The sequence below is a fragment of the Candidatus Viridilinea mediisalina genome, from assembly GCF_002532535.1.
Taxonomy (GTDB): Bacteria; Chloroflexota; Chloroflexia; order Chloroflexales; family Chloroflexaceae; genus Viridilinea; species Viridilinea mediisalina.
The window spans coordinates 1-57,671 of the sequence record NZ_NQWI01000022.1 but is presented as its reverse complement, the minus strand read 5'-3'; the positions used below and the strand labels follow the sequence as shown (position 1 = coordinate 57,671).

Annotated in this window: 34 protein-coding genes; 10 read left to right on the top strand and 24 right to left on the bottom strand. The window is 58.0% G+C overall.

Features of this window, described 5'->3' with window-relative positions:
* Positions 1-5 precede the first annotated feature (5 nt).
* The 7 genes from CJ255_RS22570 to CJ255_RS07200 all read right to left on the bottom strand — a co-directional run bounded on the left by CJ255_RS22570 (position 6) and on the right by CJ255_RS07200 (position 7,561).
* The gene (locus CJ255_RS22570; protein WP_124681849.1) at positions 6-191 is read right to left on the bottom strand and encodes a hypothetical protein; all 186 of its coding nucleotides are present in this window, start codon (positions 189-191) and stop codon (positions 6-8) included.
* 80 nt (positions 192-271) lie between these two features.
* Complete coding sequence (locus CJ255_RS07225; RefSeq protein ID WP_097643414.1) at positions 272-463, bottom strand: hypothetical protein; 192 nt, start codon at positions 461-463, stop codon at positions 272-274.
* Between the two features lie 281 nt (positions 464-744).
* Positions 745-3,639, bottom strand: coding sequence for a helicase C-terminal domain-containing protein (locus CJ255_RS24005; RefSeq protein ID WP_097643413.1), 2,895 nt, complete (start codon positions 3,637-3,639; stop codon positions 745-747).
* A gap of 171 nt (positions 3,640-3,810) precedes the next feature.
* Entirely contained in the window at positions 3,811-4,275 is a 465-nt protein-coding gene (locus CJ255_RS07215) for a hypothetical protein (protein WP_124681848.1), read from the bottom strand.
* Positions 4,276-4,431: 156 nt separating this feature from the next.
* On the bottom strand, positions 4,432-5,442 hold the full coding sequence (locus CJ255_RS07210) for a DUF6094 domain-containing protein (protein ID WP_124681847.1): 1,011 nt from the start codon (positions 5,440-5,442) through the stop codon (positions 4,432-4,434).
* Between the two features lie 77 nt (positions 5,443-5,519).
* Entirely contained in the window at positions 5,520-6,326 is an 807-nt protein-coding gene (locus CJ255_RS07205; protein ID WP_097643410.1) for a hypothetical protein, read from the bottom strand.
* A gap of 383 nt (positions 6,327-6,709) precedes the next feature.
* A complete protein-coding gene (locus CJ255_RS07200) occupies positions 6,710-7,561 on the bottom strand; it encodes a hypothetical protein (protein WP_097643409.1) in 852 nt (283 codons plus the stop codon).
* Positions 7,562-7,917: 356 nt separating this feature from the next.
* Here CJ255_RS07200 and CJ255_RS24385 point away from each other — a divergent pair, with 356 nt between their 5' ends.
* The 3 genes from CJ255_RS24385 to CJ255_RS07185 all read left to right on the top strand — a co-directional run bounded on the left by CJ255_RS24385 (position 7,918) and on the right by CJ255_RS07185 (position 18,046).
* Positions 7,918-11,331, top strand: a complete 3,414-nt coding sequence (locus CJ255_RS24385) for a sigma-70 family RNA polymerase sigma factor (RefSeq protein ID WP_245863238.1) — start codon at positions 7,918-7,920, stop codon at positions 11,329-11,331.
* Between the two features lie 12 nt (positions 11,332-11,343).
* Positions 11,344-16,323 carry a DEAD/DEAH box helicase gene (locus tag CJ255_RS07190; RefSeq protein ID WP_097643408.1) on the top strand — a complete coding sequence of 1,660 codons (4,980 nt, stop codon included), beginning with the start codon at positions 11,344-11,346 and terminating at the stop codon, positions 16,321-16,323.
* Positions 16,324-16,702: 379 nt separating this feature from the next.
* Positions 16,703-18,046 carry a DNA cytosine methyltransferase gene (locus CJ255_RS07185; protein ID WP_097643407.1) on the top strand — a complete coding sequence of 448 codons (1,344 nt, stop codon included), beginning with the start codon at positions 16,703-16,705 and terminating at the stop codon, positions 18,044-18,046.
* A 43-nt stretch (positions 18,047-18,089) separates the two neighbouring features.
* Here the strand turns inward: CJ255_RS07185 and CJ255_RS07180 are convergent, their stop codons facing one another.
* The 11 genes from CJ255_RS07180 to CJ255_RS07135 all read right to left on the bottom strand — a co-directional run bounded on the left by CJ255_RS07180 (position 18,090) and on the right by CJ255_RS07135 (position 41,310).
* Positions 18,090-23,429, bottom strand: a complete 5,340-nt coding sequence (locus CJ255_RS07180) for a Holliday junction DNA helicase RuvB C-terminal domain-containing protein (RefSeq protein ID WP_097643406.1) — start codon at positions 23,427-23,429, stop codon at positions 18,090-18,092.
* Between the two features lie 9 nt (positions 23,430-23,438).
* The gene (locus CJ255_RS22560) at positions 23,439-24,980 is read right to left on the bottom strand and encodes a hypothetical protein (protein ID WP_124681846.1); all 1,542 of its coding nucleotides are present in this window, start codon (positions 24,978-24,980) and stop codon (positions 23,439-23,441) included.
* 14 nt (positions 24,981-24,994) lie between these two features.
* Positions 24,995-27,067, bottom strand: coding sequence for a hypothetical protein (locus tag CJ255_RS22555; protein WP_124681845.1), 2,073 nt, complete (start codon positions 27,065-27,067; stop codon positions 24,995-24,997).
* A gap of 406 nt (positions 27,068-27,473) precedes the next feature.
* Positions 27,474-28,520, bottom strand: a complete 1,047-nt coding sequence (locus CJ255_RS07175) for a tyrosine-type recombinase/integrase (protein ID WP_097643405.1) — start codon at positions 28,518-28,520, stop codon at positions 27,474-27,476.
* A 513-nt stretch (positions 28,521-29,033) separates the two neighbouring features.
* Entirely contained in the window at positions 29,034-31,778 is a 2,745-nt protein-coding gene (locus CJ255_RS07170; RefSeq protein ID WP_097643404.1) for an SNF2-related protein, read from the bottom strand.
* Complete coding sequence (locus tag CJ255_RS07165; protein ID WP_097643403.1) at positions 31,765-32,799, bottom strand: hypothetical protein; 1,035 nt, start codon at positions 32,797-32,799, stop codon at positions 31,765-31,767. Before CJ255_RS07165 ends, CJ255_RS07170 begins: the two co-directional genes overlap by 14 nt.
* Before the next feature lie 2 nt (positions 32,800-32,801).
* Positions 32,802-33,155: a HepT-like ribonuclease domain-containing protein gene (locus tag CJ255_RS07160; RefSeq protein WP_097643402.1), complete on the bottom strand. Its 354-nt coding sequence runs from the start codon at positions 33,153-33,155 to the stop codon at positions 32,802-32,804.
* Positions 33,148-33,456 carry a nucleotidyltransferase family protein gene (locus CJ255_RS07155; protein WP_245863236.1) on the bottom strand — a complete coding sequence of 103 codons (309 nt, stop codon included), beginning with the start codon at positions 33,454-33,456 and terminating at the stop codon, positions 33,148-33,150. The genes CJ255_RS07160 and CJ255_RS07155 overlap by 8 nt, the downstream gene beginning before the upstream one ends.
* Before the next feature lie 127 nt (positions 33,457-33,583).
* A complete protein-coding gene (locus CJ255_RS07150; RefSeq protein WP_174714060.1) occupies positions 33,584-37,219 on the bottom strand; it encodes an Eco57I restriction-modification methylase domain-containing protein in 3,636 nt (1,211 codons plus the stop codon).
* Positions 37,220-37,281: 62 nt separating this feature from the next.
* Complete coding sequence (locus tag CJ255_RS07145; RefSeq protein WP_217352420.1) at positions 37,282-37,647, bottom strand: four helix bundle protein; 366 nt, start codon at positions 37,645-37,647, stop codon at positions 37,282-37,284.
* Between the two features lie 168 nt (positions 37,648-37,815).
* The gene (locus CJ255_RS07135) at positions 37,816-41,310 is read right to left on the bottom strand and encodes a helicase-related protein (RefSeq protein ID WP_097643400.1); all 3,495 of its coding nucleotides are present in this window, start codon (positions 41,308-41,310) and stop codon (positions 37,816-37,818) included.
* Positions 41,311-41,629: 319 nt separating this feature from the next.
* Here CJ255_RS07135 and CJ255_RS07130 point away from each other — a divergent pair, with 319 nt between their 5' ends.
* Positions 41,630-41,911 carry a type II toxin-antitoxin system prevent-host-death family antitoxin gene (locus tag CJ255_RS07130; protein ID WP_097643399.1) on the top strand — a complete coding sequence of 94 codons (282 nt, stop codon included), beginning with the start codon at positions 41,630-41,632 and terminating at the stop codon, positions 41,909-41,911.
* Between the two features lie 998 nt (positions 41,912-42,909).
* On the opposite strand, the gene CJ255_RS07125 is transcribed toward CJ255_RS07130, so the two are convergent.
* The 3 genes from CJ255_RS07125 to CJ255_RS07120 form a co-directional block, all read right to left on the bottom strand.
* On the bottom strand, positions 42,910-43,941 hold the full coding sequence (locus CJ255_RS07125; RefSeq protein WP_097643398.1) for an IS110 family RNA-guided transposase: 1,032 nt from the start codon (positions 43,939-43,941) through the stop codon (positions 42,910-42,912).
* A gap of 566 nt (positions 43,942-44,507) precedes the next feature.
* A complete protein-coding gene (locus CJ255_RS23420) occupies positions 44,508-44,678 on the bottom strand; it encodes a hypothetical protein (protein ID WP_165774601.1) in 171 nt (56 codons plus the stop codon).
* A 278-nt stretch (positions 44,679-44,956) separates the two neighbouring features.
* The gene (locus CJ255_RS07120) at positions 44,957-45,163 is read right to left on the bottom strand and encodes a hypothetical protein (protein ID WP_097643397.1); all 207 of its coding nucleotides are present in this window, start codon (positions 45,161-45,163) and stop codon (positions 44,957-44,959) included.
* Between the two features lie 821 nt (positions 45,164-45,984).
* Here CJ255_RS07120 and CJ255_RS07115 point away from each other — a divergent pair.
* From CJ255_RS07115 to avd, 5 genes are all read left to right on the top strand, one after another.
* Entirely contained in the window at positions 45,985-49,050 is a 3,066-nt protein-coding gene (locus tag CJ255_RS07115; RefSeq protein ID WP_097643396.1) for an NACHT domain-containing protein, read from the top strand.
* A gap of 228 nt (positions 49,051-49,278) precedes the next feature.
* Positions 49,279-49,659: an endonuclease domain-containing protein gene (locus CJ255_RS07110; protein WP_097643395.1), complete on the top strand. Its 381-nt coding sequence runs from the start codon at positions 49,279-49,281 to the stop codon at positions 49,657-49,659.
* A 306-nt stretch (positions 49,660-49,965) separates the two neighbouring features.
* Complete coding sequence (locus CJ255_RS07105) at positions 49,966-52,887, top strand: NACHT domain-containing protein (RefSeq protein WP_097643394.1); 2,922 nt, start codon at positions 49,966-49,968, stop codon at positions 52,885-52,887.
* A 117-nt stretch (positions 52,888-53,004) separates the two neighbouring features.
* Positions 53,005-54,081 (top strand): reverse transcriptase/maturase family protein, encoded by a 1,077-nt coding sequence (locus CJ255_RS07100; RefSeq protein ID WP_097643393.1) that lies wholly within the window; start codon positions 53,005-53,007, stop codon positions 54,079-54,081.
* Positions 54,078-54,434, top strand: a complete 357-nt coding sequence (gene avd / locus CJ255_RS07095) for a diversity-generating retroelement protein Avd (protein WP_097643392.1) — start codon at positions 54,078-54,080, stop codon at positions 54,432-54,434. Before CJ255_RS07100 ends, avd begins: the two co-directional genes overlap by 4 nt.
* Before the next feature lie 396 nt (positions 54,435-54,830).
* Here the strand turns inward: avd and CJ255_RS07090 are convergent, their stop codons facing one another.
* Positions 54,831-55,268 (bottom strand): type II toxin-antitoxin system VapC family toxin, encoded by a 438-nt coding sequence (locus CJ255_RS07090; protein ID WP_097643391.1) that lies wholly within the window; start codon positions 55,266-55,268, stop codon positions 54,831-54,833.
* Positions 55,255-55,551 (bottom strand): hypothetical protein, encoded by a 297-nt coding sequence (locus CJ255_RS07085; protein ID WP_097643390.1) that lies wholly within the window; start codon positions 55,549-55,551, stop codon positions 55,255-55,257. The genes CJ255_RS07090 and CJ255_RS07085 overlap by 14 nt, the downstream gene beginning before the upstream one ends.
* Positions 55,552-55,730: 179 nt before the next feature.
* Here CJ255_RS07085 and CJ255_RS07080 point away from each other — a divergent pair, with 179 nt between their 5' ends.
* The gene (locus tag CJ255_RS07080) at positions 55,731-57,173 is read left to right on the top strand and encodes a caspase family protein (RefSeq protein ID WP_097643389.1); all 1,443 of its coding nucleotides are present in this window, start codon (positions 55,731-55,733) and stop codon (positions 57,171-57,173) included.
* A gap of 170 nt (positions 57,174-57,343) precedes the next feature.
* On the opposite strand, the gene CJ255_RS22545 is transcribed toward CJ255_RS07080, so the two are convergent.
* Complete coding sequence (locus CJ255_RS22545; protein ID WP_124681843.1) at positions 57,344-57,547, bottom strand: hypothetical protein; 204 nt, start codon at positions 57,545-57,547, stop codon at positions 57,344-57,346.
* Positions 57,548-57,671 lie beyond the last annotated feature (124 nt).

Genomic DNA, 57,671 nt, shown 5'->3' with positions numbered 1-57,671 from the left:
CAAGCTCAGCCAGCGGAGGGGTGCGGCGCGGCGGCGCGGGGCTTCGACAAGCTGGCTTCGGCAAGCTCAGCCACCAAGCCACCGCGCCGCCGCACCGTTTGTTTCTCAGGAGCAGAGCCGAAGGCGCAGCGAAGCATCTCTTTTGGTGAGCAAAAGAGATGCTTCGCTGCGCTCAGCATGACGACGGACACAGCGTTCCTTCTCGGGCATCCCAAGAGCCTATCCGTGGCTTCGGGAGTGAATGGTTTGTCTGCCCATTGAATGGGTGGGACTAAGGGGTGAGGGCCAAGCGGCGTATCACCTTCAAGCGTTCATTCGGCTTGCGCTGCACGCGACAGCGTGTGGGCGGTAGACGACGACGGCGGTGTAACTCAATCCACCCGGCCTTGAGCTTGGCGCGCTCGCGGCACTGTCGCCGCTCAAGGCGGGTGGCGGGGTGGGTGCGGATGTGTGGGTGTTGCATGGGTTGTTTTGTGAACAATGGCGCGGCCTGCGTTCCATGAGAAGCTGTCTAAAAAGCCGGGGGCACACGCTGGAGTGCCGGCTTCAGCCGGCTGATGGCGTTCCAGAAATTAATCCGCTAACAGCCCGCTTTAGCGGGCTTCGCATAGCAGCGCAGGGCTTCAGCCCTGCCTGCCCCGTCGGGAATGGCGGATTATTTACTGGAACACCATAAGCCGGCACTCCAACGCCAAACCATAGGATTCTCAGGCAGCCCATGAGCGGACGCAGGCGCGCCTGAGATTAGAAGAGCGCGAGTTGGGGGGAGACATCCCCTTCAGAGGGGACGGCAAAGAGGCCCAATGGATCGTTGGCATGCACCGCCGCGCCCTTCGCGGCAGGGCTGATGCGCTTCTTGCGCTTCACGATCCCGATGTAGTCCATGTCGCCGAAGGTGATCGGCTTCATGGCCTGGGGCTGTGCATGGGCTAGCGTGGCCTGCGGCGCGGGCGTGGCCTGCGGTGTGGGCGTGGCCTGCGGCGCGGGCGTGGCCTGCGGTGTGGGCGTGGCCTGCGGCGTGGGCGTGGCCTGCGGCGCGGGCGTGGCCTGCGGCGCGGGCGTGGCCTGCGGCGCGGGCGTGGCCTGCGGCGCGGGCGTGGGCGTGGTCACCGGCGCGGCCACCGGCGTGATGACGCGATTGGCGAGGCGGTCGCGGATGGTGGCGAGGCGCTGCGGCAGGGTGTCTTGCACCCCCAGCCAGACGCGCCCCTTCTTGCGGGCGGCGTTGGCGCGCTTCGACCGCTCGGCAAAGGCGGTTCGCAGCGCCGCGTCGCTCAGATCGCCGTGGTCGTCGTCCTCGTCAATGGTTGCGACCGAGGCGCTCATCCGTGCCAAGGTCGTCCGGTCGGCCCCGACGCTCTGGGCCAGCGCCCCTGCGGGCGTGTCGCCCGCGAAGAGGCTGGCGCTGCCCGCTTGCTCGCCCAGTTTGAAGAGCTTGCGGTGGGCCACTGAACCACGATAGACGAGGTAGATCACCTGCTTCAGATTCGTCGCCCCCAGGCGCTGGATGCGCTGGTTGGCCTGACGCAGGTGGTAGTAGTTCATGGCCATCTCGTACCAAATAATGGTATCCAAAAACTGCAAATTCAACCCCTCGCTTACGCGGCGGTACGGGACGATAAAGACATGCACCCCGCGCTGGTGCGCGGCGCGAATGGCATCCTCGCGGTCTTCGGGGTCTACGCGGTATGCGCGTTCAAGGTTCACCTGCTCATCGCGCGCCTTCACCTCCTTCAGCGCGGCTTCGGCGGCATGCAGCACCGCCTCGGCCTCGTGCAACGCAGAGTGCGCCTCGCTCCGCTCCGCCGACGTTGCGCCGGGGTCGTCCACGAGACTCTCGTATTCGTTCAAGGCCGCATCGCGCTCCTCGGTCGCTTCTTGGAGGTGCGCGTCGGCCTCGGCCATGATCTCCTGAAGCATGGGGTCGTGCATGTCCACGACATCCGGAATCTCTTCCAGATCGGGCATGAAGGAACCCAGATCCTTCTCGGCGTCAATAAAGATGGTCTGTTCCAGCAGGGCGGGCAGCAACTTGGCACTCATCCCAGGGGCGGGTTTGGTGCTGATGGAGACATCGCTTTCGCCGCTGCCCTTACGGGCATCGGCCTGCTTCTCGCTGACGATCTGTTCGACGAAGCCATACCGCTCAATCGCGTCTCCGACATCCGCCCAGCCCAAGCCGTTCCGTTTCCAGAAGGTGGGGTTGAAGCGGTAGAGCAGGTGGTAGAGGCCGTCGAGCATGCCGCCGCTGATCGTGCCGCTGAGCATGCTGTGGGTCTGAGAACCCAACCAGCCGTAGTGGACGCTCCGCGCAATGTCGGTATTCGTCCCACGGGCGTTGTGGGCCTCGTCGGCAGCGTGATGGGCCACGCAGCCGGGGTACTTGAGGTAGGCGTACTCGTAGGGCGAGAAGTCGCTGGTGCCTTCGCGCCCCAAGACGACCGTGGCTTCGCCCTCGTCGTTCTGCTCCACGCGCACAATGCGGCGCGTGGCCGGCGTCGCGCCGAGCGTTGCCAACGTGCCCTGCGCGTGCAGGTGATTAACGGCCTTGCTCCACTCCGCGAAGCTTGGCATGGCGAACTTGGTGCGCCCCGCCTTGGTGCGCTGCTTCTGCCACAACGGGCTGCCACAGCAGGCGCACCGGCGCGGTTGCTTGGTGAAGTAGGTGAGCGAGGTAACGGCTTTCTTCTGCTCATCCTCCTCTTCCTCTTCACCCTCCTCTGCGTTCTTCGCCTTCTTCCCCTTCTCGGCGTTCGCCAACTCCGCGCCGCGTGGCAGCGCTTCGATCAGCGTCCCGCAATCGGGGCAGAAGAAGTTCGGCTCATCTTCCCACTTCGTGACGATAGACCCCGTGGCGGTGTTGAGCCACCCCACGATCTTCTCATCGTGCTTCATCGGTGTCACATCGGCAAGCCGATGGAGGTTCAGCGTGCCGTTCTGCTCCTGCGACACTTCGAACTTCACGTCGCCAACAGAGACGACGCGCTCGGCATAATTGATACCCAACGCATGGGCGTCGTAGCCTTCCCGCGCAACCAACGCTTTGAGATTGTCCCAGCGGGGATCGTCGCTATCGAACTCGACGGGACGGTAATTCGGGTGTTCCCAAATGATCGTCCCACTCGCCGTGTGGCGGGGAATGGCGCGGCGCGCCACTTCCTCGCTTTTGACGACGACGAGGCTCTTCTTCGTCTTGGTGATCACGGCGGGCGTCCACTCCACGCCGAAGGCGCGGGTCTTGGACTGCGAAAAGACGCCCACAACGACGGGAGCGTGGGAGGTGGCGCACTGTGCCATCCACGCATCCACGTCGCGGAAGGTGTTGATGAACATCACTTCTGACTCAGGGTAGGCGCCCTGAATCTCGCGCTGCCATGTGGTTGTAACGCGCATCGGGGTGCTGACCGCGATGGGCAACGCCTTGGGCGCGTCGCCGGTGGTGTAGGGATTGTTGCGCCAGTTGCGGATCAGCCGATAGGCCCAGGTGGGCAGCGGCTGGCCACGAAACTCAGTGTGGCGCTGGTGGTAACGATGGGCGAAGAGCGCGAAGAGCGCGATGGCTTGGCGGGTCTTGCCCGACCCAGGGGAACCCTGAAAGGCGATACCCTTCTTGGCGGAGATGCGCTTGGTGTGCGCCATGATGAAACCTCTTTCTACAGGGGGATGCGGAGACGCGAGGGTATGAGGACGCAAAGGCGCAGAGGCGCAAAGAGCCGTGTGGCCTTGCGCCTCTCCGTCAAACTATTCGCCCGAACGCCCTTGCGCCTTTGCGCCTTTGCGTCAAACCATTCGTTGTAGGCAACAACCGCCTCACGCTTGCCCATTCAACATTCGCCACATCGCCAGGACGCGATGGACTTGCTGATCGGCGAGGCCGGGGTCGGTTGCGCCGGGGAGGGTCTTGTCGCGCCCGATGCGGGCCACGACCTCCAGTTCCCAATCGTTGGCCTCGTCTGGCATGTAGCGAGGGCGGCGGCGGCTCAGCACGAGCGGCGTCAGTTGCGGCAGCAGTGGGGTAATGAAGGCAAAAGCGTCATCACCCGCGTGGTAGGTCACGTCTCCGGTGTGGGTATCGAGAACCCCCAGAATGGGGTGATCGCTCGTGCGCCTGATTTCGCAGACGCCCTTCTGCCGCTGTTCGTCGTCGGGGGCGATGTTCACGAGCTTGAACATGATCAGCGTCGAGACGAGGTAGCGGTTGAGAACCACATCCCCGTCGAACATGCCGTTCAGAATCTCGGCGGCGATGTGCGCGGGGCCGACTATCGGCATCACGCACGGCTCAATGGCCGCATCTTCGCTAAGACATGGTTTCAGAAACGGCCTTTCAGCTTTACAGTTGGAGTGCCGACTTTAGTCGGCATCCCATGGCAATCTACGACCCCAGCCGACTAAAGTCGGCACTCCATCGGAGACCAAACTGTAAAGTAACTATGAACCATGTCTAAAGGTGGTATCCTCGTGCCACGAGGGGTCAAGGTGTGCCCCGTGGGATTGGAGCGCCTTCAACAGTTCCGCCACATCCGCCTTCATGAGCGTGTAGCTCACAGGTATCGGGATGCGCGGCGGGGTCACCGTAGAGATCCCTTCGCTCGGCGTATCGGGCAGGATTGGCGGCGGCGTGCCACCAGCCCACCACGAGCCGGTCTCCTTGTCCGGCTTGCGGTAGCGAAAGCCCCGCAAGCGAGCCAGTTCACCCGGATCGGGTTCGGCAAGGGGTTGCTCGCGCTTCACGCCAATGACGACGATCTGCGTGAACTTCTGGAATGCGAATTCATCTTCCGGATCGCCATCGGGAAAGCGAAAGACCTGGACATCACGCAGGGCTTTCGCCCAGAGGATGACCAGATCGGCCTTCCATGCGCTGCGCGCCGGATAGACTCCAAAGGCGATGCCGCCTGGTCGGAGATACTCCAGCGCCTCTTTGGTAATGGTGTACTCCGCCCGCTTGCCGTTTTGCAGGAAGTAGGGCGGGTTGAGCGCCAACACATCGGCAAAGGGCGCATCAAAACGCATCGCCTCAAGCGGCGACGCGATAATCGTGGCATCGGGCATGCGCTGTTGGGCCTCGCTGGCCCGCTCGCGGTGGAGTTCCACCCCCACGATGCGGTGGCCAGCTTGGGCAAAGGGTTCAAGCAGATCGCCCTCGCCACACGTCGGATCGAAGATCGTCGCCGTCCCCGCAACGCGGAGCAGGTTCTTTAGCACCTTCTGTGTCTGGCACGGCGGCGTGCGCACGAAGGCTTCATTCAGCAGATTTTGGTGTAGTCCGTGGGCCATCCCTGGCCTCCTTTCGGCAAGCCGGGCCATGCCCACGCCCTCGCCGGGGCATGGGGATGGCCCGACGGGAGAGTAATAGCCGATAGCCGATAGCCGATAGCCGATAGCCGATAGCCGATAGCCGATAGCCGAACATGGCGTCCCAATGCGCTTTGGCGTCATTGATCATGCGACGTGTTCGGCGCAGGTATCCCCACCCCTAGCGGCTTTGCGGCTTTGCGGCTTTGCGTGACACATTCCTAATCCGCAGCAATGGCAAATGATCGTGTACCCCGCGTGCGGTGGTGCATCTCCTGGGGGAGCGACAACCACCCATCACGCACGCCTTCAGAGACAAGGCTATTCCAGCTCATCGTGTTGACGAGGATCGACCAGCATGCAACGCCCAAAGAGGGGAGGTGGGTAATCAAGCCGCGCTCCAGCCCCCGTTGCCAGAGGGCGTGCGCCCACTGGCTAGCAGCAATCCGCGTGTCGGGGCGGCGCGGGCGCAACAACACCACCCGCATCCCAACGAGCATGCCGACAAAGGCGCCTTCCGAGGGCATTCCGCCCTCGTTGGCCAACACATAGCGATAGACCGGCGGTGGGGCCGGTTGCATCACTACGGGCGATTTCTGCTGCTGCTGCTGCTCGTCCGGCTTCTTGTAGGCCGACTCCGGAAGGTTCGGCGGGTTATGCAGGTTGAACTTCACCCGCATCCCGTTGGCAATGACGATCCAGTTGGCCATATTGCGAATCCCCGGCACCTTCTTGGTGAGTTGCCGGTAGTTGTTGGACAACCGCTTGAGGAGCGGCGGCTCGCGCCAGAAAGGGGTATCCAGCACCGCCTCATCGGGAATGAACTGGATGGGCTTGTTGAGGAAGAAGGCCGACGCCTTGGCGCTGATTGCCGTATCGTGGCCCACCAGATTCATGACCACTACCTCGCCGGTGTGGTGCAAAGCAAGCGACGCAACATAAATGGGGGTCGCGCCCCCATAGTCCAACTGGCCGACAAAGCGAGCCGGATCAAATGGGCGCACGGGGTGTTGCTCGTTGGAGAGCATGGGTTCCTCCTTTGTTGGGTATGTCAGGGTTCAGGGGTCAGGGGTCGGGGTTCAAGGGTCGGCTATCTAGCTACCCGACAGTTTGTGGAGACGATACTATTCAATCCCGTGCGCTGGGGGCGCAGGGCTAAAGCCCTGCGCTGCTATGCAAAGCCCGCTTCGCGGGCTGCACCTGAAGGGATTCGGTCCAAGCCCGCGAAGCGGGCTTTCACCGCATAACAGCCGCAGGCTCGGTGGCTGAGCTTGCCGAAGCCAGCCTGCCGGCGTGCGAGGTCTTGAAGAACGTCGTGTAACGGGAAACTTAAACTGTCGGGTAGCTAGGTCGGCTATCAGCTATCAGCTATCGGCTATCGGCTATCGAACTTTCGGCTATCGCCTATCGCCTATAACACCACCCCCGTCACCGAGACGACATGATCAAAAGGGCCACCCTGAAGCTTCAGGATGCCCGTCGTGTCGTCGCTGATCTCTACCGCCAACGTGAGCGTTGGCGTCTCCATCGCATGGGGGCGAATCGCCTCCCAGAGCTTCTGGAAGCCTTCGACGGGGATGGCGATCAGGGTGTGAGCGCCAGAGAGTTCACATGTCGTGGTGGTGGCAAAGCCGCCACCAGTGAGTGAGAGGTACGACTCTTCCATGAGCAATTCGACCGATTCGGGTGCGTCAGCGCCCTTGCGCTGCGCGATGGTGATCGGCCCCCAGAGGGCGAAGATCGCCCATCCAGGCAGCGCGACCAGCGCCGTCGGCGCGGGATCGGTTGCGAAAACGGGTGTTAGCGGATGATCAAGCTGTTGCGCCAAGCGCAGCAACTCCACGGCGAGTTGATGGTTGCACATGCCCACGCGGGCATTGAGCGAACCCTTGCAGACCGTCATTTTGCGCCCACGACTCACCCACGCAGGGCCTTCACAGAAGGCGGGCGTCGTGCGGTAGCGGTCGCCTTCGCTGCCCAAGAGGGCCACATGGTCATCGTGGAGCGTCCAGCGCTCCCGATCCAGCACGAGGGCCAAGGCTTTGTCGAGTTGCGCCCCGATGGGGCGCACGGCTTTCTCGCGCTCTTCCGGCGCAGCCGCAACGTGATAGTGCGCACAGAGCGCAGCGTAGGCGCGGGCAATACCCGCGTCGGTCACGAGCAGCGTCGGATCGGGCAGCGCAATCACCCCAAAAGGGGCTTGCGGATCTTCCGGGATCGCCAACGGGGGCGCAGCGGGCAACGCAACAGCGGCGGTAGACAAGAGCGGCCTCCTTCTGCACGAAGGGGCCGATCCGATCACACCCCCTCAGCGGAGGCGCGATCAGAGATCGGCCCCTGAGGGGGAACACAAAAAAGCCCCCCCTGCTATGGCCTGAAAACAGAACAGAGCAGGGAGGGCAACAACGGCACCGCAACGGGCCTTATGAGGTCATGTCACGCAAGATCGCCTCTCAAAGAGGCAACAACCAACACCGCATGCTGCGGCGCACATCCACCACATTGTACAAGAACCCATGCGTCCGCACACGACCAACGCGACACCAGGGGGCAGGCTGAGCAGGGCCAACAAGAGCGGCGGTACTCAGCGAACCGGCTGCGTATCAGCGGGGGCCGTTCATGGCTGAACGCCAGCAGTTGCCCGCTGCGGCTGAAGTTGGGTTGCCCCAGCCTCTGCTTGATCAGTATGCACTGTGGCATGCCACCCGTCGCACACGTGGGGCGGGACGTGATCCGGCGTGGCGTCCACGTCGCCCGGAACTTTGGCTCGATCCTTGGGGGGAAGGACTCTATCTGGAGTTGCCCGCGCAACATCTGCCCCACGGTGAGCGTCCCCAAGCTGCTTGGCAGGTTGACTGTCATGGTCATGGGCAAATGGTGCGCTATGGGGTCGCTTCGCGCTTTACGGGTGCGCATTGGGAGACGAGTCCAGAGCGCGTTGCCTTGCCTCCCGATGAGCAGGGCTATACGGTGCGTTTTACGGATGGGCGCGATCTGGATCAGCAGTGGCGTCTGCCTGGCATTCCACACCAACGCCCCCTCTTGGTTTTTGAGCCGGTGAGTGGTTCGCTTTTGCGTACTCCCGCTGGGGTACCTGCCCGCGAACTGTGGCTGCTCTGTCCGGTAGATGCCTCGCTGCGGATTGAGGGCAGCGGGCGAAAGGTCGATGAGTTACCGCCGCTCAGTGGCGCTTGGCAGGGCTTCCGGGTTGAACAGTGGGATCTGCGGCGCGCCCAGGCGATCACGGTGGGAACGCAACGCATCGCCGTGCTGCCCGATGATCGCCTACAGCGCCCCCAACTGATGGGCCATCAGCCGGTCTATCTGGGGTATGGCCATGCGGATCTGCCGATCTATGCGGGTGGTTTGCCGTATCTGCAGATTCCGCGCACGACACGCTACAGCGTCGCACAAGAGCTTGCCCGTTGGCAGTTGACTCTGGTGGCAGCCGGGCAAGCTTGGCTCAGCGCCATGCCATTGGCCCATGAGCAGTTGCAGCCGTTTCTACGCATGACGTCTGAGGATCTGATCTTCGATCTTGAGGCGTTTGTGCGCACGATGGGCATGACCTTCGGATTACTCGATCTGCGTGTGCGTGGCCCGCTTGGACGGGATAATCGTTTCACGTTGGGGCTGGCGCCAGCATTAACCCTTGAGAAACACTTGCATCTGCCGTGTCCCGATGCGTCTGGTCACTACGCCGAGCGTTCGGTATTGCTTGGTACTGATGCAAATTTAGATCTGGTCTGTAGCGATCCTGCGGTACGTATGGTCGCCGCTGTACCGGAGCAGTTTACGCTGATCGTGCCTGCTGGTCGAAGTGCCATTCCGTTGGCGCTGCAGCAGATGAGCAATGGACTCCTGATCAGTTTGCCCTTTACTCTCCCTACGCCCCATCTGGCTTGGACGCTCAATGATGGGGCGCACGTCTGGCAGCAGCAGCGCATCACGTGCCCACTTGCATGGATCGAGCAGGCTGACGATCCGCGCTTGATGCTGCGTGTTGTACCAGATGTTGCCCTTGATGATCTGCCCCGCCCACGGCTCGCTGTCGTGGATCCGGAGCGGCAACTCACCCATGTGCTTGAGGCTCAAGGCAATCTCAACCACGGTTGGAGTTTCCGCCTTCGTGATGCCTTGGATACGCTGCGCGGTAGTCGTGCGCCTTGTCTGCGTATCACCCTTCACCTGATGGCAGATGGGCCAACGAGTTGGTCGCCAACCGGGATGCTCTCCATTCCCGTGTTGCAGATCGTCCAAGGGCTCGATCTCGACCACCTTCAGGCCCAGGTGATTGCTCACGCGGACACATGGAATGTGGCGCTCCAATGGCACTCTGGTCGCGCGTTGCGCGATCGCGTGGTGCGCCTCTGGCCCCTCTGGTCGCCTTGGGATGGGCCGTTCACCCAAGCCATCCCGGATGAGGCGCTCACCGGCTTTTGCTGCCAATTTAGTCGTGAGGATCTGCCCCCAGGCCGCTATCGACTACAGATTGCGGTGCAGAACGGTTGGAGCAGCGTCGAGCCGCTGCGTCCTCCGCTCGCTGCGGAGGCGACGCTCGATCTGCTGCTTGGCAGTGATGTGCCACAGCCCGTCTCGGTACGCGATGCCTTGCGGGTGCTGCTTGCTGGTGTGACAGGTTCACCCCTCGCAGCGGCGCAGGAACTGCTCCAACGCCATGCTTGGCGTGAGGCTGAGGCATGTACCGATCTGGTACAAACCTTGGCAATGCTCGTTGAAGATGAGGCTCTCTATACCATGTTGTTGGCGGGAACGTGGCCACACCTTGTGCTCCTTCGTCGTGCAAGCAGGTGTCGCACTGGCTTGCTGTCTTTAGGCTACCTACAGTGCCGTGCCACCCTGCACGAACTGGTGCGCGAGCGCGTGGCTGCGCTGATGCTTGCGTTGCAGCCAAGCATGGAAGCACTCCTCCAAGCACTCGAAGAGCGCGGTTGGATAACGCTGGCATCCTTTCAGCAACAGACTGATCGCGCTGAAGATGATGCCCAATTGGCCGATCTGCTGCAACAGCATGGGGTGGTGATTATCGAGGAACACCCCGATCATGTAGCGACGGCAGCCCAAGCAACTACGGCATGGCTCGATGCTCTGCCCAATGGCCTGCTGAATGATAGCCTAACGCTCTACCTGCGCGAGATTGGGCAGATCAGCCTGTTGAGTGCTGCCGAAGAGTACCGCTTGGCGATGCACATCCTTGCCGGCTTGGAGGCGGAGGATCGGTTACTGCACGAAGATCTGAATGTCCGCACGCGCCTTGATGTGCATCGCACCATCGCCTTAGGGCAAGAGGCACGCCAACAGTTAGCGCATGCCAACCTGCGGCTCGTGGTAAGCATTGCGCGGCGCTACCAGCATCGTGGCTTAGAGTTGCTCGATCTGATCCAGGAGGGCAACCTTGGTCTGCTGCGCGCCATTGATAAATTTGAGCCGCAACGCGGCCACAAATTCTCGACCTACGCGACGTGGTGGATCAAGCAGGCGATTTCGCGGGCGTTGGCCGACCAGAGTCGTTTGGTGCGTCTGCCCGTCCACCTCAGCGAGACGCTCAACCGCGTTCAGAAGGCACACCGTCAACTCACCCAGAGCCTGGGGCGTGAGCCGAATGATAGCGAATTGGCCCACCATCTGGAGATGAGCGAAGAGAAGTTGCGCGAGCTGCGCCGCATCGCGCAGGACCCCGTTTCGTTGGCAACACCCGTCGGCGCGGAGGCCGATAGCACCCTGGGCGACCTCATTCCCGATCCCAACACCCTCGACACCGATGGCACGGTGACCAACGCCATGCTGCGTGATCACCTCACGCTGGCGCTCGATCAGCTCACTGAGCGCGAACGTCGTGTCATCGATCTGCGTCACGGCATTTCCGACGGTACGCCACGTACCCTTGAAGATATTGGCCAAACCTTCGGTGTCACCCGCGAGCGCGTGCGCCAGATTGAGGTCAAGGCGCTGAAGAAGCTGCGTCACCCAAATTTCGACAGGTTGCTTAAAGACTATTTCGATCAGATATGAAAGGTATTCTTAATGCAATCACTACACCCGCTGCATACGACCGAGCATCTGCGTGCGACCTACCTGCGCTACCTCAAGACCATCTACCCCTTTCGTGACCCGCCGCTCCGTGCGGCTTTTGCCCAAGCGCTGGAGACGCCCGAACGCTTGGTCAAAGGCCCCCTGATCGAGGCGGCTCCGCCCTTCCAGCAGGGACGCTCGTTAGAGGAGTTGGTCGCAGCGGGGGTGCTCCATGCCGATTTTCGGCAACTCTGCTCAGAACCCGCCTTGCCCTGGCTGCGTCCACTCCATCTACACCAAGAGCAGGCACTGATCCATGTCGTGCAGCGTGAACGCAATGTGATTGTGGCGACTGGCACCGGCTCCGGCAAGACGGAGAGCTTCCTGCTGCCGATCCTCGATCATCTGCTGCGTGAACAGGCGGCGGGAACGTTGGCGGAACCGGGGGTTCGTGCGCTGCTCCTCTACCCGATGAATGCCCTGGCCAATGACCAACTCAAACGCCTGCGGCGCATCTTGGCCCACTACCCGGCTATTACGTTTGGGCGCTATACGGGAGAGACCGAAGAGAAATATGAATATGCCGAGCAGCGTTTTTACGATCAATTTCCTGATGAAGAGCTGAACAAGAACGAACTCATTGACCGCCAAACCATGCGCGCAACGCCCCCGCATCTGCTGCTCACCAACTATGCGATGCTCGAATATCTGCTGCTGCGCCCCGAAGACTGTTCGTTCTTTGATGGTGCCAGCGGGCGGCACTGGCGCTTCATTGTCCTCGACGAAGCTCATATCTATGATGGGGCCAACGGGATCGAGATCGCCATGCTGTTGCGGCGGCTCAAAGAGCGGGTGGTGGATAGCACCGAGGGGCGCTTGCGTTGCATTGCCACCAGTGCCACCCTGGGGCGGGGGCGCGCCGATTTTCCGGCAGCGGCGCAGTATGCCGCTAACTTGTTTGGCGAACCCTTTGCTTGGGAACCTGACGATCCGGCGCAGCAGGATGTGGTGGCGGCATCGCGCGTCCCTGTCGCGCAATTGGGCGCTACCTGGGGCAAACCTGATCCCCAGTGCTACGGAGCACTACGCCAAACCATCAGCGCCTTGCCCGATCGTGCCGATCTCGTTACCGCGCTTGACCAGTTGGAACAGGCGACTGCCACCTATCTCGATCACAACCTGCGGCGGGCGGCGCGTCAGGCTGCACAGCAGTGTTGGCAGCATGCCCTGACCAATGAGCAACCAACGGCCCGGTCTGCGCCGCTTGACCATGCGCTTGATGCGTGGTGCTATACCGTCTTGTGTGGCGATGAACACCTACGCCACCTGCGCGACCTGCTGGAGAAGCAACCCATGCTGCTCGCCGCAGCGGCCCCCCAGATCTTTCCCGCTGCCGCCGCGCCCACCGACTACCTTGTCGATCTGATCGATCTTGCGGTACGCGCCCGCCCCGAGCCAGACACCTTGGCGCTCTTACCCGCACGCTACCACGTCTTTGCCCGCTCATTGGAGGGGGCTTTCGCCTGTTTGAACCAGCACGCACACCCCGACGGACAGCCCATGATCTTCCTCAGCCGCCACGAGCGCTGTCCTGAGTGCGCCGCCCATGTCGTAGAATTGGCGAGTTGTTCCCGTTGCGGTGCCACCTACATTGTAGGGCGCAGTCTGCCTGGTGAGAATGGGCAGCGGACGTTGAGCCAACTCGCCGCCAGCGATGCGCTCTTTGAGGGCAACAAGGTCTACTTCCTGCTCAACGCACAGGCCAACGATGACGATGAGGATGAGCGGGCTGCTGCTGGCGATGATCTGGATGAAGCTCCGCAAGATCTCGGAGGGTATAGCTGTTGTCTGCGGTGCGGTACGCTCGCCGCAGGTGCCGATCCTGGCTGTCGCTGCGGAAGCGAAGCCCTGCCGGTGGCCCTGCGCGAGGTGCCGCTTAACGCTGCGGACGAACCCAAAGCCTGCATTGAGTGTGGTGCCCGCAGCAGCAACACCCTGATCTACCGCTTTCTCACCGGCCAAGATGCGCCGGTCAGTGTGCTTGCGACGGCGCTCTATCAGCACCTCCCCCCCTCGCGCGACGAAGCGAGCCAAGCGCTACCGGGAGCTGGGCGCAAGTTGCTCATCTTCTCCGATAGTCGCCAGGATGCCGCCTTCTTTGCGCCCTACATCGAACGCACCTACAACCAAGTGCTCCAACGCCGCCTGCTGCTCAAGACCATCCAAGAACACCCCGATGGGCCAGCGGGCAATGTACGCCTCCAAGATCTGGTCGCCCCGCTGTGCAAACAGGCCGAAGCGGCGCAATGCTTCACCCAGCAGCAGAGCAGCGTAGAACGGCGCTGCATCGTGGCGACATGGCTTCAGCAAGAGTTAATGGCCACCGACCGGCGCATCAGCCTAGAGGGGCTTGGCCTTCTGGCGATGCGCCTCGTGCGTCCGGAGCGCTGGCGTGCGCCCCAGGCGCTCATGCAAGCCCCCTGGCACCTGAGCGACGATGAGGTCTGGACGCTCTTGGCACTCCTGCTCGATACGCTACGGCAGCAGGCGGCGGTCACCATTCACGAAGATGTAGACATCAAGAGTGAGGCATTTGCCCCGCGCAACGACGAAATCTTTGTGCGTGGTCATGGTTCCAGTGGGCGCGAACGGATATTGAGTTGGGAACCGGTGCGTGGGCGCAATAAACGCCTCGATCTACTTGAACGGCTCTTGGCACGCCTACAGCCCGCCATGGATGCCGTCACACGGGCGACGTTCGCCCGCGATGCGCTCAAGGGCATCTGGACGCACCTGACGGAGCCGCGCTCGTGCTGGCAACACCACCTCGTGAGCCGACGCCACAAAACCGCAGGGAGCATCTACCAACTGAGCCACGCCTTCTGGGAGTACCTCCCGCTCGCGAGCGCCAACTTCTTGCGCTGTCCGACCTGTGGCAGCATGAGCGCCTGGAACCTGCATGGCCTCTGTCCCACCAACCGTTGTCCGGGCATACTGGAGCCGCTCGATGCCAACGATCCCCTGCTGGTTAGCAACCACTATCGCAACCTCTACCTAGCGATGCACCCCATCCCGCTCTCTGCCGAGGAGCATACGGCGCAGTGGATCAGTGAGGAGGCGGGCAAAATTCAGGAGCGTTTTGTCAACGGGGCGATCAACATCCTGAGTTGCTCAACCACCTTTGAGTTGGGGGTGGATGTGGGTGACCTGCAGACGGTGCTGATGCGCAATGTACCCCCGACGACGGCCAACTATGTGCAGCGCGCCGGACGAGCCGGACGGCGCACCGATACCGCCGCATTTGTATTGACCTACGCGCAGCGCCGTTCGCACGATCTGACCCACTACAGTGAACCGGAGCGCATCGTTGCGGGACGGGTCAACCCCCCGCGAATTGGGCTAAACAATGCCAAGATCGCCCGTCGCCACATGCAGGCCGTACTGATCGCCGCCTTCTTCCGCGAACGCTACCAGACGGCGGGCCAAAATTTCAAGAAGGTGGGCGACTTTTTTCAAGCCCCTAGTGAGGCGACCTCAGGGAGCGCCTTGCTGATGAGCTTTGCCACCAGCCAACCCCCAGCCGTTCTTACGAGCCTGCGGCGGATTGTCCCGCCCGCGATCCAAGCCGAGCTTGGCCTCGAGACGTGGAATTGGCTACGCACCTCTGATGGTGATGGGCTACTCGATCTGGTTGAGATGGCCACACTTGAGATCAGCGAAGAACTCCAGCGCTACCAGGCGCTCGAAAAGGAGGCCGCCGCCGCCCAACAGTACAACCAGAGCAAGCACTACCTCTATGTACGCAACACCATCCGTGGGCGCAGCCTGCTCGGTTTCCTTGGCTCGCGCAACATCCTGCCCAAGTACGGCTTCCCGACCGATCTCGTCGAATTGAAGACCAACCACCTAAGCATCCCAGACGCGAGCAGAGTGGAACTGCAGCGCGACCTGCGCATTGCGATTGCCGAGTACGCCCCTGGCGCTGAACTCGTTGCCGCGAAACGGGTCTGGGTGGGAGCGGGACTCTACAAACAGCCGCAGAAAGATTGGCGCACCTTCAGCTACGCCATTTGCGCGGGTTGCGGTCGCTTCCACCTCGACACGAGCAACGCAGCCAACCTGACGGTATGCGCGGCGTGTGGTGAGCAGTTGGGCAAACACCCCCGCCTGCATGGCACCTTCATCAAGCCAGAGTTTGGCTTTGTCGCCGCCGATAAGCCCAAAGCCTCCGGCGAAAACCGCCCCCGGCGCAGCTACGCCTCGCGGGTCTACTTCGCAGAGTATGCACCTGGCAGCAACGGGGCGCAGAACCAGACAGAGTTGACCACCGTCGCGGAACTCTCCGGTGAGCATGGCATCGTGCAACAACGCTACTCACGCTTCGGACGGCTCGTACTCGTCAACGCCGGGCCACAGGGACGTGGTTTTCAGATCTGTCAAACCTGTGGTTACGCCCAGCCTGCCCCGGACGCCCCGCCCGCCAGGAGAGGTAAACAGAGCAAACCCAAACCCCAGAAGCATAGCCACCTGCTGAAAGGCCACGAGTGTGCAGGCACCATACAAACCCACCACCTGGGGCACGATTTCCTCACCGACGTCGTAGAATTACGCTTCCTAGGAACCGGCGCCGCCGCCAACCATGACACCCTCTGGCGCTCGCTCGTCTACGCACTGCTCGAAGGAGCGGCCCAAGGGCTAGGCATCCGGCGCGACGACCTCGACGGCACCCTCTACCGCTACACCGCCGGCGCCGCCCCCGCCATCATTCTCTACGACAACGTCCCCGGCGGAGCGGGCCATGTGCGCTACATCGCCGAAGAACTCCAACAAGTCGTAACCAGCGCCGCGCAGCGGGTCGCCCGCGACTGCTGCGGCCCCGAGACAAGCTGCTACGAATGCCTCCGCAACTTCCGCAACCAGCCCTACCATGATCTGCTGCAACGCGGAGTGGTACGCGACTTTCTGGCGGCTCTGTTGGCAGTGGTGAAGTGATGGAAGGGGTAGGGTAGCATGCGTATGTAGCAACCTGCGCGAGCCTTTTGCCCGTCCATGAACGAACCCGCGTTGTAAGAGATGCTTGCCCTGAACTTGCCTGCGGAGTGAGCAGGGAGTGCTGCGTTCCTCTTGGATACCGATGCACCAAAGGAACTAGTCCAGCACATCAGAAAGATTCCCGTTGACGGGGTTCCACTGGTCAAGACTGGTGAACGCCATCAAAAGCGACGACATTTCGATGAGCAACAACACGACCGAGTTGTGGTAGGATGGAGTAGGATGAAGTGGCTTATGTCATCCGCTTGTAGTCGTTGACGATTTCCAAGATCATCCATTACTTGAGAATGTAGTTCTAATATAAGTAAGGTTTTTTGACATGATTATTAAATCAAAATCTATTTCATCAATAAAAAAACCTGTTTTCATAGATGTTTTTGCTGGTGCGGGAGGTTTGTCTCTTGGATTATTTCAATCTGGTTGGAATGGTCTTTTTGCTATTGAAAAATCATCCATGGCTTTCGAAACATTAAAGTATAATTTAATAAATCAAACAATTGAACCTAGTTTTCAATGGCCTGAATGGTTACCGATAGAGCCATTTGATATAGAGGATTTTATGAGAGATTATACGCTGGATATCAACGAAAAACTTCAAGATATTGATCTTCTAGCAGGAGGTCCTCCATGTCAGGGCTTTTCGTCTGCCGGTCGAAGACGACGAGATGATGAGCGAAATTTACTTTTTGAGAAATATCTAGAATTTGTAGCGATGATTAAGCCTAAAATGATACTTATTGAAAATGTACTAGGCTTTGCTGCTTCTTTTACTAAAACAGAAAGAGGTGGTGAGCAAATAGGAATAGACGAAGAAACCTTCAATGCTGATCAACTATTAAAAAGACGACTTACTGAGATGAATTTCGTCTCATTTAGTAAGCAAGTAATGTCGAAGGATTTTGGTGTGCCGCAGCTACGTCCCCGTTACATCCTGATTGCAATACGCAATGACTTATTTGATGATTCTGTAAGATCATCGATTAATCCATTTGAAATAATGAAAAATTTACGTGTAGAATTTTTAACAAAATATGGCCTACCAGTTGACGATCAAGTCACTCTCTTCGAAGCAATATCTGATCTTGAGTTGCGACATGGACATGAAATGCGTAGAGAAAACCAGAAAAAGCCCTTTCGTTTTGGTAAATACGGTGTTGTTTCTAGCAAATATCAAGAAATAATGCGCAGAAAAAAAATCGGAGAACCGATTTCTGACGGTGTTATTGCTAATAGTCATAGATTTGCTAATCATAGCAGTAATGTTATTACGCGTTTTGAACACATTATTCGTAATTTTCGTCCAGGCATTCAGTTGAAAGAGAAAGATCGCAAACAATTAGATATTAACAAACATCGTGTAGCACTCTTGGCTGCTAACCAAGTATGTTACACTCTTACCAGTCTACCCGATGATTTAATCCATTATTGTGAGCCTCGCATTCCTACGGTACGAGAATATGCTCGCATTCAGTCATTTCCTGATTGGTTTGAATTTAAATCAAATTACACTACAGGTGGTGATCGAAGGCAAATGGAAATACCAAGATATACGCAGGTTGCTAATGCTGTTCCTCCTCTACTTGCGGAAATTCTTGGTTTAACTCTGATCGAATTATTACAAAATAGGCTTACAGCGGGATGCCGTGAGCTTACCTTGCAATAATTTCGTTTACTGCGTACTGATGCGATACTTTTGCAGGAAATCCTTATGTTTTTTTCCTCAGATGAGTGAGGTGGCTACGGCCTTCATCCGTGATTACCCTCCCTTGCTTTCCTAACTGGATGAAGCCAAGCCGAATCAGAAAGGGTTCTACCTCGTCAACAATTCGATCCTTGTCGACCGTTCGGAGCATGTTGACTATGGCTTGCTCCCCTACCTGCCGATCTGCCCGATTCAGAATGTCAAGGTAAGCAATGTCTGTAGGAGTAAGGCCTATTTCATCAATCTCGCGAGCTTTGCGTACTTCTTCGAGATGCTCGTTGATGTTGCGTTCGGGATACTCCGAGACAGTCATCTCAGTTTCTAGTTCACGCGCGAGATCCAGTGCGACGCGAGGTACCAACCGCCCTAGCCGAGCTATTAAGTGATAAGTTTCTGTCGGCCACCCATGAGGAAAACGGTAGTTGACAATCTGAGCGACCTCTTCAAGGTTGTACTCTCTGAGTTGCACCTCTGCACAGCGGCTTCGAAACGCTGAATCTACATCAGAAGCACGGGTGGTTGCAAACAAGAAAGTGGTACGGTTGACTTGTGCCACTTGGTTTTGGAGTGTAACCGTCCTATCCGCTGCTTCTAGCATTGTAAGCAGGCTCTCCTGCACAGTGCGTGGTACCAGATGTACTTCGTCAATAAAGATAATCAATGGTGGATACTCAATGACCGGCAAACCTGCTTGTTGCCCAATCTGAGAAGCTCGGAGTCCTCGCTGGTTTAGCTCACCATTTACAAGTTCAAATAGCCGCTCTCTTGATCCAACACCACGACCATCCAGTTTCACAAATGGCAGTCGTAAGGCGGCTGCGAGTCGGCGGGCAAGCTCGGTCTTGCCGGTACTTGGTTGCCCTGTTAGCAAGTAATTCTTCGAAAGATGTGGTGGATTATCAATAAGGGCACGTAGCAAATCATTGGTGATGCGCCGAACCCCAGCCGCATTTCCAATAAAGCCCTCGAACGCGTCTCGCACCTGTTGCCGTATTTCTACCGGGATCGTGCTACCACCTCGGCGTTCATCAACTAAAGGTCTGGTCGCCTCGTCAATAATTTTAACCCCCTCACTCTTGAGCGGTGCGCTTGTTGCTTCTTCTTGCGATCCCCCTTGCTTAATTGGGGGTACTTCCGTTATGGGCTCCACACGTTCCATGTCAGGGGATTGCAAAGACGATGGTGCCCTCACTTCATTAATGCCCAGGTCAAGTGAAAACAGTGAGCTTTGCTCAACTAAAGGTGCGGCCAGAGGTTGCTGAGACGGCGACGTTTGAGGTGTCGTCTTGGCCGATGGCGGATTACCTGCTGGTTGACTGCCACAAGCCGGGAATGAGAAGTCTAGAAGGCGAACCGCGTCATCCCCTAGCTGTGAAAGATTTCCGTTGCCTGTCAGCAAAACCTCTGCATCGGCGCGGCACAGTATCGCTGTATCTTGCCAACCGTCTCCATCAACATCGACGATCATGCTCGATGCATGGCTGGCACGGTCAAATACCAGTAATCGCCCCCCACTATTTATGGTAATTGATGCTGTTCTGCTCAACACATCTTGGATAACACGCGCCTGTAACTGTGCCCATTCAGGAGAAGTACCGCCATGAATAGCCGCATCAGCGTAAATGCGAAACGCGAGATTAAGACATTGTGTTAAGAGAGCAGCACCACAAGTAGCCCATAAGTCACTTTGTGGCGTTTGAACCCAGACGGTGTCAAGAACTTGACCGAGATTAGCGGCTTGCTGTAGAGCTGATTGTTGGTCTGAGTAGCTAAGGGAGGCTTCCCGGAATTTGACCTCAACGGGCGTAATCTTCAACTGGATTGGAGAACCATTAGCAGGTGCTTGAATGGCAAAGATGAGCAGATCGGGACGTTGTGCAGAGGTTGTGTCATTACACAAGCGGTGCCGCACACGCTCAAACGGTTCCTCATACGGATCAACCGGCAGCAGCAAGTGGATACATTCACCATTCCATACAGGGAGTCTAACCGTCCCTGAGCCACTTCGAAATGCATCCTGTAGAAGGCGTACGGCAAGCAGCAGTCCAAGTTCTCCACGAGACTGAGATCCGCCACTCGCCAGACGTTTCAGGATTGGTATACCACGCCGGGAAATCTCGTCAAGAAGATCCTGTACTTGTGCACCCGGAGCCACGAATGCTGCTGAGCGTTCTATCGCTCGCCTCATCGCAGGAAGAGGCTGAGCAATGAGATAGTAACCTGCGCTATCCTCATCGCCACCCAGCACGCCGGGCAGTTCATAGTCCCACAGATATCCTTGCTGCTCAGTAGCTCCCCGGATAATGCAGGCTGGGTCTATCTGACTTGAGGTAACCGCAAGGTAGGTGGATTGGCTGAGGCGGCTACCAATTGCCTGCTGGTTGGGCTGAAATTGTAGTTGTGATGTACCAGTCTCCTGAGGAACTAGTTCCTCAAACCTAGTGACCGTTTCTTGAAGGAGTCCAGCCAATCCAACAGGGCTAGGAGCACTGTTTGCTGCTCGAGACTCCCTAATCCAGACCGCGTTCTGAAAATCCTCGCGAATGCGAACACGGCAGAGAGCACCACTCCCGATAGGCGAACGTATTGTACCATCTCGTCCGATTGGTGCCTCTGCACTCAATTGGTCAAGAATAATTAGATCCTGTTTAGATGTTGTCGGAACGGTATCAAGCTTAAACCACCTTACTCGTTCCTGGGTCTTCTCAGACAGAAGAGCTAACTGCTCTGGTGAAGGTTGTGATGCTCCCCGCAAATCATAGACATCAACAGCAAACGGAGATATGCCGAGCGAAACCTCCTTATCGTACTGATCAATGCACCAGTCAGAGACCCCGTCAGCACAAGCGGATGAACTTTCTTTCGATCCAATGATACCCACGCGCAAGGTTGCACGTCCAGGCAGCAATTTCGTGATCTCGACCAGACTATCAATCGCTTGGGATCGGCTGAAGCCTCCGGTGATCCCGCGCGACTCTAAGCCTAATTCGGAGAGACGAACTAACACTGAAGCACGTTCATCTCGCTGACCTAAAAAACCCTGGTTCCATAGAATTGACCAATATGGGTTGTCACAAGCGACTGAAAAGAATGCGCGTATTTGCCTGTTTCCGCCCTGGAAAATATAGCAGGCACTTATATCGGGGCAGGAACTAGGATCAAGAAGTCCTGCCGCAGGGCAAAGCCGGTTTAGAGAATTAAAGAGTTGCTGTTGAGCAAGACACTGCCATCCAAGCCGAAGTGGATGGAGTGGAGAAAGCAACAAGGCAACTGGCTCTGTCGTTGCTATATAGCGCCCTGCTTGTGCATTATACAGAGCGGCATGCACAGCAAGAGAATCAATCCATGTAGCATGGTGTGGCTCGGCCTCTAACCAATCACGGTATACTTGGACATAGCTTTCGACCAGCGGTACGAAGTTCATCTCTCCTAAATCTATTTCTCCTATAGTTCGTAACTGTTTTTGGATGTAGGATCGCACCGCTTCACGGGCATCCAAGACAACTTGAGGAGGAGTGAAATTGGGTCGAGGATCAATCTGTGGACGAGTATCACCCAACCAAGGATCATCCCAGTCGATTGTAGGAATAACTAATGCCGTTTCGGACCAGCAGGCCAGAATTGGCCTCCAACTGTTAGGAGACGAGATGCAAGCATCTTCGATACGGTGTATAAGCCGATTCTGGGGACGAGGAGTACGTGGACGACCAGCACCCCGAGGTGTTTGATGTACTGCCACAAGTGCTTCGTATCTGTTGCGAGCAATTTCTGTTGCTTCATGCACTGTAAAATGAATTATCCACCGACCAATACTATTGCCAGCGTTGTCTTCTAGGACGACCATGGCTTCTTCGTCATCCTCGACTTCAATAACAAATGTTACCTGCGCCCTTCCTGGAGTTGTAGACTTGCTAAGAGGCTGCTTGGTTGGGCCTTCGACATGCACAGTCGCCACCTGTTGAGAATGGTATATAGTAAGGTCAATGGCTCCTGCTCGCGGTAATGTTATTTCTTGCCTCCACGTGTCCTGTGTACGAGTAAACTGTGGAATACGTATCTGGTCTGCATCACGAACACGTGCCAAGCCACCACAACGAAAACTGTCAAGTACGAGTACATCAATAGGTGTAGAGGCGAACCCCGGCGCATCTACAAGATACTTCATCGGTCTATCATGAGGTGGTGGATTTGTGTCAATACAGAGCGTTGCATCGTTCGAATCAGAAGATAACGTCGTCTGCTGAGTGCGGATCCGGCGGCTAAAAGACGGTCCCGCGAATATACTTCCGGCTGGCGCACTCACCCTCAAATTGACTAAGTTCGCCGTAATCCAAGGTTCTCCTTTAATGGGTGCGGGGCCATTGAGGGCATTTTCGCATCGTAACTCGACACGAGCTGGCCGTGTATCGGTCGCCTCGTCAAGTATCTGGCTAAATACCTGAGCATCCAATGACATCCACCACGATGGAATTGGTTGGCCCGGCCGATAAAACCAGGCAGGGGCACGCTCGAAACCTGCACCCGAAAGTACCTTTGATCCAATAGCAGTCTCGAGTGCAGATAAGTCATTTTCAAATGAGCCTGCCTGTGCAACCTGAGTTCCTCGTAGCTTATCAAAGCTACTCACCAGACCCTGATCACCAATGAAGTTGCCCAAGCGCCGAATGACCCGCATCGCACCATTCAAATCTATATTAGTTTCACCAAATGGGGGGAGTCCAGATGCTAAGGCTATGATATCCACTGGTAGAAGACCGGCGGGAGGTGGTGACAGTAGTTCATTTGCTACAACCCAAGGCACGCGGTTTCGCATATCAGGATCGAGGTCTTGGCTCTGTTTTGTTATTTCCTGAAGCGCGTTCCGACAGGTGATTTCGAGAGCAGCTGTTGTCTCAGCAATACGCTCAATGACAAATTTCCATAACGGATCTTTAATTTTTCGTCCTTGTCTATCCGTCTGCAGTGTGCCTAGCGTCTCTGTTGTATTAGCAAGTGACTCAGGTCGACCATCCCACATCGATGGAGCAGCAAGAATAACCACTTGCGAGTGACTATTTCGCACCGTTACTGCGTAATCCCACTGACATTCTCGGCTTAAAATGGGAGATGGAGAGGTCGTGTTTCTTGCATTACCCTGGCTGCGTACATATAGAACTACAATCTCACCACCGTTCATGCCCCAGTTGCTGGCACCGTTTGCGGTTAATAAATCATAAAGTATTCCTAGGGTTTCTGTTGGAGGTCCAATCAGTACTGGTCGTACTGATGCAGTTGAATCGCGTCGAAGCGCGTCCGTAAAATGCCTCTCCAAAAATTCCTTGAGCATGGCGGCGAGATACTGCATTATAATCACCTAAAATGGGGTAACTAGTAGGCGACCACCTGCTGCGTCAGGACTGTCAACAACCAATCCCAACTTCTTCAAATCCATTCCGACCTGACCACCCGCTAGTTCTCCAGCGGGTGCATGCAGCCCATAGTCTGCTATATGTCCACGGAGATCTTCCAAACTTGCCGGAACATCACTCTGGGCTTGACAGCATATGTATACCAGCAAAATGAGCATTGCCGGGCCTGGTTGGATAACCAATGGTGATGATCGACCTCGTCCTCTCCGTGAGTTCAGCAAGAGGTACGACTGGTCATACGAACGTTTCTCAGGGTCTTGCGTTTCGATTTGGCCCAAGCTATGCCGCACAAACTCTAGCATGTTCTTAGTGAACCCGCCCTCGCATTTGACTAAACCTAATTTCTGGTCAAGCAACTTAGTACACTCTGAACGAAGCCAACCAGCCGGATCAGTAGCCTCGATACTTAGCCGGTTTGTTACAACGTACTCGATGAATTGCCGCAACACTTCCGGTGTTGACAGATTCGCATTTGCAGCACTGCCAAGTGTGCGATTGTGAGGCCACGACAGATTATTATCCTCCAGACGATGCAGGAGTAGATTCAATCCAAAGCGTGCATAGACGTACCGTTCGAGTATCTGCTTAATCAAAGGCACAGCATCGCGGCCTACTTCGAGTAATGGCCGTGTACTACGATGCGAGTACCACAACGCGTCTTCGATCTCAACTGCTGTTGGCACCTGGCCGCTTTGTACTGCCCGTAAGACGAAGTCCCAGTAAGAAGCATTTACGTGGCAGACCCATAGCAGGTGAGTTCCTAATCCTAAACGGATAATCGCTTCCACCAATACCGTCCACTGCCGTCGAGTCAACTGTTCTTTGAGACGTATCACCGCCTCAAGATCAGTACAGAAACGCTCAGCAGGAGAGTTTCCTATAAGAGGGGGGGGCTTCCCCCGAAAGGCCCGTGCTTCACGTTCTTGTAGAGCCATACTTGTGAACGGTACTGGTGTGGGTAAAGGTTCTACTGAGCCAAAAGCTTGTGCTGCAAATCGCGCAAAGATATCGTCGTTGTCGCTCACGAGAAGTGCATTGCCTAAGTTCTCGACAAGTACTTGACTGCCACGCTGACCTCGACCTGCACCTATCACTTGCAAAAGGAGATTTGCAGGATACCAACGGTTTCTGACGCGCCCAAGAACACATGCATAGCGACCTATTTCGGGTATGAGAGGCATAAGTTGGCGAAATACCACTGATCCTCGTTGCCCACTACGTGCGGGACTCGCCAGTCCGCCTCCCTGAAACAAGAGTTCATCCCATATATTTGGCTCACCAGTAGTGGGGGGCAAAGAACCGGCGAGACTAGAAATCTGTTCAAGATCAATCTCTCGATCATGCTTGTCGAGGACGAGTTTTCGGTATGTCGATCCGAGCAACACCTCACTTGTTGAATACTCAGGTGCTACAGTAGTGAAAATGGAATCGGCATATAAAAGATGATTCTGATCGGCTGGATCGACGATGAATTCGTTTACTGACACTGTAAACAACCCCTCTACAGCATTGATAGCGAAGGAGAAGCGTTCTCATCACCCAAAACTATAGCGACCTGCTGATTGACAACGATACGGGCAGTGCCGTCAGCAAATCTCTCCTTATCACGGCAAAGTACACCCGCATATCGATGTCGTACTCGATCGATCGACGCTCGTACGCTGGCAGGAAGGCTACTGCTTGTACATCCCTCTTTGCGCAATCGTAATGCTAGGTAGAAATCGAACGTAATAGGCATGCGATACCTGGTGTTACTAATTTCGAAGCAGGGCACATCGTGGGCTGGTGTTGTATCTGAACCTATTGGAGCGCCATATGGGCGTAGTCCTGCAGGAGACCCCTCCAAGACAACTAGCCTATCTTGCTCTCCTTGCGGTTGGCCAAAGCTCTCCAACATGTTGAACTTTAGACCGTCTCTTCCTAAGAGTTGCTGTAACGTATCCTTTATCTCATTGAGTTTGCGAGTGTCTCGGAGCGAATCTTCAAAGTCCTTTAAATAATCCTCATTCGCATGGTGGCCTAATCGTACGCCTACTGAACGCTTGCATATTGTACTTGCAAGCCTTCGGAGTAAGTAGATGATACGAGAGGCATGAGGCGCACTGCGCCCCAGTAGATTCCATTCCGCCTCCGCCGCTCGCAGAATGCCCAGAAACAGAATTTCAACTGGAGCCAAGGATATACTAAACGGCGTGTTGTTTCCTTGTTCTATGGATTGGCTGTACTCGTCCTCGATTTGCCGTAGTATGTGGCTTGGATTGCTAGGAGTGTACATAGCTGGATCGAGACTACTGTAATTGTTTAATAATATTTGTCGAATTTGCTTGGATACATCTATTCGTTCACTTGCAAGTACACGAATAGTTGCGCGTGATATGTCCTGCGCGGCCCAATTCTTATCTTCTGAGTCGTATTTTTCGGCAATCGCCTGAGGCCATGGCACGGGAAACAATGATTGCGGATACAGTCTCCGAACAAGTGCATATGCAGAGGAAACTTGACTTGGACATACGGGATCGATTGCTTCTTGGCATCGGGCATGAACCCAATCGCACGGATGGTTAAACTGCTCGAAGTCGCTCCATTGTCCTACGATGCTTTCTGCGGTGAGAGAAAAGGTGTCGCGAAAATTCCATCTTTGCCCGGTTGCCAATTCTCCATGGCGTAGCACAACTCTAAGAGATTCTCTGAAGGCACTCGTTCGGATCCATTCTGCATTTTGCCTGAATGGGCAAACGTTCGCGGCGTCACAATCACTACATCGTCCTGTTACTTGCCACAAGTCTTCTTGGGTAGCCTCTATCAGTATCTGCTCCACAGGCACAGAGCCAGCGCCCTGAGCTACTAATAAGCTCTCCAAGTCTAGGGGCCAACAAGCCACATGGGGATAACCCTCTAATGGCCAACATGGACGACGTTGACTTGCAAGTGCTTCAATACCAAGACCAGATACTCGAATAAGCTCAGACAAGAGTCTAGTAACTTCGTTGTTGCCTCCCCATTCCTTTACTGCTTCTCTAAGTGCGCGAGTTAATAAACCACGATTGGCGCATGCTATGAAAACCGGTCGGGGATTTTCTGGGCCAGTCATCAGATCGGCGATGTCACTGGCAAGTTCTTGAGCTGCATTACCCAAAGCATCATCAGTTGCTGTTGCATCCTGAACAATAAGAAGACGTCGAACGTTTCTAGCAAATGTCCCAATAGTGGTGGAGAGATCGTCATTCTCAACAGTTACCCGACGTCGGACGATCGGCTGTGGATCAAAAGATTGAGCAAGAAAGCTAACAAGAGCATTTTGCATTCCTAGCTCTGAGTCAAGTGTGTACAAAAAATCCTGGACGGTCTCTGACTTACCGTTTCCAGGCCCACCAATAAGGAAAATCCATCGAGGTGCGGCTGTGTCTCCTGTCGCAATCGCACGCGCTAAGGATCGTAGCCGCTGTACTAAATTAGTTGTAATGGTAGTACCCAGAGGATTACTGCCCTGCTTGAAAGGGACATGGACACCGCCTTGATCATGCCCGTGCCATGAAAGAAGTTTTGGTACATGCAAATTTCTATTCCAGGGCATGAAACCTCCTAATTGAGAATTTATGCTAAATGAAGGGAAAGTTATTAAGTGACCCACTCACCAACTACTTGGGTTTTAGCAAACCAAGTAGCAGAACGAAATGGCAAAGGTGGCATAAACAAGGGGTTTAGCTTTCCTAAATGCAAAGTTGTACGAGAGTACGAGGATCGGATGGCAATCTTTGCAGGTAACAGACCAGCGTGCTACAATCATCGTGTAGGACAATGATATACGTACAGGTACATAAGTCCACTCTTCAGCTTGGCCGCCGGGGTGGGCTTTGTGTTACTGTACGGAAGTATACCACGTTATGCGAACCATGTGTAACCCATAGCAGCGAACTCTGATCACCTCTCACGTTGTTGTGCATGGCATCGCTGAGTTCATTGTTGGGCGCTATCCCCAACTACCGCCGATTCGCCCGCCCCATCAACCCACGAATCTCTTTGTCCTTCTGCTTGCCATACTTCATTGCGGTACTCTCGCGGCTGTGGCCGAATTGGCGAGCGACGGTTTTGGTGGTGGCACCGGCGGCGTAGAGGCGATAGGCCAAGCCGTGGCGCAGGGTGTGCGGGCTGCATGTCTCGAGGTCGCGGATGAGATCGCGTAGCGCCTCGCTGCGCTCTGGGTCGCTCTCCTGTTCGATCTGGGCGCGCACGAGAGCCACGGCGCTCTGGCGCAGGGCGATCATGCGCTTGCGCATCGTCACGGTTTGCATGCCCGGTTCCCAGGGTCGGCCCGGCTTGGCGCGGTGGCGCGCAGACAAGAAGAGAACGGTGCCGGCTTCGCGGGCGGCTGGCTCAACTTTGACCTGCGGGCTGGCCGCGAGGTAGAAGGTGTCGAGGTAGGCGCGCAGGCGGCGCATCGTCGGGCCGTCAAGATCAATCAGGATGCGGCGGGCTTTGCGCCCTTTGCCCATCCGCACCGTAACCGCCCCGCCATCAAGATCAAGGTCGCGCAGTTCGAGGCTGGCCGCCTCGTGCGAGCGCAGGCCCAGGTCGGAGAGCAACACAATCATCGCGGTGTCGCGCAGCCGCTCCAGTGGGTCGTCCAGTTTGGCCGCCGCGCGCAGCAGCCACTCCACGCCGTCGAGATTGAGGCCACGCGGTGCCGTCTCTTCCACCTGCAGATCGTGCAGGCTGCCGGTCGGGTTGTGCGCGACCAGCCCCTCGCCAACCGCCCAGGCGAACCAGTTACGCAAGGATGCGTTGCCGCGATTGATCGTCGCAGCGGCGCGCCCGTCGCGCTGGCGCTGGGTGAGGTAGTCGTCGAGATCGGTGTCGAGCACCAGAGCCAGGTTGAAGGCGACGGGACGCACCGCCTGCCACCACGCGATGAAGGCCCGCAGGTCGGAACGAATCGCCCGCACCGTCGCCGGCGAAGCGCGCCGGCCACGGGCGGTGAGGTGCTGGTCGAGGTGGGCCAAGTAGGCGGCGAGGGGGTCGGGATGCATAGGGGGGCAATGCCTTTCCAAATACGATGGGCTTTTTGACGCAAGGGCGCAAGGGCGCAAAGCCTTCGGTAGTAGGGGGCAATCCTATACGATGGGCTTTTTGACGCAAAGGCGCAAGGGCGCAAGGGCGCAAGGGCGCAAAGCCTTCAGCAGTAGGGGGGCTAATCACGTCAGACCTCATTGCTCTGTGGCATACCCTGCTTGTCACTTGTCACTTGCCACTCATTACTCGATTTATCGTTCTCGCAAAGATACCACAAATGGGCCAATTTGCAACATGTTATCGTTCCTTTGGGGGCGAAAAAGGACTGTTTTGGACGAGTAAGGGAACGATAAGTGTGCTTATCGTTCCTGTAGTTCAGCCTCCCATGAGCCGCCCATTCATAGTTTTAGGGATGTGAATAAGAGGTGATATCGTTGGGGGAGATGATCGCTTCAAGCGCTTGTGCAATAAGTAAAATCGGGTAGTGTTGATGCCATTGAAAAGCACCCTCAGCATGTTACAACGTATCATCAGGTACACCAACAAGCGCGGCGACCACCCGCTCGTCGAGTGGTTTGACCCATAAGCCCTCTTCGTACAGAAGTTGATCCAGTAGCGAGATCATCTGGCAGCACAACGTTACCGCCGAGCAGGGTTTCGACCATGCGGTAGCGCCGATAGATCAACTCCTCGCCGCTTGTCGGCGCAAATGCCTTGCTGTCTTGCGGAAGCCAGGACTCCACTTCACCATGATCGCTGTCCATACGATTGAGACGCCCATCACGTTGTTCGAGACGACGCACCACGGTAGGAAGATCGAGATGGACAATGGCAGATGCCGCTTGAAGATTGATACTCTCGGACATCGCGTCGGTGCATAGCGCGACAATGTGTGAAGCCTCTGAACCCAATCTGAATTCTTGCATGACCTTCTGGCAATCCTGAGGCCGTTCAGATGTGGCTATCCTGATCTGAATGCGATCATCTGCGAGACGCCTCGCGAGTCCATGTAAGGTGATGGGGCGAGCATCGAACGCGATGAGCAGATGGTGGTGTTCAAGCAACGTAGCAATAAGACGCGCTTTACTTGTCTCCCGCTGATCTGATATTTTACGAATAATTTCACCAATAGCATCGTATATTTCGGCATCACGTTCACAAGCAATACGATGAGATTCTGGATTGGTAAGAATGGCAGGTAGATCCGCAATGGTGAGTTGGTTCACCGGTAATGTCCCGCCAAGTTGCCGAACCCGATTACGCAGATTTCCGGTTTCTGCGGTATGTTTCAGTGGTACCGGCTCTTCATAGTATTCGCTCCAAGCTGCGCGGGTACCAAAGAGGTGTTCAAGGGCGGCAAGCCGGGACGAACGCAAGGCAGCCAGTACGTGATAGCTTGCCAGCGCTTTGGCACTTTGCAGCATCCCTTCAAGCCAAGCGCGATCCGGTTCAGCATGATTACGCCAGCGCGGCGAGTCAGGCACACGCAGCACTTTATGCACAAATGCCATCCCGTTCAATTTTGCGAGGGCATTGCGCACGGCCACGATCCAGCGCTGATCCTGCTCAGTTTCGTTCGTTGGGTAGTATTGCGCCCGTGTCTTTGGATAGCGACACAGATTGCCCAACCTATTCCGATACGCCTCTGGCTCTTGATCAATCAGCGCGTTAAACTGCCGTTTGGTGCGCCGCAACATGAACTGCCGAATGGCACGTTGCAAGAGCAAGATGTCGTCCGGCCCCATTGGTAACGACGACGTTCCCTTGGTCTTGGACTTCCCGCCCGTTGAGGGATACGGGCGCACCTGTGCGGCCTGAAGTACCAGATCGATGATGTGATCATCAAAGTTGTCTGGCCCCAAGAGGTTGATGATGGTCAGGAGATCGGAGAGTTCACGGTTTAGTGGGGTTGCAGTAAGCAGTAGGGTATGCTCAGGCGCACAACGGAGGAGTGCGCGTGAGCGATTGGACGTGGTGTTAAGGAAATTGTGGGCCTCATCGATCGCCAATACCTGTGCTCGCTGAAGCACGTCTTGGTGTACTTGATATTTCTCATTCGGCTTGCGGCTTAGTAGTGAGTGAGGATAGCGTTCACTTGGCAGGTTAATTGACGTAGCATCACGCTCCCAATCGGTGAGTACGCGTGGTGGTGCAACAACAACAGGAATATGGTTGCGCACCCGGCCCCGTTCCCAGAGCCGGTTCGTCATCGCACGCAGGATTTCGGCCCCGAGGCGGGTCTTTCCGGAGCCTGTCGCATCAGCCACTAAGACACTGCCAACCTGATCAATCAACCAGATGGCCTGAACTACTCCCTGGATCTGGGCCGGCCAGAGTTGCAGTGCTTGGGCAAGCGGATTTGCCAACGTGTAGCGGCGCGCCCACAACCCATCCAACACTTCGGCACAGGCACGGGCCAACGCCTCTTGCCAGCTAACGGCGCTCAGAAGACGCTCTAGGAGCGCAATGAGTTGTTGGCGGTAATCGCGACCAGTTGCCCAGATCTGTTCGGCAAGAGCGCAAGCCTCGGTGAAACGTTCTCCATCAAGAATTTCGTGACGTTCATTGGCTTCGAGCTGCCTATACATGCCGTTGTTGCTCAGATTGCTCGATCCCAGCGTTATTGCGTGGTCAGCCTGATATATCTTGGCATGAACCGGTCGATCGGGATTGCCGGAGATGCGAACCTCAATGAAGTCAGTCTGGAGAAAGGTAATTGCCGCCAGAACCGCCAAGCTCTGATAGACCGAGACCCCCTGGGTAAGCCAGTAGTCTTCCAGTTCCCGCGAGAAGGTCTGACGCCCCGGTACCCGGTAGGTCGAGCGCTCATGAACAAGCGGCTCATGGCCCAAGAGTAGGCGCACATGCGCCACGTCCGATTGGCTGCGATAGTGGGCCAGAAGATCAATTACAAATGATAGCGATGTATAGCCAGTGATGATCAGAGGGCTGCGTGAGGTGCGAAGTTCTTCCAAAACGCGTGAACCCACGGTCTGACCCGCACACGAATTGTTGTAGGGAAAGCGATCGTGGGGTGGCCAAGCAGGGGGATCTGTGCGCCGACGTGAACGGCGCGCTGCCACAGGTTCAGCCGTGTGCCGTTTGCGTCGGCGTGGTGTCGGGAGTGCAGCCTTCTGCTCTACGACCTGATCAGGTGCAAAAAGCGAGAGTTGGCTTCCATCAGGCTCTGGTTCAGGTGAGTGACTATTCACTGCAACACCGAATGTGCTGCTCGATTGCTGCGGTTCGTTATTCCCGAGATCAGTCTTGTTCACTCACAAGCTGTTCCATGCGCTCTAGGCAGGCGTCATAGAGCGGCTCAAGGATGTTGAGCGCGGCGAAGAGGAACGCCCCCGATCCACAGGTCGGATCGATCACGCTCAACTGGTTGAGCGCCCGCCAGAGCGTAGCAATCACGGGTGCAGGAGCATAGTGATCAACAACATCCTGCATTATCTGCTGGAGGTCGAGGTTTGCGGTGATCAGATCGCTGGGCGTTGTTAGGCTGCCGCCAAGGATGGCTTGCGCGAGTTCGACATAGCGCTGCCTACGCGCTACCGTCTCGCGCCAAATCTCGCCGGGCAGCCCGTAGTCTGGCGGCGTCACATGGTTCCATGCCTCGCGCTGCTGAACATCCGCAATCCCGCTGGTGATCTGCGCGGGTAGCTCGTGGGTTGTGCCGTGGCGAGCCACTGGATGGATGTAGCGATCGGGTTCAGCAGCGAGCAGCGTGAGGATGGCATGCCAGGTATCTGGATGCTGCTTACTCATCTCATCAAGGAGGAAGGGTATCATTGTGGAGCGACCGATATACTCAGTGATGTCCTCCTTGGTGTAGTAGGCCCCCATCTGCTTCTGGTTGATGTATTTCTCGAAGATGTAGCCAAGCACGTCAGGGTTGATCTCGTTGTCGGCACGCAACGGGCGTTCATCAAGATGCCAGTGGTAGCGGTGTTCACGGCGAGTGATGGGCCGTCCTGGCTCTTTACGCACCCACTGCCAGAGTTGGTCAGCGCAGTCGGCGCTGGCGAAGATAATCAGGTGCTCATGGAGCATGTGCGCAACGTGAGCCTCAAGCGCGTTGCGCTGTTGGCGGCAAGGTATGGCCTCACCATTTGGGGCCATACAGGTCAAGACCGCCATCCCGCGCTTCTGAGCGATGCCATGCAGCGTATATGTGTGGTCATTGCACGGGGCAGTGAACGTTGCAGCGTAACGATCCCAACCAAGCTCTTCAACAAAGAGTTCAGTCAGGGCAGAACGCTCAAGCAGTTTTCGGGCGCGTGCCAGATTCATGGTTATGCAGATCGCTCTTTGAGTTCACGCAACTGTGGCAAGAGCGCAGGAATATCATCCTGTATAATGCTCCACAACGTGTCGTTGTCGATCCCCAGATAGCCGTGAATGAGGCGGTTGCGGGTGGCGACAATCAACCGCCACGGGATCTGTGGATGTGCCGCCCGCACGTTGTCCGGGATATGAGTCGCCGCCTCACCGATAAGCTCTAGGTTCCGTAGGGTAGCATCATAATGCAATTCACTGGCAATGAAACCCGCTTGGTCGAAGCCATCGCAGTAGGTGATGACCTTCTCGGCAAAACCGATCATGTCGTCTAGGTAAAACAGCCAAGCACGAGGTACGGCCTCAGACATCCACTGCCTCCTGTTCGATAAACGGACGTAGTTCCGCACGCATGGCTTTTTCGGTCACAAGATCAACCGCGCAGCCGAACAGGTCTTCCAGATAAAACTGGACGCCAAAGTAGCGTGCCGATGTGGCCGGGCTATCGAAGGCGACCAGGATGTCGATGTCGCTAGCGCTCCGCGCCGCGTTGCGGGCAATAGAGCCGAACAGCGCCAGACGGGTTACGCCGTAGCGCTCCATGAGAACGGGCTTACTCTGCGTGAGAAGCTCAAGGGCTCGTGAGCGATTCATCAACTCAGTCACACTCATACTTGCCACCTTTCCCCAATATACCCCACTGCCTGCTCCGCACTCAGCTTCTTCTTTGCGTTGCCGATGCGCACGTAGAGGTCGCCGTGGCGAAGGGATGGGGGATGCATCCGCGTCCTGAACTCATTCATCCTTCTTCCCTCTTCCCTCTTCCTTCATCCCTTATTTCGTCGTCGGGGTGCGGCGCAAAGCTGCGGTAGGCGGTGAGAACGGCCTCTTTTTGTGCCTCGGCGACGAGCGGGAAGCTGCCCAGGATGTGGGTGAGTTCGGCTTCGCTTAGTTCGTAGAGGTGCGCTACCAGTCCATCCAATTCGGCCCGCAGGGCGAGGGATGAGGGGTGAGGGATGAGGGATGAGGGATGAGGGATGAGGGGTGAAGGTTCGGCCTCATCCTTCCTCCCTCCTCCCTCATCCCTCACGAGACCAACCTCTGCTGCCAGCGCATCATATTCCGGTGTGGTGCAGATCAGTTTGGCCGCCCGCTCGACAATTGGCGCAAAGCGTGGGTCGGCAGCGGTGAGACGCGGCACGGGGAGTTGGTAGAAAATGAACATCGAGATACTTGTGACGATCCGCTGGCGCACAGTGTAATCGAGCACGAAGCTGTTCAGTACTGCGCAACAGAAGAGAAGTTCAGCATTTGAGATAGTTGAGCGCCTGCGATCACTCAGCATCAACTTGTGATTAGCGAAAACGCGCTGGGGCAGCATAGTTGCAATCATGCTTCGCTCATTCGTGTTTGGCGCTATCTCGCGAAATGCCAGTCGATACTGCTGATAGTCAAGTTGTTGCCCATCATCGGGTGTTCGACCAAGCAGTGCGGCCCGGCCCACCTGCTCTTCAATCCAGTACTTCGGCTCTGCGCGCAAGTGAAAAAACTGGTGCATCATTTTGCCCTCGTACAACGGCAGACGCGTTGGCAAAGGGTGGGTTTGAAAGAGACGACTATCGTTTGACATATGAAACTCGTTAGTTAGAACGAGGTTCCATGCGTTCGATTGTCGCGAGCCAAGAGTTGGAAACCGCAGTAATTTTTGGGCGATTGTCACGTCGAGCGGACTACGAAACTCCATGACCGAGAGGGTCTCGGGTGAGAGTTGCCGCACTACGTCCAGGCTGATCGTCAAGTGCTGATCGGGTGTGTTAAGGAAACTATCTATCTCGTTGATGCCGACAGCTTCGCGGGGGTTAATGCGGAAGGCGGCTTCAAACTGATTGGTGAGACCACCCTTCTCGAAAGTAAGAAAGACGTATCTGAATGCGTGGTGTATGCCCTCAAAAAGGTAGCGCTCATTCGAAAGCGACAGGATCGCGCGCACCTGCGTCTGGTCAAACAGCAACTTGCGTAACCCGGTCGCGCCCAAATCGGTATAGATGCCACTGGGTACGACGATGCCGCCTTGACCGCCGGGGTGCAGCAGGTGGAAGATTTGCTCCACAAAGAGCTTATAAAAGTTGATGTCGGTGCCAGTACGTTTGCCACCTACCACCGCTGATTGATGATCGAACTGGGCTGCGGTGCGAAAATAGGCGCTCTGGTACGGGAAGCGACTTAAGTAACTCAGCCAAGCACCCAGAATCTCGGGATCTTGCAGGAGCTTGGTCTGTTCCTGCTCGAACGCCTTGACGTTCATCTTCTTCTTGCTGACCAGATCCGAGTGTTCGCCAAAGAACTCTTTCGCGTCCGGCTTAAGTGTCTCCCACGGCGGGTTGGCGATAATCGCATCGAAGCCACCGCGCTCGTTCATCACCTCATCAAACTCGTAGCCCCAATGGAAGGGTTGGAGGGCGCGAAGATCCTCCAGGGTTAGCGGGCGCTTTTTTGGCTTGCCTAGTTTGCCCTTCGCCGTATCCCAGGTCGCCTCCTCGTATTTGATCCCTAGGCTCTGAAAGTCGTCGAGCAGCAGGGCATCAAGCACCTCGGCGGCCTCCTCGCGGTGGCGTTGGATCTCGTCGCGTAGGGCGCTCAGAGCCACCCCACGCAGCGTCGTCGCGGTGTCGCGGTAGGTTGTCACGAGCCGATTTTTCTCTTTCACCGCCTGCCGGTAGCTCTGGCGCTTGCCCGCCTCAAACAGGCCAATCTGCTGGATGGTCTGCTGCTGGGCCGCCTTCTGCTCGGCCCGCTCTTCGTCAATACGCAGCAGACCAATCAGGGCGTTGCCAGCCAGAATGTTGAAGTCAATGTTGGGCAGCGGCTCCAGGTCGTTCACTGTGCGCGCCGAGGCAACGAGGGCCAGGAAGAGGCGTAGGCGGGCGATCTCAACCGCTTCGGCCATAATGTCCACGCCATAGAGATTATTGACGATGATCTGTTTCTTGATGTAGTAGTCCAGATTTGGGTGGTCGCGCTCAATCTCAGCCAGCCAGGCATCAAGGGTCGTATCGCCCATAAACTTGGCTTTGCCGACCAGTGCGCTATAGATCTCGATCAGGGTGCGCATCGCGGCGACGAGGAAGGCACCCGATCCGCATGCCGGATCGAGCAGGCGTAGATCGGGCAGGATCTGTAGCAGGAGCATGCGGCAGACCTTGTCGGTCGGTTTGAGCAGCAGATCGCCCACCGTCTCGTAGGGATGAGGGATGAGGGATGAAGGATGAGGGATGAGGGAGGAGGGATGAGAGTTCGCGCTCATCCCTCCTCCTTCATCCCTCATCATTTGATTCACCCGGTCGAGTACCAGGCGGTGAATGGTCTGTTCGCAGAGGTAGGCGGTGATTTCGCTGCGCGTATAGTAGGCACCGAAGGACTTCTGGTTGATATACTTCTCGAAGATATAGCCCAGCACTGCTGGATTGATCGCGCGCTCGTTGCCCGAAGGCGTATCATCAAGCACCCAGTCGTAGCTCTCAAAGAGTTCGAGGATTTTACGCAAGACCTGATCGGAGACCGCCAGACGCGGGTATTTCTGCTCGACCTGGTGGGGCAGAAATAGACCACCATTCAGGTAGCAAATGCTACCAATCAGCGCCGTTGCCGCAGCACTGCGGTCAGCCTCCGGCTTCGCAAAGCCCTCGAAGAAGAGGGTCGTGAGGAACTCACTGAAGTAGCGATCCTGCCCCCGCTGCTCACTCGCCTCAAGCCCCTGCTGCAGGTAGCGATAGTTGCCCCCATCCAGAAAGCCGCGACGCTGCAAGAAATAGACAAACATGAGCCGACTGAGCAGCACCGAGGCGTACCAATGACGCTCGCGCTCATCGGCGACCCCGGCGATCGCGCCGAGCAGGGTTGTGTGGAGCTTCTGGAAATCGTTAAAAAAGCGCTTGGTGACGGGTTCAACATCGAGGGCCTGACGCACCCGTCGTGCGGCCTCGAGCAGCGGCAAGTTGCCCTCGGCATCCAGTTCGCTGATGTCAACAAACATCGCGCTCAGCTTCGCAATCAGCAGTTCGCCAGGCTGGCCCTGCACATAGGCATGGCGACGCGGGTAACGCTTACTGCCATCGCGCTTGACCCAATACCAGAGGCTGCTCCTGCGTTCGGCGTTGAGAAAGATCAGCAGATTCTCAAGGTGAAGTTGGGCGATGTCACGATGAATGGCCCGCCGCACCGGCTCATCAGGGATAGCGCCATCAGCCGTAGTAATTTCAAAGACGACGACGCCAGAGAGGTTTGCAAGTTCACGACGGGTGACGGTAATCCCTTGGCAATCCCAGGTTTCGGGATTGGGATTGACCGGCCTGAACCAGCCGAGATCCTCAATAAACAGATCCGCGAAGGCAAAAGCCTGGAGCCTAGAACGGGCTTCATTGACATCAATAGCCATACCTGCTGTAGGGATGAGGGATGAAGGAGGAAGGATGAAACCGAACGTTCATCCCTCATCTCTCACCCCTCATTCCGCCTCCTTCCTCGTATGCGTTTTGCAATAGTTGTAAAGATAGCAATCAGTTGATCTGTTTCATCGGCCAGATCCCCTAACCGTATTGCGGAAACGATCCCAGCCTCGCCCAATAGTTCTAGCCAGTAGGCCGTCTCATCCAACTCTTTCAAGCAATCGCCAATCTTTGCCACAAACTCAGCATCGGAACGAGCCCGATACGCTTCTCGATAATTTGCGCCAATGGCAGTACCCGAGCGCAATATCTGCTTGCCAAGCACCTGTGCCTCAGTCGTCTTTGGCAATACCCCATACATCCGAATAATCCGCAAGGCAAAATTCTTTGTCCGCTGCCGCAAATCATCGTGTTTCAACGCCCCTTCCTCCCTCATCCTTCATCCCTCATCCCTCATCCCTCATCCCTCATCCCTCATCCCTCATCCCTCATCCCTCATCCCTCATCCCTCATCCCTCATCCCTCATCCCTCATCCCTCATCCCTCATCCCTCATCCTTCATCCCTCATCCCTCATCCCTCATCCCTCATCCTTCCTCCCTCATCCCTCCAAACATCCCAAGTGAGCAGATGATCTGCGGATCGCGGCTCGGAGCTTCATCCTGCACCAGACAGAGGCGATCTTCATCGCGCAACGCCAGCACAAGTTGTACCAGATTCTCATCGCTAATGCCGCTCTTGAGTTGACGATTGAGCATATCAACCGCTACGCTGCGTAGAGGGTAGCGATAGATCTCTTCAATTGCCCGATGCAACTCTTGGAGATCGAAAATGGTGCCGCGCACATGCTCTGCATAACGTTTCAGCCGCTCATAGGTACGGAAACGTGCACCGCTTGGCCGCCCCAGTCCGCCCCCCACCGAGCGATCTTCGGCAGCAAGCTGCTCAACCGCCCGCTGAACCAACGTGTGGTGCTGAGGATGGCGCGCACGGGCAGGAGTATCTGGCGCACACTCGGCGGCTTTCAGAATCGCCAGTTGCGACTCGGTCACACTGCGACCTTCTTGGTCAACCCAGGCCAGAGCATCATTCCCATCGGCGGTGTGGGTGTAGACGAGAACGCCATCGGGGAGGGAGGAAGGATGAGGGAGGAAGGATGAGGGATGAGGGATGAAGGATGATCGCGTGCCATCAGCACGTGCTTCGCTCGTTTCATCCTTCATCCTTCTTCCCTCTTCGTTTGTCTTGGTTGCGTAGACGACATGCGGCATATCGGGAATGATCTGCTGCAACCGAGGGTCAGCGGTAATCGCATTCTTCCAAATCTGGTAGGCGTACGAGGCGAGGTCAATCTCGCTGTCGGCATCGCCGTCGAGCACACCAGATTTTTCGGTAAACAGATCCTGAATCACCTGGTCATTCTGGTCATCATCGAAGAAGGTCTCATCAGCGCCAATCACTTCGGCATTCTCACGCAGGCGGCGGCGCACTCGCGCACGCAACTGAATGATGCGTTCGACCCCATCGGCGGGGAGGAAGGTATAGCAAAGGATTTCGTCGGCACGCTGACCGATGCGATCGATCCGTCCGGCGCGCTGGATCAGTCTGATAATCGCCCAAGGGAGATCATAGTTGACCACAATATGGGCATCTTGGAGGTTCTGGCCTTCACTGAGTACGTCAGTGGCAATGAGCACACGCAAATCGTCGGCGGGCGCTATAAGCTCACGCTTCCCATTGCTCTCTGGGCTGAAGCGCCATGCCAAACTCGTTGGATCCTGGGCAGCCCCCGTAACACCAGCGGCTGGCCCCACCGCATGACTTTGAAGTTGCTTGGCGAGGTAGTGTACCGTATCGGCGAACTGAGTGAAGATCAACACCTTTTCGTGGGGATGCGTTCTACTCAGCAACGCGATGAGCGCACTCAGCTTAGTGTCTTTGGGGGCATCCCAGGCACCGCAACGTTGGAGTACGTGGATCAAGGCTTGGGCATCAGTACGCAGATCCTTCGCCAACGCCTTAACAAACAACTCAGGGCGTAGCCACTTGAAACGGCGGCAATATGATCCGGCATAGGCTGCATAGATCGTTGCGGCCCATCGGCGGAAATCTGCCTCGGCGCGCAGCGGCGCGTCCTCACGCTCTACCGCTTGAGCATCGTCATCGCCATGCTCGCCGTCGAAGAAGCTGTCGGTCACCGCCGGATCATCAGCGTCCTCATCAAAGACTCGGCTATCGAGCAAGCCCGCATCCTGGGTTCCGATCGGCACCGGCAAGCCATGTTCCAGCGCATGAATAAAGATGAAGTTGCGCAGCACATGGCGCTCAATCGATTGCAGGAAGGCCTGCCCACTGCTCTCGAGGCGCTTGAAGAGGTTCGTGCGGCAGAAGCCCATCAGCCGCTGACCGGCCCGCGAAAGATTATTCAGCACATGGCGCTCGTCCGTCGTCGCGAGTCGCTCGGCGTTACGCGCCACATAACCAGCCAACCCATAGCGCGGCAACGCGAGTTGCGCGATGGTTGTGACCACTGCGGGGGCAAAGAGTTGGGCATATTGATCGTCGGGATTCGTCTCGTCAATCGTGAAGGTCAGGGTGCGTGGCCGTCGGGTCGGGAAGTAGGAGCGACTCCCATCCTCGAAGGTCAGGTAGCGTCGCCCCGTTTCCGTTTCGACCTGTGCATAATTGTCCTGGATAAAACTCCGGGTACGGCGCACCATAAACAGACGCATCAGATCGCGCCAATCGTCGGCATACTCGCTCTGCTCAAATGCGGCCAGCGAGCGCTTCGGGCACTGATAGCGCCGGTCGAATTCCGCATCGCCGAGATCGCGTAGCAACCGCTCTGGCCGCACCCCAAGGTCATGATCCTCCTCAATAAACAGCGCAAGCTGGCTTGAAAGATCAAGGTACGTCTTGTTATACGGGGTTGCCGAGAGGAGAATGCAGCGGCTCTCGTTGGCGCGGATATACTCCTGAATGGCCCGATAGCGTTTGCCCTCACGATTACGCAGGTTGTGGCTCTCATCAACAATCACGAGGCGATAGCGGCGCATACTGGGCAGGTCACGGGTAACACGGCTGATTGAGACGACGCGCGCACGCATACGATACTGGTCGCGGTAGTCCTCCCACATCTTCACCAAGTTCTTCGGGCAGATGATCAGGGTTTCAAGCAGCAGATCATCCTCGAAGATCCGCGCCAGCGCGGTTGCCATCAAGGTCTTGCCCAGACCAACCACATCGCCAATTAAGACACCACCCCGGCGATTGAGATGATGGGCGGCAATCTTCACTGCGGCTGACTGGAAATCGAAGAGCCGGCTGCGAAAGTCGCGTGGAATCTGGAACGACGTTAGCCCAGCGCGAGCCTCTTGCGAGAGGTGGTAGGCCATCTTGACGTAGATCTGATAGGGGGGGATAAGCGCTTCGCGGGCCCAACTCTCCTCAATAATCGCCGCCAGATCATTGGAGATATCGACACACCAGCGATCATTCCAGCGATCCTCGAACCAGCGCGCAAGCTTCTGGCATGCATCGTGATCGAGCACATCAACATTAAGCTCACCCTGCTTCGCCAGACCAGCGAAGGTCAGATTGCTGCTGCCAAGGTAGCCAACGATAGGATTAATCGGGTCAGGCCGAAAGAGCAGATAGAGCTTGGCATGCAACTGATGGCGCAGGAAGAGCTTCACGACCACCTGCTTGGCGCGGATCTGGGCGGCGAGGCGACGCAGCCCGCGCTCATCATCATCACTGGGCACGCCGACCGTCAACTGCGCCCGAAACTCTTCGGCAAGGCGGCGCTTGAGCCGCAGGACGGTCTGATTATCGATACCCGCTTCACGATCGGAGACGCGCAGCGCCGCACGAAGATCATCCTCTGGCAGCCGCTGCATGCCCACCAGAAGGCGGCAGCAACGACCAGGGCCACCCATCCACGCATCAATTGATTGATCAAGCTGCTTCCAGCCACGCAGGTTGAAATAGCCAACACAGAAATCGGCCCGATCCGACACACCCAGAGTCTGGATGAGGGCGGGAAGCAGGGACTGCTCAATATTATCAAATATCCGCGGCATTAGCAGGTATCATGTAAGTAGGTTTGTCTCTTGTTACCCCGCAAGTATAGCATACTCATGGCATGAAAGAAAAAAAAGCGTAGTCAAAACCTGATCATTGTTTGCTCACGCACAGGGAGATGGAAATCGGCATCTTGGCACGTGGCGGCCCACAGCCACCAGCCGTCGCGGCCCACATGCAATCCCTGATGCAGCAGGGCGTGTTGGAGCAGGTTACTACGGAGATAGAAGGAAAGAAAACGTCACAGTAGACTTGCAACTTGCCCTATGTATGGGTATACTTCTCGATCAAGGTTTACCCTCTACTCAGGAGCATCCAATGTCGAACCAGACCTCGTCCAACGATCCATTTGCCGTTGACCTTCTTCATGGAGTGATTCCCATCTCGCGCACCGCATCGGCCTTGGCTGCGCTGATTAAGCATAGTCGCGCAAAAGGTCACCCGATCATCATTACACAAAAGGGAACGCCTTCTGGAGTGCTTCTCGCCCTTGAAGTCTTTGAAGAGTTGCGTCAGCGCGTTGATCCCACGCGGCACCCGCAGGTGAGTGACGAGGAAGAGGTGGTGGGTGACGAGGCGCAAGTGGCGCGTGACGAGTGACGAGGGCGTGGTCGTTGGCTTCGACAAGCTCAGCCAACGACCACGCCCGCATGTGTTGGCTGCGACAGGCTCAGGCTTCGACAGGCTCAGCCAACGACCACGCCCGCATACGTTGGCTGCGACAGGCTCAGGCTGCGACAGGCTCAGGCTGCGACAAGCTCAGGCTTCGACAAGCTCAGGCTTCGACAGGCTCAGGCTTCGACAGGCTCAGGCTTCGACAGGCTCAGGCTTCGACAAGCTCAGGCTTCGACAGGCTCAGGCTTCGACAGGCTCAGGCTTCGACAGGCTCAGCCAACGACTACGCTGGCTGAGCCTGTCGCAGCCAGTTATACCAATTGCGATTGAATTGTCCGCATTATCGTCATGCTGAGCGCAGCGAAGCATCTCTTTGAGTTACGAAGAGAGACCCTTCGCTGCGCTCAGGGTGACAATGCGATAGGCTCGATAGTAAATGGTATTACATGCCGACGAGAATCATAACGCCCCTGGCCATTGGTGGCCAGGGGCGTTGTGTTGGACATGCAGGGGGCATCTGGTCTAGGCCCACACGAAGAAGGAGTTGCCAAGCATGCCATAGTGAAAGAGGCCCGGCATGCGGGTGATGGCGTGGGTTCCTTTCCCGCAAACGTTTAAGAGTGGGCAGAAAACTCGTGCATCCCCGCACTAGGGGATGCGGATTTTATTGATTGCCCTGCCGCTGTCACCCTGAGTACGAAATGGCCCACGGGCCAGTGGCTGGTGAGAAACAAGGATTCTGTCACCCTGAGCGCAGCGAAGATACGGTATTGATTGTCAAGCCCCAATTTCAGCCTACCGACACATCTGGTGCAATGCGTTTGGTGGGACGCCTTCGGCGGACCGGATGCGACCTGACCACACCCAGTCCGAGGCGCGGGATACCTGCGGGCACACCCATGCTGCCGTGCCACGAGGGTGTGGACAGCTCGCATCCGGTGCTGGATTCCGAACCGTCGGCTCCGATGCCTCCCTTCGCCCTGTTACGACGCTCGTGCGGTCTGAGTCACGTGCTGGGCCGGATCAAACCGTTGCTTCTTCGTTACCACGGCCCACGCGATACGGATCAGCTTGCGGGCAACCGCACAGCGGGCCACTTTCTTGGGTTTCCCTTCCGCCCGCAATCGGGTATACATCTCCGCCAGGATCGGATTATGCTGCGCTCCACTCAAGGTCGCCAGATACAACGCCGTCCGCAAGCGTCGATTCCCGCCATGCCCAATCGTCGCTCGTCTCTGCACGCTGGTGCCCGAGCGATAGGCGTTCGGGGTCAAGCCAGCGTAGGATGCGGCGGCGTCCGCGCTCGGGCAGAGCGTGAAGTTCAACGTCAGCACCATCATCCAGGCCGCCGTCAGCACGCCCACCCCAGGAATGCTCTGCAAGCGATCTGCTGCCGCCGCCCACTGCGCATCCTGCTCCAGAATCGGGGCAATCTCCTCTTCCAAGGTCTTCACCTCCTTGGTGAGCGTCGCAATCAGCGTCTCCAGGCGCGTGCGCACACTGGCGACCACAACCGGCATGTGATCCAAGGCATGCAACTGGTTAACCAGTTGTTGGCACACAAGCATGAGGTCATCCCGTTGGGCCAAGCGCTGGATCAGGTCGTGGTACACCGCTGGCGGAGGATTCCAACGTGCGGGCTGGAGGGTTTCGGCCAGGCGTCGCAAGATGTCCGCGTCCACCGGGTCGGTTTTGATCCGCTTGAGCAAGGCTTTGGCAAACGCGTGGGCTTGGGCAGGATTAATCACGGCAACGGCGTACCCCGTTTCATGCAGGGTCACGGCGAGCCGCATCCAGTAGGTTCCCGTTGCTTCCATTACCACCAGGGTTTCAGCCGGTACGACATGGTCGGTCGCCAATTTCGCCAGAAACAACTTCATCCCGGACGGGGTCTGATCGAAGGTCATGGAGTGGGAGATGGTGCCATCCGGCCCCTTCCAGACGGCCGTGGCCGTCTCTGCGGCAATATCCACCCCCACAAAAGACGTGTACGCCACTGGTGCAGTCGTTGTCATACGTACCCTCCCTCGCTCAATTCCATGGGAAAGTCATCCCGCCATACGGACAGACACGGATTTTCCTCGTGATACGCGGTCAATGCCGCTCGATACGGTGCAATCTTGGGTCTGTCCAAGGGTGGTGGGGGGGGAATCTTCGCTGCGTGGTCTTTGCCACAAGGGTCTCTGGTACCTCACCACCACCGAGGACGGTAATGTACAGTATACGAGGGTCTCTCGTCAGTCGAAAAGAGATGCTTCGCTGCGCTCAGCATGACGGAGGCGTTTGTTTCTCAGGAGCGCAGCGAAGGGTCTCTCGTGGTGACCAAAAGAGATGCTTCGCTGCGCTCAGCATGACAGGCTGCAGGGATGCTTAAAAGCTTCCGCTTCCCTAAAACCGCAGCGCAATACCAAGAATCTCGACATCTTCGCCCCCTCTCCCACAACGTGGGAGAGGGGGTAGGGGGGTGAGGGCCATCTGGGGCATCTACAGAACCTAGACGGGGTATAGGGGATAGCGCGTGGTGAATGACATCAAAGCGCATTGCAATGAGACAAACCCTGCTCGCCATTCGCCACTCACATCACGCGGCACCAAAGAGAATCAACAGGGGTTGCATCTCCGCCCAGAGGCGGGCGATGAGATCCCCAACAAGGCTGGCAACCATAAGCAACGTCATGACGACAAGCAAGCAGACGCTACTGCCGGCGAGGCTCGTCATGGTGTGGTTCTGGGTGTGGAGGGGGCGGCGCATATGATTGGCTCCTTAAACAACCATGCACCACCCGCTCGCGGGCAGCGCATGGTGCCCGTGTTTAGGGTTCAGGGGTCAGGGTTCAGGGTTCAGGGTTCGACTACGACGTTACCTGCATGGATACATGCAGCTCGGATAGTTCGTGGTGAGCTTGGAGAGCAGGGTGATCACGCCATCTATCGACGCGACCATTGTGTTAACCAATGCAGGTGACACAGCACCAACGAGGATGGCTGCAACCATGAGGGCTACGATGATGATTGTGGAAAGGCATCCATTCATGACTGCTGCTCCTGCTTCATTGCATCGCGCAGCCATTGCGGGATGTTGATCACCGCGTTGGCGAGGGTTTGCTTGCGGCTATCCCATGGACAGCCGCCGTCAGATTCTCCGTTGAGATCCTGGCCATCGTAGTCCTCGACGTCGGTCGGTTCAGCGTGCTGATGATTGGCCGTATTGGCCTTGAGCAACGGGAAGAGGCCCACGACGGCCCCTCTCTAGCCCCCTACAGGGGCACTGACGCAGCCACCCTCCCCGGTGGCTGCAACGAGTGTTGTTGCAACCCCAGGCGGGGGCGACGCGCCGAGGGGAGTCGGCGGCGATTGTAGTATCCGCAGATTACGCAGATTTCGCAGATGAGGAAGCAATAATCTGCGTAATCTGCGGACGATCAGGAGGACTTTGCAACCGCCATGGTTGGCGAGGGCGAAGCCTTCCCGTCAGGACAAAACCGTAGAACGGTAGCGTGTGCATCTAAAAACTCAAGCAGGGCAATGGCAGCCCGCGAGTAGGATCGTGGCGTAGACGCCAGATAACACCAGATTATGCACGTCCAGCCCGTGGTCATGGGAGCGTGACGCGAAGCGGGGCGACGTAGTGTTTGGCTGCCAACGAGGAGACGAAGGGGTGAGGGGAGCGTGGGCCGCAGGATGCGCGGGGCACGCGGGCCGCACTGGTTCGCCCGGTCGTCGGTTGCTCAAGCCCAGACGCGCCACCAAGGAGCGTCGCTCACCGTGGGAACGGGGCGCAAGGATTGTAGCACAGAAAGGCCAAGGGTGTGCTATCGAGAAGGGGAGGGGTTAGGGCTACGTCAAAGTCGTTGGGGCTGCGCCCCAAACCCCATTTTTTTGCTCCGTGTTGGCGGCGAAGCCGCCAACACGGAGCAAAAAGAGATCTTTTGGGGGAGGCGAAGCCTCCCCCAAGCCCCCACCGGGAGCTTAACTTAATGCCTTTCGTCTATAATAGCTTGAAAGGTAGCGGCTATTGCTTTGTTGTGCGCGTAGGTGCGCCGCGAGAATGATGATCAATGGGTAGTGCTATGGTTGACGATCTGGTAAGCAAAGTGAAGAGCATGCAGAATCTGCGCCCGTATGTTGGCGAGGATGGGTATGCCCAGGGGTTGGCTCGTTTGCGTGAGCAGTTTGGCGCTGAGGCAGTAGATGCGTTGCTCGCTGTGCCGCCTACGCCACCACGCTCCGACGGGATTGCGATCACTATCTCAACTGAGCAGGGCACGATCAAGGATGCGCCGGTGAATGTGGTTGGCCACGCCGCGCAGGTTACCTTTGCGCCGCCCGCTGACCCGGCTGTGGCGCGGGGGGAGGCGGCGCTTGATGCCTATTTGCGGCGGACGCTGGCGGAGTGTAATGCGCTGCCGCTTGGGCAGATTGATCGTACTGATGCGGATCATGTGCGCCCGCTTCAGTTGGCGCAGCTCTATATTCGTCTGCATACGACGCGCCGTGTGCCGTTGAGCGATGCGGAGCTTGCGGCGCTGTCAGCGGAGGATCGCGAGCGGATGCGCGTTACGGATCGCGGCGGTGACGAGCGCCCGACGCGACCGTTGGCTGCGGTTGAGGCGTTGGGGCGCTCTGCGGCGGCCTTGGATGGCGCTGCGCCGATGCGCTTGATGCTGCTGGGTACGCCGGGCAGTGGCAAGAGTACGCTGGTGAGCCATCTGGCGCTCTGTTTGGCCGGGGCGGTGTTGGCTGAGCGCCGTGTGGTTACGCCCGCGCCCCAAGGTGGTTGGCTGGCCTGTCTGCCCGGCTGGCCCTACGGCTGCCTGATTCCTGTGCGTATGACGTTGCGCGATCTCGCTGCCTTTGCGCCGCTGGCGAGCGCTCCACGGGGGACGTTGCGTCTGTTTGAGCAGTTTCTCGCGGCGGTGCTGGAGGATGCGAGCTGTGCGGCGGCTTGTGAGCCGCTGATGCTGGCGCTGCGCGAGGGGCGTGCGCTGCTGCTGCTCGATGGCCTCGATGAGGTGGTGGGCCAGACGGTGTTGCCCCGTGTGGTTGAGACGATCATGGATGCAGCCAAAACCTTCCCCGGCCCGATCTTGGTTACTTGCCGCGTGCTTGATTATCAGGAGGAGCGGCTGCGCCAGGTGTCAGGTTTTCCGAGTGAGACGCTGGCTGAGTTGAATCAGGAGCAGATTCAACAGTTCATTGAGGATTGGTATGCGGAACTCGCCGCCAGTGGGCGGCGTCCTGCTGCTCAGGCTGCCGCCGATAGCAAGGCGTTGCGTGCGGCGGTTGCCAGCCGCAGTGAGTTGCGTGCGCTGGCCGGAACTCCGCTGCTGCTTACGGTGATGGCGCTGGTGCATGCCTTCCGTGGGAGCCTGCCCGATGCGCGGGCGCTGCTCTATGCCGAATGTGTTGAGTTGCTGCTGCTACGCTGGCGGCAGCCGCGTGGCGAGAGTGACCTGATTGAGCGGCTGGGGCTGCCTCAGTTTCGCAATAGCGATCTGCTGGCACTGATGGCGCGCTTGGGTTATGCGGCCCACGAGCGGGCCGCACGCGATGCGACACAGACGGGCCCTGCCGATCTGGACGAGACGACGGTGATGGCGTTGCTGGCCGAGAGCTTCGCGCCCTACGATGAACCCCGCCGCTACCAGTTGGCGGAGTTGGTGCTTGGTGCGCTCACGCGGGGCAACGGGTTGCTGCTTAAGCGGGGGCCGCAAGTCTACACCTTTGCCCACCGCACCTTCCAGGAGTTCCTCGCGGGTTACCACCTGAAGGGCCAGCGCGACTTTCGCAAACTCTGTCTTGAACGGGCGGTTCAGCCCCATTGGCACGAGGTGCTGACGCTCATGGTTGGTTACCTGGTGCTGCAAGATCGCGATCTGGACAAGCCCTTGAGTCTGGTCGAGAAGCTGATCGGCGGCAGCCCGCTGGAGCAGACCCTCGCCGGTGAACTGCTCGTGCTGATCGGGCGCGAGCGGGCTGATGCCTACGACGCGACGCTGCTGCAACTCCCTGATGGCCTCTGGCCGCGCACACGCAGCATGCTATTGCGCCTCTTGAGCCAGGGGCAGCCGCCCGCCGCGCCCGCGCCCCTGCGCCACCGCGCTGGCCTAGCTCTGGGCCTGCTCTGCTACGGCCCACTAGCAAGCCTCGATCGTCCAGCCCTGCAGATCCCCATGCCCGACCCACGCCTGCCCTTTGCCGTGCTGGGCCTCAAGGCGCAGCACGCCCACGGCTGGCGGCAGGCACTTGAACACTACTGGTGCCCGATTGAAGCGGGGCCATTCTGGTCGGGGGATGAGCGGCCACCGCAGCGTGATCCGCGCAATCCATTGGCGAAGGCCACGGACATGGTGCGGCGTACCCTTGGCGGCCAAGCGCGCGATGAGCATCGCGAACCGCTGCGCCGTGTCACCTTGCGCCACCACTACAAGATCGCCCGCTACCCGGTGACCAACGCTGAGTTTGCGCGCTTTGTTGCTGCCGGGGGCTACCAGCAGCAGCAGTGGTGGACGAAGCATGGTTGGGCGTGGTTGCAAAGTGAGCAGCAGGGCAAAAACCCCGCCCTTGGCAATGAATATCGCCCGCGTGTTTGGGACGAGTTGCGCTGGAATAACCCCATCCAGCCGGTGGTAGGCGTCAATTGGTACGAGGCGAGCGCCTACTGCCGTTGGCTCAGCGCGCAGGGCCATAGCCAGGGCTGGCTTGCAGCGGAGCAGATCATCCGCCTGCCCACCTGGCTGGAGTGGGAGCGTGCCGCCCGCCATACCGACCAGCGCCGCCACCCGTGGGGCGACGCGCCGCCCGACGGCGAGCGCGCCAACTACGCGGCTAGCGAACTGGGTCTACCTGCGCCTACCGGCTGTTTCCCGCGTGGTGTGGCACCCTGCGGAGCGCATGATCTGCTTGGCAACGTGATGGAGTGGACGGCAACAGCCGCTGAACATCCACGGGTAGTAAAACCAGAAGCAGACTTTCCGATGAGATCGGGAGTGATTGTGTCGTACACTGATTTTAGAGATAAAGAAGCTCATTTGTGCTGCGGCGCCCGCATCAGGGTCTACCCGTTCAACTGGGACTTCGACTGGGGATTTCGGGTCGTTCAGTCCCTCGCGCTCATTGGATAGGGCTTCTGGATGCGACGGGTGGCCCTCACCCCCTACCCCTCTCCCACGTTGTGGGAGAGGGGCGAAGAGATCGAGATTCTTGGTATTGCGAAGAGATTCTTAGAGTCTGTCTGAAAAGTCTATGAACTGGCGTTGGAGTGCCGGCTTCAGCCGGCTAAAGCCGGCACTCCAACGCGTGCCCACTAGCTTTTCAGACAGCTTCTTAAAGGCTTCATACCCTACAAGCGTATGTCAAAGATACCACGCCGCCAATGGCGCACATCGGCACCAAAACAGATGCGCGCACGCCAGTTGCGCCATGACCAGACGGAGAGCGAGGCGCTGTTGTGGGAACAGCTTCGTGGACGCCGTTTGGATGGTTGGAAGTTTCGCCGTCAGCATCCGGTTGATCGTTTCATCGTTGATTTTTATTGTGCTGAACAGCGATTAGTGATCGAAGTTGATGGATCAATTCACACTCAAGCGGAACAGGCTGCCTATGACGTAGAGCGTTCTCTGCTGCTTCAAGCGGCGGGGTATCGTCTACTCCGCTTCAGCAACGAACAGGTCTGCCATGAGATGCCAATGGTACTCCATACAATCCGCGCTACTCTTGCTACAGGGGAATGAGGGCCATTCCGTCGCTCCCCAAGAATCCCGATACCTCCCCCCCTCTCCCACAACGTGGGATTTAAGGGCGGACAGAAAATATGTTCATTGCCGCAAAAAAGCGCAAAGGAATGCAAAAAAACCGCGTTGCCTTCGCCCCTCTCCCACAACGTGGGAGAGGGGTAGGGGGTGAGGGCCATCCTGGGCATCCCAAAGCCCTATCGGTTGTTACCAACGCAAATGTTCTATCCACCCTTAAACGTTGTGGGAGAGGGGCCATGTATGGTCTGTCCAAGAATTTCGTTACAGAAGATTCTGTGAGGTGCTATGGCTAACGATCTCGCTACCCAGGTGCAAAGCCTACAGAGCCTCCGTGCCACCCTTGGCGAGGCGCTCTATCTCCAAGGGCTGACGCGGCTGCGTGAGCAGTTTGGCGCTGAACGGGTAAACGCATTGCTCGATCACCCGCCCACGCCGCCACGCCCCGACGGGATTGCGGTCACTATCACGACTGAGCGGGGTACGATCAAGGATGCGCCGGTGAACGTGGTTGGTCACGCCGAGCATGTCACCCTTGCCGCCCCTGATCCCGCTGCCGCCCGCCGTGTCAGCGACCTGCTGGCCTATTTGCTGCAGATCCACCACCATTGCAACGCTCTTCCTCTCGATAAGATTGACAAGTTGGATGCAGGCCATAAACGGGCCATGGAGTTGGCGCGGGTCTATATTGCGCTTGATACGACGGCAAGTGTGGCCGAGCCAGCGCAGGCGGAAGCGGCCCGCACCGCTGGTCGGGATGCTGAAGCGCGCCCGCTCAGTGCGGTTGCGGCACTGGCCCGTGCCCCCGCAAGACGCATGATGCTCTTGGGCGTACCCGGCAGCGGCAAGAGTACGTTGGTCAGCTATCTGACCTACTGCCTCGCTGGGGCGGCCTTGGCGGAAGCGCAGCCCGCCCGCTTTGGCGCGGTACACGACTGGCTGGGCATGCTGCCCGATTGGCCCCACGGCATCCTGCTGCCGGTGCCGGTGATCCTGCGCGATCTCGCGGCGCTGCCCGGCTTGGGCGCGTTGCCACGAGGGACGGTGGCGCAGATTATCGATCTGATCGCCACGCGCACCAACGAGCAGGGCTGCCCCCACGCCGCCGAGGTGCTGCTTGCTGCGCTGCGCGAGGGGCGTGCCCTGCTGCTGCTCGACGGCCTTGATGAGGTGGTGGGCGAGACGGTGCTGCCCCGCGTGGTTGAGGCGATCAACGATGCGGCCAAGACCTTCCCCGGCCCGATTCTGGTCACCTGCCGGGTGCTTGACTACCAGGAGGAGACATTGCGCCAGGTGCCGGGTTTTGCACCCTTCACCCTCGCCGATCTGCGCCCTGAGCAGATTGCTCAGTTCATCGCCGCCTGGTATGCGGAGTTGGCCGCCAGCGGACGGCGGAGCATGAGCGATGCGACCGCCGCCACCCGCGAGATGCAGGGGGCCGTGCAGAGCCGCGACGAGTTGCGTGCGCTGGCCCAAACGCCCCTGCTGCTCACCTTGATGGCCCAGGTGCATGCCTTCCGGGGCACGCTGCCCGACGCCCGCGCCCGGCTCTACTTTGAATGTATCGAGTTGCTGCTGCTGCGCTGGCGCCAAGCGCGCGATGAGTCCGACCTGATCAGCCGCTTGGGCCTGAGCCGCTTCCGTGACGGCGACCTGCTGACCCTGATGGCCCGTTTGGGCTACACGGCCCACACCCGCGCCGAGCGCGACGGTGCCAAGGGCGACGCCGCCGATCTGAGCGAAGGCATGGTGCTCGAGGTGCTGAGCGCGACCTTTGCCACCTACGACGAGCGGCGTCGCTCCGAACTGGCCGGCATCGTCCTGCAGGCGCTGGAGCGTGGCAACGGGCTGCTGCTCAAACGGGGGCCAACCACCTACACCTTCGCCCACCGCACCTTCCAAGAGTTCCTCGCGGGCTACCACCTGAAGGGCCAGCGCGACGTGCTGCCGCTCTGCTGCACCCATGCCCGCCAGATCCATTGGCATGAAGCGCTGCTACTCATGGTCGGCTACCAGGTATTGGGCGAACAAGAGCGCGAGAAACCGCTGCAACTGGCCGCGAAGTTGCTCGCCAGCGGCAGCCCGCTAGAGCAGACCCTCGCCGGTGAGGTGTTGACCCTCGTGGGCAAAGAGCGGGCGCAATCCTACGATGCGACGCTCGTTGCCGCCAACGGCCTCTGGCCGCAGACCATCCGCACCCTGCGTGCGCTCCAGAGCCAAGGGTGCGCCCCCGCCGTGCCAGCGGCCATGCGCCACCGCGCCGGGTTAGCCCTGGGGCGGCTCTGCTACGGCGACCTGAAGGATCTGGCTAGCGGCAGCGCACCCCCCAACCCCGACCCGCGCCTGCCGCTCGCCGTCGTTGGCACTCCGCTCACCAACGCAACCAACTGGCGCAAGGCGCTAGAGGCGTACTACTGGTGTCCGATTGCATCAGGGCCATTCTGGTCGGGGGATGATCGTAAGCAAGACAAAAAGCTGGAACCTGCCACCATCCACGCTCCCTACCACATCGCCCGCTACCCGATCACCAACGCCGACTACGCCCGCTTCCTCGCCGCCAACGGGCCTGACGGCTACGATCCGGATCAACCTTGGTGGACAGCAGAGGGGCGCACGTATCTCTTGCCGGGAGGGCCGCGCTACGGATCTGATGAACCAAAACAGATCCGCCACCCCCGCTTCTGGTCGGTCGTGCGTTATAATAACCCCATGCAACCAGTGGTGGGCGTAAGTTGGTACGAAGCCGCCGCCTACTGCCGCTGGCTGACGCTGGTTGGCCATGAGCAGGGCTGGCTCGCAGCCGATCAGATCATCCGCCTGCCTACCTGGTACGAATGGGAGCGCGCCGCCCGCCATACTGACCAGCGGCGCTACCCGTGGGGCGACACACCGCCTGACGGCGAGCGGGCCAACTATCAAGCGACCCAACTCAACGCCCCCGCACCAATCGGCTGCTTCCCCTTGGGTGCAGCGGCGAGCCAAGCCCAAGACATGGTGGGCAACATATTTGAATGGACAGCCAGCCCGTGGGAGCAGTGGGGGAAGGGCGAGAAAGACTTTACACCTTCGCAACGAGTAACGCTCAGTTACACCTATTTCGGGGATAGCACAGATGAGCTATGCTGCGGCGCCCGCGACTGGTTCGACCCGGACCTCTGGTACGACGACGGGGGATTTCGGGTCGTTCAGTCCCTCGCGCTCATTGAATAAGGCTTCTGGATGCTGAATGCTGGCTGCTGGCTGCTCTGTTCCTGAATCCTTGGGGGTCTGGGGGCGCAGCCCCCAGCCGCGCGAAGCGCGGGATCGCGCTGTAAAAAATAAACCCCTATGCCTAAAACCTTTCGCCATCTCTATGATCAGATTCATGATTTCACGCATCTGTTTGAGGCGTACCGCCGGGCGCGACGCGGTAAGCGACGACGTCCGGACGTGGCCGCTTTCGAGTTTCGTTTTGAAGATGAGTTACTCTGCCTCAGCGAAGAGTTGCGTGATGAGACCTACCGCCCTGGGGCGTACCGACGTTTCTATGCCGTCGAGAATGGCAAACGCCGGATCATCAGTGCAGCCCCCTTCCGCGACCGCGTGGTTCACCATGCGCTGTGCGCATTGATCGAGCCAATCTGGGAGGCCCGCTTCATCTACGACAGTTATGCTTCGCGGCCCGCACGCGGCACCCATGCCGCCCTGACGCGCGCCCAACATTTTGCTCGTGGCCATCGCTACGCCTTGCAGCTTGATGTACGCGAGTTCTTTCCCTCAATTGATCACGCCATCTTACGCGATCTCCTAGCGCGACATATTGGTGATCAGCGCATCCTAAACCTCATTGACCAAATTCTCATTGGTGGTGCCAACGAGCTACGCGAGGCGTACACCCCAGTCTTGTTTCCTGGTGACGACCTCTTCGCACTTGCCCGTCCGCGTGGTCTGCCGATCGGCAACCAGACAAGCCAGTTCTGGGCGAATGTGACGCTGCACCCACTGGATCTCTTCATCAAACAGACGCTAGGTTGCCGGGCGTATGTGCGCTACTGCGACGACCTTCTGCTCTTTGCCAACGACAAGCCAACATTGCACCGCTGGCGTGCGCAAGCAATCGCTTTTGCCGCCAATCTGCGCCTCGTGTTCCACGAAGGGCGAGCGCAAGTGGTTCCCGTAGCGACAGGACTGCCATTTCTGGGTTGGCATGTCTTTCCCTTCCGACGACGGCTCAAGCGTCGCAATCTACTCGCCTTTGCGCGTCGCTTTCGACAGTTGTGCGCCTGTTACGCCGCAGGGCGTTGTACGCGGGCCGACATTGATCAACGGCTCCAGGGGTGGCTCGGCCATGCTCGCCAGGGCAACACCCTGGCATTGCGCCGATCCCTTTTCCGCGAGCCTCTTCCCAAGCGAGGTAGCAGATGAGCGCTCCTGCTCGCCAATCACCGATCTTCGTTCGCACCTATGATCTTCTCCAGTGGCTCCTGCCCCACACCAGTGGCTGGCCACGCAAATACCGCTTTACACTCACCCAAGAGCTTATACGAGCAGCCATGCGCTTTCAGGAGCGTATTCTTGAGGCGACCCTTACCGGCGAGACAGCGAAACGTCTTGAGCAGGCCGATGTCGAACTGCAGAAAGTACGGCTCTACCTACGGCTCGGCTATGATCTACAACTCATTGCTCCCAAGCAATACGCCCACGTCTCTGAACTACTTGGTCACGTTGGGCGACTACTGGGCGCGTGGCGCAGCAAAGGCGGCGTCACGCCATCGTAGACAGCCCTCAAGGGCTGTGGGCCGCCCCGTGACCGCCGAAGCGGGCCGGTTGCATGGAGGAACCGGTAAGCTGCGGCGCCCGCAACAGGAACAACCCGAACAACAGGAACAACAACAGGGGATTTCGGGTCGTTCAGTCCATCGCGCCCGCAAGGGTCAGTCAGTAATCCGCCTAGCTCAAGGGCTAGCGGCGCGACCACAATGAGCGCGAGCGCGGGGTCTGGCCTCGTCGGGAAACCGGCGAAAGCGTGAACCCCGGCTTCGGCAAGTCGCGTGTGAACCCACGCAAACGTCGGAGCCGGGGTGTACCATACAATCACAGAAATTCCACAAGGTTCAATTCAGTGCTCATCACCGTCATTGAACACGCACGCATTCCGTTATACACCCCTACCGCTAAGGCGTCGCGTTAAGTTTAGCCAGCGCCTCAGTTGGCGTCAGTGTAGGCACGAGCAGTGCGGCGCGCTCGCGCTGTTCGCGGTCAAGTGAGACCAGCGCACATCGGTAACGCCGTGCCACTGCTACATACATGGCATCGGCACCGCGCAGGGCGCGGTCGGCTGCCAGATATGCCGCTTCTTGCGCCAACTCTGTATCGAGCGCGACAAATGTGACATTCGGCAGTGTGGTCAACAGATCGATAAAGATCCTCGCCCGCAGCGGATCACGAAATTCACGACTGAGCGCACCGGCTACTTCGGCTAAGACAAGCAGCGGCATCGTCACCGGCGTGTTTGTGATGGCCAATTGTTTAAGCAGCGCCCGACAGCTACGATGGTCAGGATCACGAGCATCCGCGTCACGCACGAAGACATTGGCATCAAGGGTGTACATCGTCTAACCCCTGGTCTCCCTGAGTGATCGCTGTGCGCTCACAACGGTCAGTTTCGAGCCGGGCTGCCGGATGCGCCTCCGGATAGGTGGCTCGAAGCTCGTCACTGAATGCGAACAAGCGCGTCCATGCCGCAGGCACGAACGCACTATCCACTGCGTGGGGCGTGGAGGGTTGCACGGTCATGGCGAGGGTTCTCGCCAGCGCCTCAATCAGCCGCGCTTGCTCTTGGGAGGTCAGTTGATGGGCCAATGTGAGTGTTTGCTCGAAGAGTGCCGTTGTCATATTCCATCCTTACCTTTCGCACATGGACGCATGCTGATAATTTTGTTGAGTATAGCATGGTAGTGCGTCCTTTCGCCAGAGCATTGCGCTAGGGAGTTTATCCAGTCTACCCTTGAATCCCGCTCAAACACCTGCTATAGTGCGCTCAGTTGATCATGGCGATGTGAAGGTATTTTCCCATGTCCACCCTCGCCCACCAATTTGTGGCCCGCCTCGCGGATGATCTCGCACGCAACCAAGCGCACGCAGCGCAGATGGTGACGGCTCTTGAGCAGCGCTTCGCCCACGACCGGCTGGCGGCGGCGACGCTGCTGCTTTTTGCGAGCGATCCCGCGAGTGGTGATCTGCAGGGGCGCTTGGTGCAGGTGGTACAGCAGCAGCTCACGGCCACGGAGTTGCAGGCGCTGCTGACGACGTTGCAGGCTGCGACGCCGCTGGTGCGGTCGCGCATTACCGCCGCCGATGATGCGCTGATCCAGGGGAGTGGCCATCGGGTGATTGCGCCGCCTGGGACGGTCGATCTGGCGACGAGTGCCGGTCAGCGGGGGCGGATTCTTGATAGCCCGATCACCATTGTTGGCGCGGGGCTGCCTACGCCCCCTGCGCCGTCGCTGCCACCCGCCGCTCCGCGCACGCCCATTGCCGACCCGACGCTCAGTGCCGATGGCATCCACTTCAGCTTTGGCCATGCGCTCATCATTGGCGTGGGGCAGTATCGCGATCCTGGCATCCCCAATGTTGCCACCACCGCTAATGATGCGCGCGCCTTGGGGAATCTGTTGCGCGACCCGCAGGTGGCGGCCTATCCCGATGCGCAGGTGCGCGTGCTGGTGGATGCCAAAGCGACACGCACCAATATCCTTGATGCGCTGAGTGAGTTGGCGCAGCGTGCGGTTGGTAGCACGGCGTTGATCTTTTTTGCGGGCCACGGTGAAGCGGTGGATGGGAGCTACGCCCTGCTCCCCTCTGATGCCGACGTGCATCGCCTTGCCGCGACGAGCATTGATGCGGCGCTCTTCCACCAACTCGTGGCGGAGGTGCGTAGCCAGGCCAAACGGCTCGTGGTGTTGCTCAATTGCTGCCACGCGGGCGGCGTGGGCGACGGCCTCCTTGCGGTAACAGATGGGCCGCTGAGCGGCAGCGCCCCACCCGCTGAATTCTACCGCCCATTGGCGGTAGGGAGCGGCCAGGTGGTCATCTCCTCTTCGCGTCCCACGCAGAAATCGGGGGCGCGCTCGCAGCAGAATCCGCAGCACACCACCTTCGGAGCCCACCTACTCGCGGCGCTGCGCGGGGGTGTGCCAGGGGATGGGCCAACCGTTGGCGTCTTCGAGCTCTTCGCGGCGCTCTGCGCCAGCGTACCCGCCGATGCACGCCACATCAACTATCAGGGCGCACCGCTGCGGCAAGAACCACTCTTCTACGCCAGCCACCTCGACAACAACCTCGCTGTGGCGCTGCGCCCGGGTTGGCAGGGGGGCACCCTCAGCAACGATACGCTTACTCAGGTGCGCCGCCTCGTCGAATTAGAATTGCAGCTTGAGAGCGCCGCGGATGGTGCGCCCCCCGCGCTACGTGCCGAGCGCGATGGCTTACTGGCGCAGCTTCTGGGCGAAGCGTGAGGCGGGCGCTGCCGCAGAAGAATAGAAGAGAGGAACGCAAAGAATCTCATCCCCTGCCCTAATCTGCCACGGCGTGAAAGATAGGGCAGGGGATGAGAGCTATCTGGGTTCTCTCAATAGCCTATTATGGCTGCGGAAACGTGCGATCAATTCAAGCGCCGCTGGCACCCCTACTCCCACCCCCCAATCGTAGCTGGGCCTTCGTGATCGGCGGGGGGGCCATCGTGGGGGCTGAGGGTCGGCTTGCGCCGCCGGTGGCTCAAGGGGCTGACCGACTCTTGCTCGTGGCCATCCTCGGTGGGCTGCTCCGGTGCTGTGACGAGTGACGAGTGGCAAGTGGCGAGTGACGAGTGGCGAGTGCTACCAAAGCTCATTGATATGCGCTGTGTTCTGATTTTCACTTAGACAAGGTTTTAGGATTACTTTACAGTTTGGTCTCCGACGGAGTGCCGACTTTAGTCGGCTGAGACCGCAGGTTGCCGTTAGATGCCGACTAAA

What these genes read in the sequence shown, in the direction of transcription:
- CJ255_RS22555 (WP_124681845.1), bottom strand. Translation starts at nt 27,067, where the DNA reads ATGCCCTGGAATAGAAATTTGCATGTACCAAAACTTCTTTCATGGCAC.
- CJ255_RS07100 (WP_097643393.1), top strand. Translation starts at nt 53,005, where the DNA reads ATGCCTAAAACCTTTCGCCATCTCTATGATCAGATTCATGATTTCACG.
- CJ255_RS07205 (WP_097643410.1), bottom strand. Translation starts at nt 6,326, where the DNA reads ATGCTCTCCAACGAGCAACACCCCGTGCGCCCATTTGATCCGGCTCGC.
- CJ255_RS07155 (WP_245863236.1), bottom strand. Translation starts at nt 33,456, where the DNA reads ATGAGTGTGACTGAGTTGATGAATCGCTCACGAGCCCTTGAGCTTCTC.
- CJ255_RS24005 (WP_097643413.1), bottom strand. Translation starts at nt 3,639, where the DNA reads ATGGCGCACACCAAGCGCATCTCCGCCAAGAAGGGTATCGCCTTTCAG.
- avd (WP_097643392.1), top strand. Translation starts at nt 54,078, where the DNA reads ATGAGCGCTCCTGCTCGCCAATCACCGATCTTCGTTCGCACCTATGAT.
- CJ255_RS07225 (WP_097643414.1), bottom strand. Translation starts at nt 463, where the DNA reads ATGCAACACCCACACATCCGCACCCACCCCGCCACCCGCCTTGAGCGG.
- CJ255_RS07175 (WP_097643405.1), bottom strand. Translation starts at nt 28,520, where the DNA reads ATGCATCCCGACCCCCTCGCCGCCTACTTGGCCCACCTCGACCAGCAC.
- CJ255_RS07130 (WP_097643399.1), top strand. Translation starts at nt 41,630, where the DNA reads ATGTCGAACCAGACCTCGTCCAACGATCCATTTGCCGTTGACCTTCTT.
- CJ255_RS07125 (WP_097643398.1), bottom strand. Translation starts at nt 43,941, where the DNA reads ATGACAACGACTGCACCAGTGGCGTACACGTCTTTTGTGGGGGTGGAT.
- CJ255_RS22545 (WP_124681843.1), bottom strand. Translation starts at nt 57,547, where the DNA reads ATGAGCTTTGGTAGCACTCGCCACTCGTCACTCGCCACTTGCCACTCG.
- CJ255_RS07085 (WP_097643390.1), bottom strand. Translation starts at nt 55,551, where the DNA reads ATGACAACGGCACTCTTCGAGCAAACACTCACATTGGCCCATCAACTG.
- CJ255_RS07210 (WP_124681847.1), bottom strand. Translation starts at nt 5,442, where the DNA reads ATGACGCCAAAGCGCATTGGGACGCCATGTTCGGCTATCGGCTATCGG.
- CJ255_RS07080 (WP_097643389.1), top strand. Translation starts at nt 55,731, where the DNA reads ATGTCCACCCTCGCCCACCAATTTGTGGCCCGCCTCGCGGATGATCTC.
- CJ255_RS07110 (WP_097643395.1), top strand. Translation starts at nt 49,279, where the DNA reads ATGTCAAAGATACCACGCCGCCAATGGCGCACATCGGCACCAAAACAG.
- CJ255_RS24385 (WP_245863238.1), top strand. Translation starts at nt 7,918, where the DNA reads ATGGCTGAACGCCAGCAGTTGCCCGCTGCGGCTGAAGTTGGGTTGCCC.
- CJ255_RS07160 (WP_097643402.1), bottom strand. Translation starts at nt 33,155, where the DNA reads ATGTCTGAGGCCGTACCTCGTGCTTGGCTGTTTTACCTAGACGACATG.
- CJ255_RS07185 (WP_097643407.1), top strand. Translation starts at nt 16,703, where the DNA reads ATGATTATTAAATCAAAATCTATTTCATCAATAAAAAAACCTGTTTTC.
- CJ255_RS07190 (WP_097643408.1), top strand. Translation starts at nt 11,344, where the DNA reads ATGCAATCACTACACCCGCTGCATACGACCGAGCATCTGCGTGCGACC.
- CJ255_RS07165 (WP_097643403.1), bottom strand. Translation starts at nt 32,799, where the DNA reads ATGAATCTGGCACGCGCCCGAAAACTGCTTGAGCGTTCTGCCCTGACT.
- CJ255_RS07115 (WP_097643396.1), top strand. Translation starts at nt 45,985, where the DNA reads ATGGGTAGTGCTATGGTTGACGATCTGGTAAGCAAAGTGAAGAGCATG.
- CJ255_RS07135 (WP_097643400.1), bottom strand. Translation starts at nt 41,310, where the DNA reads ATGCCGCGGATATTTGATAATATTGAGCAGTCCCTGCTTCCCGCCCTC.
- CJ255_RS07150 (WP_174714060.1), bottom strand. Translation starts at nt 37,219, where the DNA reads ATGGCTATTGATGTCAATGAAGCCCGTTCTAGGCTCCAGGCTTTTGCC.
- CJ255_RS23420 (WP_165774601.1), bottom strand. Translation starts at nt 44,678, where the DNA reads ATGCGCCGCCCCCTCCACACCCAGAACCACACCATGACGAGCCTCGCC.
- CJ255_RS07105 (WP_097643394.1), top strand. Translation starts at nt 49,966, where the DNA reads ATGGCTAACGATCTCGCTACCCAGGTGCAAAGCCTACAGAGCCTCCGT.
- CJ255_RS07180 (WP_097643406.1), bottom strand. Translation starts at nt 23,429, where the DNA reads ATGCAGTATCTCGCCGCCATGCTCAAGGAATTTTTGGAGAGGCATTTT.
- CJ255_RS07090 (WP_097643391.1), bottom strand. Translation starts at nt 55,268, where the DNA reads ATGTACACCCTTGATGCCAATGTCTTCGTGCGTGACGCGGATGCTCGT.